The 48,170-nt window shown below is 62.7% G+C and carries 42 protein-coding genes and 1 tRNA gene; 21 read left to right on the plus strand and 22 right to left on the minus strand.

What is annotated here, in order from left to right; all coding sequences use genetic code 11:
- Positions 1 to 560: 560 nt before the first annotated feature.
- Positions 561 to 1,631 carry an SH3 domain-containing protein gene (locus CHB90_RS17915; protein ID WP_089279225.1) on the plus strand — a complete coding sequence of 357 codons (1,071 nt, stop codon included), beginning with the start codon at positions 561 to 563 and terminating at the stop codon, positions 1,629 to 1,631.
- Positions 1,632 to 1,634: 3 nt separating this feature from the next.
- On the opposite strand, the gene CHB90_RS17920 is transcribed toward CHB90_RS17915, so the two are convergent.
- The 3 genes from CHB90_RS17920 to ggt all read right to left on the minus strand — a co-directional run bounded on the left by CHB90_RS17920 (position 1,635) and on the right by ggt (position 4,688).
- Positions 1,635 to 2,147, minus strand: a complete 513-nt coding sequence (locus tag CHB90_RS17920; protein ID WP_089279226.1) for an alkylphosphonate utilization protein — start codon at positions 2,145 to 2,147, stop codon at positions 1,635 to 1,637.
- A 107-nt stretch (positions 2,148 to 2,254) separates the two neighbouring features.
- The gene (locus CHB90_RS17925; RefSeq protein WP_089279227.1) at positions 2,255 to 2,581 is read right to left on the minus strand and encodes a hypothetical protein; all 327 of its coding nucleotides are present in this window, start codon (positions 2,579 to 2,581) and stop codon (positions 2,255 to 2,257) included.
- Between the two features lie 322 nt (positions 2,582 to 2,903).
- The gene (gene ggt / locus CHB90_RS17930) at positions 2,904 to 4,688 is read right to left on the minus strand and encodes a gamma-glutamyltransferase (protein ID WP_089279263.1); all 1,785 of its coding nucleotides are present in this window, start codon (positions 4,686 to 4,688) and stop codon (positions 2,904 to 2,906) included.
- Positions 4,689 to 4,883: 195 nt separating this feature from the next.
- Here ggt and CHB90_RS17935 point away from each other — a divergent pair, with 195 nt between their 5' ends.
- Complete coding sequence (locus tag CHB90_RS17935; protein ID WP_089279228.1) at positions 4,884 to 5,345, plus strand: hypothetical protein; 462 nt, start codon at positions 4,884 to 4,886, stop codon at positions 5,343 to 5,345.
- On the opposite strand, the gene CHB90_RS17940 is transcribed toward CHB90_RS17935, so the two are convergent.
- Positions 5,335 to 6,321 carry a 2-hydroxyacid dehydrogenase gene (locus CHB90_RS17940; RefSeq protein ID WP_089279229.1) on the minus strand — a complete coding sequence of 329 codons (987 nt, stop codon included), beginning with the start codon at positions 6,319 to 6,321 and terminating at the stop codon, positions 5,335 to 5,337. The genes CHB90_RS17935 and CHB90_RS17940 overlap by 11 nt on opposite strands.
- A gap of 128 nt (positions 6,322 to 6,449) precedes the next feature.
- Here CHB90_RS17940 and CHB90_RS17945 point away from each other — a divergent pair, with 128 nt between their 5' ends.
- On the plus strand, positions 6,450 to 6,926 hold the full coding sequence (locus CHB90_RS17945; protein ID WP_425426642.1) for an SH3 domain-containing protein: 477 nt from the start codon (positions 6,450 to 6,452) through the stop codon (positions 6,924 to 6,926).
- A gap of 184 nt (positions 6,927 to 7,110) precedes the next feature.
- Here CHB90_RS17945 and CHB90_RS17950 read toward each other — a convergent pair whose 3' ends face one another.
- Together CHB90_RS17950 and CHB90_RS17955 are read right to left on the minus strand one after the other, a co-directional pair.
- Positions 7,111 to 8,187 (minus strand): Hint domain-containing protein, encoded by a 1,077-nt coding sequence (locus tag CHB90_RS17950; RefSeq protein WP_089279231.1) that lies wholly within the window; start codon positions 8,185 to 8,187, stop codon positions 7,111 to 7,113.
- A gap of 369 nt (positions 8,188 to 8,556) precedes the next feature.
- On the minus strand, positions 8,557 to 9,876 hold the full coding sequence (locus CHB90_RS17955; protein ID WP_089279232.1) for a UDP-glucose dehydrogenase family protein: 1,320 nt from the start codon (positions 9,874 to 9,876) through the stop codon (positions 8,557 to 8,559).
- A 162-nt stretch (positions 9,877 to 10,038) separates the two neighbouring features.
- Here CHB90_RS17955 and CHB90_RS17960 point away from each other — a divergent pair, with 162 nt between their 5' ends.
- The 3 genes from CHB90_RS17960 to kdsA are packed head-to-tail and all read left to right on the plus strand — an operon-like array spanning position 10,039 to position 12,592.
- On the plus strand, positions 10,039 to 10,989 hold the full coding sequence (locus tag CHB90_RS17960) for a KpsF/GutQ family sugar-phosphate isomerase (protein ID WP_089279233.1): 951 nt from the start codon (positions 10,039 to 10,041) through the stop codon (positions 10,987 to 10,989).
- On the plus strand, positions 10,986 to 11,774 hold the full coding sequence (locus CHB90_RS17965; RefSeq protein ID WP_089279234.1) for a 3-deoxy-manno-octulosonate cytidylyltransferase: 789 nt from the start codon (positions 10,986 to 10,988) through the stop codon (positions 11,772 to 11,774). Before CHB90_RS17960 ends, CHB90_RS17965 begins: the two co-directional genes overlap by 4 nt.
- Positions 11,771 to 12,592 (plus strand): 3-deoxy-8-phosphooctulonate synthase, encoded by an 822-nt coding sequence (gene kdsA / locus CHB90_RS17970; RefSeq protein WP_089279235.1) that lies wholly within the window; start codon positions 11,771 to 11,773, stop codon positions 12,590 to 12,592. Before CHB90_RS17965 ends, kdsA begins: the two co-directional genes overlap by 4 nt.
- 87 nt (positions 12,593 to 12,679) lie before the next feature.
- Here the strand turns inward: kdsA and CHB90_RS17975 are convergent, their stop codons facing one another.
- Positions 12,680 to 14,092: a phosphomannomutase gene (locus CHB90_RS17975; RefSeq protein ID WP_089279236.1), complete on the minus strand. Its 1,413-nt coding sequence runs from the start codon at positions 14,090 to 14,092 to the stop codon at positions 12,680 to 12,682.
- Between the two features lie 124 nt (positions 14,093 to 14,216).
- Here CHB90_RS17975 and CHB90_RS17980 point away from each other — a divergent pair, with 124 nt between their 5' ends.
- Entirely contained in the window at positions 14,217 to 14,795 is a 579-nt protein-coding gene (locus tag CHB90_RS17980; RefSeq protein ID WP_089279237.1) for a rhodanese-like domain-containing protein, read from the plus strand.
- Here the strand turns inward: CHB90_RS17980 and CHB90_RS17985 are convergent.
- The gene (locus CHB90_RS17985) at positions 14,792 to 15,733 is read right to left on the minus strand and encodes a quinoprotein relay system zinc metallohydrolase 1 (protein WP_089279238.1); all 942 of its coding nucleotides are present in this window, start codon (positions 15,731 to 15,733) and stop codon (positions 14,792 to 14,794) included. The genes CHB90_RS17980 and CHB90_RS17985 overlap by 4 nt on opposite strands.
- Complete coding sequence (locus CHB90_RS17990) at positions 15,733 to 16,518, minus strand: quinoprotein dehydrogenase-associated SoxYZ-like carrier (RefSeq protein WP_089279239.1); 786 nt, start codon at positions 16,516 to 16,518, stop codon at positions 15,733 to 15,735. Before CHB90_RS17990 ends, CHB90_RS17985 begins: the two co-directional genes overlap by 1 nt.
- 175 nt (positions 16,519 to 16,693) lie before the next feature.
- On the opposite strand from CHB90_RS17990, the gene CHB90_RS17995 reads away from it, so the two are divergent.
- Positions 16,694 to 18,778 carry a 4Fe-4S binding protein gene (locus CHB90_RS17995; protein WP_089279240.1) on the plus strand — a complete coding sequence of 695 codons (2,085 nt, stop codon included), beginning with the start codon at positions 16,694 to 16,696 and terminating at the stop codon, positions 18,776 to 18,778.
- Positions 18,775 to 19,659, plus strand: coding sequence for an FAD:protein FMN transferase (locus CHB90_RS18000; RefSeq protein ID WP_089279241.1), 885 nt, complete (start codon positions 18,775 to 18,777; stop codon positions 19,657 to 19,659). Before CHB90_RS17995 ends, CHB90_RS18000 begins: the two co-directional genes overlap by 4 nt.
- Before the next feature lie 252 nt (positions 19,660 to 19,911).
- Here the strand turns inward: CHB90_RS18000 and CHB90_RS18005 are convergent, their stop codons facing one another.
- The 6 genes from CHB90_RS18005 to pedF all read right to left on the minus strand — a co-directional run bounded on the left by CHB90_RS18005 (position 19,912) and on the right by pedF (position 25,937).
- Positions 19,912 to 20,703: an FAD binding domain-containing protein gene (locus CHB90_RS18005; RefSeq protein WP_089279242.1), complete on the minus strand. Its 792-nt coding sequence runs from the start codon at positions 20,701 to 20,703 to the stop codon at positions 19,912 to 19,914.
- Between the two features lie 56 nt (positions 20,704 to 20,759).
- Positions 20,760 to 23,129, minus strand: coding sequence for a xanthine dehydrogenase family protein molybdopterin-binding subunit (locus tag CHB90_RS18010; RefSeq protein WP_089279243.1), 2,370 nt, complete (start codon positions 23,127 to 23,129; stop codon positions 20,760 to 20,762).
- 85 nt (positions 23,130 to 23,214) lie between these two features.
- Positions 23,215 to 23,700, minus strand: coding sequence for a (2Fe-2S)-binding protein (locus CHB90_RS18015; RefSeq protein ID WP_089279244.1), 486 nt, complete (start codon positions 23,698 to 23,700; stop codon positions 23,215 to 23,217).
- 50 nt (positions 23,701 to 23,750) lie between these two features.
- Entirely contained in the window at positions 23,751 to 24,278 is a 528-nt protein-coding gene (locus tag CHB90_RS18020) for an SRPBCC family protein (RefSeq protein WP_089279264.1), read from the minus strand.
- Between the two features lie 67 nt (positions 24,279 to 24,345).
- Positions 24,346 to 25,251: a substrate-binding periplasmic protein gene (locus CHB90_RS18025; protein ID WP_089279245.1), complete on the minus strand. Its 906-nt coding sequence runs from the start codon at positions 25,249 to 25,251 to the stop codon at positions 24,346 to 24,348.
- A gap of 2 nt (positions 25,252 to 25,253) precedes the next feature.
- Complete coding sequence (gene pedF / locus CHB90_RS18030; protein ID WP_089279246.1) at positions 25,254 to 25,937, minus strand: cytochrome c-550 PedF; 684 nt, start codon at positions 25,935 to 25,937, stop codon at positions 25,254 to 25,256.
- 159 nt (positions 25,938 to 26,096) lie between these two features.
- On the opposite strand from pedF, the gene CHB90_RS18035 reads away from it, so the two are divergent.
- The 7 genes from CHB90_RS18035 to CHB90_RS18065 all read left to right on the plus strand — a co-directional run bounded on the left by CHB90_RS18035 (position 26,097) and on the right by CHB90_RS18065 (position 32,664).
- The gene (locus tag CHB90_RS18035) at positions 26,097 to 27,251 is read left to right on the plus strand and encodes an ABC transporter substrate-binding protein (protein ID WP_089279247.1); all 1,155 of its coding nucleotides are present in this window, start codon (positions 26,097 to 26,099) and stop codon (positions 27,249 to 27,251) included.
- 15 nt (positions 27,252 to 27,266) lie between these two features.
- The gene (locus tag CHB90_RS18040; protein ID WP_089279248.1) at positions 27,267 to 28,253 is read left to right on the plus strand and encodes a YVTN family beta-propeller repeat protein; all 987 of its coding nucleotides are present in this window, start codon (positions 27,267 to 27,269) and stop codon (positions 28,251 to 28,253) included.
- A 153-nt stretch (positions 28,254 to 28,406) separates the two neighbouring features.
- A complete protein-coding gene (locus CHB90_RS18045) occupies positions 28,407 to 28,808 on the plus strand; it encodes a c-type cytochrome (protein WP_089279249.1) in 402 nt (133 codons plus the stop codon).
- A gap of 321 nt (positions 28,809 to 29,129) precedes the next feature.
- On the plus strand, positions 29,130 to 30,899 hold the full coding sequence (locus CHB90_RS18050) for a PQQ-dependent methanol/ethanol family dehydrogenase (RefSeq protein WP_089279250.1): 1,770 nt from the start codon (positions 29,130 to 29,132) through the stop codon (positions 30,897 to 30,899).
- Positions 30,900 to 30,997: 98 nt separating this feature from the next.
- The gene (locus CHB90_RS18055; RefSeq protein WP_342744972.1) at positions 30,998 to 31,333 is read left to right on the plus strand and encodes an ArsR/SmtB family transcription factor; all 336 of its coding nucleotides are present in this window, start codon (positions 30,998 to 31,000) and stop codon (positions 31,331 to 31,333) included.
- Positions 31,330 to 32,388 (plus strand): permease, encoded by a 1,059-nt coding sequence (locus CHB90_RS18060; RefSeq protein WP_089279251.1) that lies wholly within the window; start codon positions 31,330 to 31,332, stop codon positions 32,386 to 32,388. The genes CHB90_RS18055 and CHB90_RS18060 overlap by 4 nt, the downstream gene beginning before the upstream one ends.
- Before the next feature lie 39 nt (positions 32,389 to 32,427).
- A complete protein-coding gene (locus CHB90_RS18065; protein WP_089279252.1) occupies positions 32,428 to 32,664 on the plus strand; it encodes a thioredoxin family protein in 237 nt (78 codons plus the stop codon).
- Positions 32,665 to 32,675: 11 nt separating this feature from the next.
- Here CHB90_RS18065 and CHB90_RS18070 read toward each other — a convergent pair whose 3' ends face one another.
- Entirely contained in the window at positions 32,676 to 34,970 is a 2,295-nt protein-coding gene (locus CHB90_RS18070; RefSeq protein WP_089279253.1) for an arginine/lysine/ornithine decarboxylase, read from the minus strand.
- A gap of 298 nt (positions 34,971 to 35,268) precedes the next feature.
- Here CHB90_RS18070 and CHB90_RS18075 point away from each other — a divergent pair, with 298 nt between their 5' ends.
- Genes CHB90_RS18075 through CHB90_RS18085 form a run of 3 tightly spaced genes read left to right on the plus strand, consistent with a single transcriptional unit; the run spans position 35,269 to position 39,404 of the window.
- Positions 35,269 to 35,967 carry a response regulator gene (locus tag CHB90_RS18075; RefSeq protein ID WP_245823291.1) on the plus strand — a complete coding sequence of 233 codons (699 nt, stop codon included), beginning with the start codon at positions 35,269 to 35,271 and terminating at the stop codon, positions 35,965 to 35,967.
- 39 nt (positions 35,968 to 36,006) lie between these two features.
- Positions 36,007 to 37,179 carry an FIST N-terminal domain-containing protein gene (locus tag CHB90_RS18080; RefSeq protein WP_089279255.1) on the plus strand — a complete coding sequence of 391 codons (1,173 nt, stop codon included), beginning with the start codon at positions 36,007 to 36,009 and terminating at the stop codon, positions 37,177 to 37,179.
- A gap of 8 nt (positions 37,180 to 37,187) precedes the next feature.
- Complete coding sequence (locus CHB90_RS18085; protein ID WP_089279256.1) at positions 37,188 to 39,404, plus strand: hybrid sensor histidine kinase/response regulator; 2,217 nt, start codon at positions 37,188 to 37,190, stop codon at positions 39,402 to 39,404.
- 39 nt (positions 39,405 to 39,443) lie between these two features.
- On the opposite strand, the gene CHB90_RS18090 is transcribed toward CHB90_RS18085, so the two are convergent.
- From CHB90_RS18090 to dctP, 5 genes are all read right to left on the minus strand, one after another.
- Complete coding sequence (locus CHB90_RS18090) at positions 39,444 to 40,646, minus strand: efflux RND transporter periplasmic adaptor subunit (protein ID WP_089279257.1); 1,203 nt, start codon at positions 40,644 to 40,646, stop codon at positions 39,444 to 39,446.
- A 151-nt stretch (positions 40,647 to 40,797) separates the two neighbouring features.
- Positions 40,798 to 42,288 carry a citrate lyase subunit alpha gene (gene citF / locus CHB90_RS18095; RefSeq protein WP_089279258.1) on the minus strand — a complete coding sequence of 497 codons (1,491 nt, stop codon included), beginning with the start codon at positions 42,286 to 42,288 and terminating at the stop codon, positions 40,798 to 40,800.
- A gap of 276 nt (positions 42,289 to 42,564) precedes the next feature.
- Positions 42,565 to 43,920: a TRAP transporter large permease gene (locus CHB90_RS18100; protein ID WP_089279259.1), complete on the minus strand. Its 1,356-nt coding sequence runs from the start codon at positions 43,918 to 43,920 to the stop codon at positions 42,565 to 42,567.
- Between the two features lie 3 nt (positions 43,921 to 43,923).
- Positions 43,924 to 45,237, minus strand: coding sequence for a TRAP transporter small permease subunit (locus CHB90_RS18105; RefSeq protein ID WP_089279260.1), 1,314 nt, complete (start codon positions 45,235 to 45,237; stop codon positions 43,924 to 43,926).
- Between the two features lie 82 nt (positions 45,238 to 45,319).
- Positions 45,320 to 46,420 (minus strand): TRAP transporter substrate-binding protein DctP, encoded by a 1,101-nt coding sequence (dctP, locus tag CHB90_RS18110; protein WP_089279261.1) that lies wholly within the window; start codon positions 46,418 to 46,420, stop codon positions 45,320 to 45,322.
- Positions 46,421 to 46,908: 488 nt separating this feature from the next.
- Between dctP and CHB90_RS18115 the strand changes: the two genes are divergently transcribed.
- Positions 46,909 to 46,984, plus strand: a tRNA-Thr gene (locus tag CHB90_RS18115).
- 115 nt (positions 46,985 to 47,099) lie between these two features.
- Here CHB90_RS18115 and CHB90_RS18120 read toward each other — a convergent pair.
- Positions 47,100 to 47,954: a hypothetical protein gene (locus CHB90_RS18120; protein WP_089279262.1), complete on the minus strand. Its 855-nt coding sequence runs from the start codon at positions 47,952 to 47,954 to the stop codon at positions 47,100 to 47,102.
- Between the two features lie 3 nt (positions 47,955 to 47,957).
- On the opposite strand from CHB90_RS18120, the gene CHB90_RS18125 reads away from it, so the two are divergent.
- On the plus strand, positions 47,958 to 48,170 hold a 213-nt coding region (locus CHB90_RS18125), incomplete at its 3' end, for a transposase (RefSeq protein ID WP_141135920.1).

A 48,170-nucleotide genomic window follows, 5' to 3' on the forward strand; every position in this document is an offset into this window, starting at 1 on the left:
GCCGGCGCCCGGATCATTCTCTCCGGCCGCCGGATGACGCTCGCGCTTGCAAGCAGCGCCGCGCCTTTCTGGTCTATGCTATGGCCGACAATCATCAGGATGCATTGGGCCGGCCCCTGATCCGAACCGCCTGTATGACCGCGCTTCCCGACCGTCGCCACCGATCCCGGTGGCGTTCAACGCCGTGTGCGGATGCATCACCGCGTTCGCCCGAAAGCGCCGCGAACACATCCACCCACACGTATGACGCGAACGTCGGCAGCGTGATCGCCCTTCCTGCCACACGCAAGGTCAAGAAACCCGACCGCGCCCCGAAATCACACCGCACACGGACCGCCGGTGAATATTGCGGGTTCAGCGCTTCGTTGTAGGCCGGCCAGTTCTTGGTCTTGTAGCTCGGCGGGATCGGTCTGCTCATGCAGGACAGCTACCACGCTGGATTCACGAGATGAATCCCTCAACCAGCCTTTGCGCAACAAAGCCTTTCTCCAGAAGAACCTGTCAAGGTCATTCACATTTCCGGACAGATAATCCCGGGGGATAGCAAGCGACTAAAGGAAATGCTGTCTGATCCAACTCACGGTTATCGGTCTGTTATTGTGATGGAAGGCCCAGGTGGATCTTTTGGCGAGGCGCTCAAAATTGGAAAGATAATTCACGAAAACATCTACTTTCGGCAAGACGACGGATTAATGGGTGTTTTTGTTCTCAAAGGAAAAAAATGTCTTTCCGCCTGTGCCGTTGCAGGTGCTTGGGCGGGCAGACTGCTCTTTTTGGAACATGGAGGGCAACTGGGATTTCACCTACCGTTCTTTCAGGGCGAAGACGCTGAAAAGCGCATCAAAGCCTCAGAAATGCTCGATTTTGCTTATGACATTGCAGAAGCCTACAACGAGTTGTTGATTGAGGATCTGGCCCATCGGGAACTTTTTCGCCAAGCGTACAAGCACCGGACGTCAAGTTCGTTCTTTTACATTCGGACACCACTCTTGGCAGAACAGTACGGTTTCTCCGCGGTCACACGGGGCGTGCCCGCCAAGCCAGTGCATGCTCAAGGGATCGGTATCGACCTGGTAGCCAAGATTTGTCGACAGAAATTCACGTTGGAGCCTAGCAAAAAAGGGTCCTCTGATTTCGAGTTCGGTCCCGCTGAATTCTATCCTGCCAATACCGATCTTCTTCTTGAGATATTGCGCCGCAATCAAAGTGATTGGCTCTCGGTTACAGGGGACTCTCGGTTCACCGACTTGAGGTGCCTTGTCGGAATCGATTCATCCAGCTCACTTCATGCCGTGGTTGTTCGAGACACCAAGCTTTGTTTAAATGGGCAGGATGAGGCTGTTTGTGCCGCAAAAAAACCGGAACGCCCAAGTCTGGTAACGAACATGGAATTGTCGTCTGTGCTCGAATGTCCTTTTGGCGCTTACATAGGAAAACGCGAAAGGACAATCACGCGAAGTACCAACGCGCATACAACCGCCACACCCATTTCAAAAGTCCTCTACCGCCTGCGCGCCGGTGACAAGGTCACTGTAAACGGATGCGTTCCGACAGACGACAATCAGTCTGTATGGTACAAGATAACGGCACGAAATAGAACAGCGTGGGTCAGCGCACGTTTCCTAAAGTAATGTTCAGCTTTTCTTGACGAACTTCGTCAGAATCACGATCCGCTGGCCTTCGACCCGGCCAGAGATGTGTTCCGCATTGTCCGGCTCAAGGCTGATCTTGCGCACGGCGGTGCCCTGCTTGGCGGTAAACCCCGCCCCCTTGACCGGCAGCGCCTTGATCAGGGTCACGGTATCGCCGTTCTGCAAGACCGTCCCGTTGCTATCGCGGTGTACGATCTCATCGCCCGAGGGCAAGCCCGCCTCCGCCCATTCCAGAACCTCTGGTTCCAGATAGGCGATGTCCAGCAAGTCATTGGCCCATGCCGCATCCAACCGTTTCAGCAGCCGGTAGGCCAGAACCTGCTCGGCAGGTTCCGTGCTCCAGATCGCCTCATTCAGACATTGCCAGTGCGGTCCGTCCTGCGGTCCCTGTTCAACGCCTGCGGAGCAGGTCGCACACAGGGCGACCTCGGCGTCTTTCGGGGAAACCGCGACGGGCGCGGCATCCTCTGCCTTGCACAATACGCATTGGGTCATGTCGTAGAACTCCTTCACCGGCCAAGACCCAAGACCCCATCGCGTCACATATGTCCATGCGTCGTATTGGGGGGCTTGTCCCGCCACCCGCGTCTCAAGAATGGGCCTCAGGCGCCGTAAAACGTGTTCAATGTTCCGCCACCGACCAGGTGATCCAGCCACATCTGACGTGTGGATCTGTCGGCACGTTCCAGCGCACGCATTTCCTCTGGCGTCAGATCGCGTCGCACAAACCCATGTTTCTGCAAACAGCGGTCCATACCGTTGAGTTCCCCATTGTATCGCAGCGTGGGCGCGTTGGAGGCGACGACAATCGGCCCAACGATCAAACCGCCGACCAGCACGCCGCCAACATAGTGCCCGGTGAGATTGGATTGCCCCGCTTTTTGGGCCGGAGCCGTACAGGCATCATAGGCCGCCTGTGCCAGATCCATATTGGCCCCCGACTGGAATGGCACCGACGGCCCCCGTACATCTGCCGCACAGCCCGCAATCAACGAAACACAAAAGACCGCGCCAATTGCGCGTTTTGACAAAACTCTCATCATACCAATGGCGAAACGCCACTCCCCAGAGATGCATAAGTCTCTGGAATCTCATCGGGTTACGGTATTTTCAAGAACGAACTGCGCAATTCAGAGCATTGAACTGACCGGCGTAATTCACCCGCCACACCCGACGACGCGAACTGCCTGTTCCCGTGACATTCAGCTGTCCGGTCGGGGCGTCCCGGAGATCCCGGAACGCCCGATTGGATCATTCGCCCAGCGCGATACCCTCACGCCGGGGATCGGCCCCGCCTTGCAACCCGTCGGACCCAACGGCAATGGCATGTAGGCCAGAGGTCAGATCGCGCACGCTGACCTCAAATCCCAACGCCTCCAACGGGGCCTGCAGGGCCACCATGTCGGTGCCTTCCTCCAGATCAAAGGTGCCAAACCGGTTCAGCCCATGCGGCGTTGCCACCGCTTGCTGTACATCCATGCCCCAATCGACATGGGCAATGATCGCCTGTGCCACATAGCCGATGATGCGCGATCCGCCGGGCGAGCCGATCACCAGAACCGGCGCGCCGTCCTTGCGGACAATCGTCGGCGCCATTGACGACCGGGGGCGTTTGCCTGGTGCCACCGCGTTGGCGATGGGCACCCCGTCCGCATGAGACCGGAAGGAAAAATCCGTCAACTCGTTGTTCAGCAGAAAACCATTTGTCATCAGCCGAGAGCCAAAGCCGTTCTCGATGGTCGTCGTCATCGACAGTGCGTTGCCGTACTGATCCACAATCGAAATATGCGAGGTCGACGGCAGTTCGATGCTTTCGTCGTCCGCCCAGAGCATCGCGTGATCCCAGGCAGGCATGCCCGGTGCCACCTCTGGCAAGGCATCGTCACCCGCCAGCAGCTTGGCGCGCTCTGCCAGATAGGCCGGATCAACCAGCCCCTTGGTCGGCATCGGGACAAAATCGCTGTCGGCCATGTAGCGGCCCCGGTCCGCAAAGGCGAGCCGCGAGGCATCGCCGATCTTGCGCCATGTATCGACGTCGCCGGGATCACCGGGCGCAGAGGCATCCAGCAGCCCCAGGATCTGGCCCACGGTCAGCGCGCCGGATGACGGCGGCCCCATGCCACAGACCTCATGGCCCCGAAAGGGCGCGCAAACGGCAGGGCGTTCCTTGACCTCATAGGTCGCCAGATCGCGCAAGGTCATGACGCCGGGGTTGGCCGTGAACCCTTGCACCGTGTCGACGATGTCCTGCGCGATGGGGCCTTCGTAGATCGCCGCCGCGCCATCCGCCGCCATCGCCCGCATCACGGCGGCATAGGCGGGGTTGGTCAACATCGACCCTTCGGCAATCGGTGCGCCGCCGGGGTAAAAGTAGTCCTTTGTCGGGCCGTGCTGGCCCAGCCGGTCAGCGTCCCCCGCCACCAGCCCGGCCAGACGCGGCGAGACGGCAAAGCCACCTTCGGCCAATCGCGTGGCGGGACCAAACAGCCCGGCCCAGTCCGACTTGCCCCATTTTTCATGCGCCGCCTGCATCAAAGCAGGCGTGCCCGGCACCCCGACAGAGCGCCCGCCGACAACCGCATCCCAAAACTTCAGCGGATTGCCCTCGGCGTCCTGAAACAGCCGGGGCGTTGCGGCCAGTGGCGCGGTTTCGCGCCCGTCCAGCGTGGTGATCTCACCCGTGGCCCCATCGTGCCAGACGAGGAACGCGCCGCCGCCCATGCCGGAACTCTGCGGCTCTACCAACCCCAGAACGGACTGCACGGCAATCATGGCGTCCGCCGCCGTGCCCCCTGCCCGCAGCACCTCGGCCCCCGCCTGAACCGCATGGGGGTTCGCGGCGGCAACCATCCAGTTTTCGGCCATCACCGGCCTGCCCGCATCCTTGGCCGCCAGGGCCTCTGCGACAGGGGCAGACATCGCGGCAAACCCGCCGTCCGCCACGGCCTGTTCCGGATCAACTGCATCCGCCGCTTGTTGTGCCAGACTTGCAGATCCCAACAGACCCGCAACGGCAAAAGACATGATGAAACGCATGGCGCGAAACCCTCCCTGAATACGCAAATACACCCGCAGCTTTGCATCTTTGCCGCGAATCTCAAGCGCGGGTTTCCGCCGATAGGTGTTCAGACACATTGAAGGCCGCAGAAAGTCGGGATTTGCAACGGACTTGGCGTTATACTGCAGTGCAGAAAACAATGCCCACACCTGTCTGACAATCCGAGTATTGCCGTGCCTCTCGACCTGACATTCTTTCCGCATTGGAACCTGGTGCATGTCGATTATTTCGGCTGTGCAACAGTCGGGAACATCGTGCGCAGCTATTCCGACATGATGTCCCACCCCGAGGCGGGTCGCCTGCGCTATGCCATAAATGACTTGCGCAGCCTGGAAAATCTGAACGTGTTCTACGAGGGCATGTCCCACATGGCCCGGACAATTTCAGCTGATGCCGCCTTGCGACCGGCCCCTTGGGAAATCGCCATTGTCTCGACGCAACGGGGCATGACGCGTATCCTGACGGATTATTGCGCACAGGTGTCTCGCGCGGGAACCGCGCGATGTGGGCTGTTTTCGGACATTCCCGCAGCGGTCGACTGGCTAGGTGTCTCTCGTGACGTGATGGACCTGAGCGTAACCGACGGTCGGCTCATCATGGATGCACGCCCATCGGACAGGCGCCCTACAGCATAGCGGGAACAACCTGATCCGGCGGACGATGACCATCGTCAAAGGTCTTGATGTTGATGATCACCTTTTCGCCCATCTCGACGCGGCCTTCTTGCGTCGCAGAGCCCATGTGAGGCAGCATGACCACGTTGGGCATGTCGCGCAATTCGGGATTGCCCGCCAGCCCGTGTTCGTAGACATCCAGCCCCGCGCCTGCCAACTGCCCGGCCTTGAGCATCCGCGTCAGCGCGTTTTCGTCGATCACCTCGCCGCGTGAGGTGTTCACGATCACGGCGCTGGGTTTCATCAGTTGCAGGCGGCGCGCGTTCAGCAGGTGATAGGTGCTGGGCGTCGACGGGCAGTTCACGCTGACCACGTCCATCCGCGCGACCATCTGGTCGAGGCTTTCCCAAAAGGTCGCCTCCAGCGCATCTTCGATCTCGGGGCGCAGGCGGTGGCGGTTGTGATAGTGGACCTGCATCCCAAAAGCGGCGGCGCGGCGCGCCAAGGCCTGCCCGATGCGCCCCATGCCAAGGATACCCAGACGGCGCCCGCCCAGACGCCCGCCCAGCAGCGCGGTGGGTGCCCAGCCTTGCCAGCTGCCCTCCTGCATCACTTTCATGCCTTCCTGAATGCGGCGGGTGACGCCCAGCATCAGCGCAAGGACCATGTCGGCGGTGTCTTCGGTCACCACCCCCGGCGTGTTTGACACCAGAATCCCGCGTGACCGGGCCGTGGCCACGTCGATGTGATCGAATCCCGCGCCGAAGTTGGCGATCAGTTTCAGCTGTTCGCCCGCCTGACCGATCAGGCCCGCGTCGATCCGATCGGTCACGGTGGAGACCAGCACATCGGCCTCCTGCATGGCGTCCACAAGCTCTCCCCGGGTCATGGGGCGGTCATCTTCGCGCAGCTTGGCGTCGAACAACTCGGTCAGCCGCGTCTCGACGACTTCGGGCAAGCGTCGCGTCACGACAACACTCAGACGTTTTGATGGCATGCAGCCTCTCCCCAAACTTCCCCATCGGGGCACTTGGGCGGTAGACTGCGTCAGGACAGGACGGGGCGCAAGAACCCCGCCAGAAAAACTGAGCAGGATCAGAGACCATGTTCAAGAAAGCGATCGCCATGGCGGTGGCGCTTGGCCTGTTTGCGGCGCCTCCGGCCTCGGCGCAGGACAAGGGACCGGAGACGAAACTGCCTTTGCCGCGGTTTGTCTCGTTGAAGGCATCCGAGGGCAACGTGCGGCGCGGGCCGTCACTGACGCATCGGATCGACTGGGTGTACAAGCGGCGGTCGATGCCGCTGGAGATCACCGCCGAGCATGGCCATTGGCGGCGGGTCCGTGACCGGGACGGGGCCGGGGGATGGGTGCATTACTCGCTGCTTTCCGGCTCTAGGACGGTCATCATCGAGCAGGATATGTTGAGCCTTTATCAGCGCGAAGACCCGGACAGCCCCGTGGTGGCGCGGCTGGAGCTGGGGGTGATCGCGCGGCTGGGTGATTGCGGCCCGGACTGGTGCAAGCTGACGGCGGCGGGCTTCAAGGGATGGGCCGACAAGACCGCTCTTTGGGGTGTCAAACCGGACGAGATCCGCGAATGAGATTGCGGCTGTCCACGCGTGGACAGCCTCTCGCCTTAATAAAATCAATGACTTGCAGAGACGTTTTTAGATTTCGTTAGGAATTGGGGACTCTGACAGGGGTCCGGACTCAACCCAGGTGGCCAGGTGGAGAGGCCCCGGGTCAGACCCGGGACAGCGGGATGAGGGGATCACCCGTGTTCGGTCACGCGGCCTCGTGCATCAGGATTGCCGCCTCTGACGCTGACAGGTTGCGGCGGGCGTAGGCGCCGTAGGACTGCGGATTGCCCGCCACGCCCGGCAGGGTTTGCAGCAGGCGGGTGCGGTCGGCGCTGTCCATCGAGGAAAGCGCCGCGTTGGCGGGATGAAAGCTCTCGGTTTCGACGCCATCGGCAAACAGCACCTCATGGCGGGGCAGCAGGAGATGGACATAGGTCACCTCCTTGACGTCCATGTCCTGCACGACGCTGTGCCCGTCCACCAGATCCCGCGCGGCGACCAGCACCTCTGGCGTGTTGAACAGCTCTCGCGCCGCGGCGCCGCGCACCACCATGCGGTGCTCTGGCGAAACAAGGATGTCGCAATTCGGCTGACCCAGACCCAGCGCCCCGGCCCGCAGCCGGATCGGGCGCAGCGACGGCATGGCAAACAGCCGCGCCCCCGACATGCGCCTGCTGCCGATCCAGCAGACAGGTTGTGCGCCGCTGTCCTTGGTCTGCACCAGATCCCCCTCGCGCAGCAGCCCCACCGGCACCTGCCCCTCTGGCGTCAGGATGCGCGTGCGCGGCGTGAAACAGATCACCGCACCGCCGGGGTCGACGGGCATTTCCAGCGGTTCGACCGTCCGGGCATGGTGAACAACCCAGAGATCGACCGCAGAGGGCGGCACCTCATCGAGGAACATCAGCAAAGGCGGCACATGGCGACCGACCGGGATCAGGGTCACTGTGTAGCCTTTGCGCCCATCAGTCACCACAAAGCAGGAATCGCCAAGCGGCGTGTCACCATCGATCGACGCAGCGGATGGCCGTCCGGGGTTTTCATGTTCCAGCGCCGCGCCCACCAGACGCCGCACCATGCGCGCCGCGCGCGGACGGATGTTTGCGTCGCCACTCTCATCGCCCAGCTGCAACACCGACGCGGGACCATCCACCCGCACCGGCTCTCCGGTCCAGGACCACGCGGCCCCGACCTTGAGTGCCGGAAGAGGCGCATCCTGCGCCCCGTCGATTTCCGTCTGTGCCCACGAGATGACGAACGTGCCACGATAGCCCGTTGCCATATCTGTTTGCCTGCCTCAGTCTTTTTTTATTAACCATTAGGTTACAGCGCCCCAGACGTTTCTCAAAGCGGAACCGGGTATGGGGGTTGACCGCCTGCAGCGAAAACCCGTGCGTATGTGGCCGGAAAGCAACGACTTCTTACCCAAAAGGTTAGGTCAGAGGGTGGGTGATGCGCAACATGCGGGCACTGGGCGGACACTGGGCGCGCTCTTGGCAGGCTCTTGGCAGGTAACCGGCAGGCCCTTGCCCAAGACCGTCGAACGTCTGGCGCAGCGCCTTGGATGCCCGATGCGCGGTCCCGTCAGACGCAAAACGCCGCCCCGAAGGGCGGCGTCTGGATCGGGCTGGATGCTGTAGACCGGACCAGGTTAGCTGGTCAGGCCCACGCGACCGATGCTTTCATAAGCGGTAAAGCCTGCCGCCTCGGCATCCGATGCGGTGTAGATGTTGCGCAGATCGGCCAGTTTTGCCTGCGCCATGGACCCGGCAATGCGCGACAGGTCCAGCGCGCGAAACTCGTTCCATTCGGTCAGGATGACCAGCAGATCGGCACCATTGGCGGCGGTATAGGGGTCGTCCTCCCACGCGACGCCGGGCAGCATATGCTCACCCTCGCGGCGACCCTGCGGATCGACGACGCGGACCTTGGCCCCGCCCCCGACCAGCGCAGGCACGATGGTCAGCGACGGCGCGTCGCGCATGTCGTCGGTGTTGGGTTTGAACGTGACACCCAGCACGGCGACCGTTTTGCCGTTGAAGCCGCCATCACACAGGTCGGCCAGTTTGTCGATCATGCGGCGTTTGACGTCCTCGTTGACCTTGATGACCGTCTCGACAATCGAGATGGGAGCCGCGTGCTCCTGGCCGATGCGGGCCAGCGCCTTGGTGTCCTTGGGGAAACACGATCCGCCATAGCCGGGACCGGCATGCAGGAACTTGTTGCCGATGCGGCCATCCATGCCCATGCCCTTGGAGACGGATTTCACATCCGCGCCGACCTTTTCGCACAGGGCGGCGATCTCGTTGATAAAGGTGATCTTGGTCGCAAGGAACGCGTTGGCGGCGTATTTGATCATCTCGGCCGATTCCAGATCGGTGGTGACAATCGGGAAGTCCCGCAGATAGAGCGGGCGGTAGATTTCCGCCATGACCTGCGCGGCGCGGTCCGATTCCACGCCGACAACCACGCGGTCCGGTTTCATGAAATCGTCGATGGCCGCGCCTTCGCGCAGGAATTCCGGGTTGGAGGCGACATCGAAATCAAGGCCGGGCACGGCGGCAGAGATCACCTCCTTGACCTTGCGGTTTGTGCCGACGGGCACTGTCGACTTGGTCACGACAACCATGTAGCCGGTCGCGGCCTTGGCGATTTCCTCTGCCGCAGCCATGACATAGGTCAGGTCCGCATGGCCATCACCGCGCCGGGTCGGCGTGCCCACGGCGATGAACACCGCATCGGCGCTGTCGATGGCGGTCTTGAGATCCAGCGTAAAGCTGAGGCGGCCTGCCTCGACGTTCTTGTGCATCAAAACGTCAAGGCCGGGCTCGTAAATCGGCACCTCGCCGCGTTCCAGCATCTCTATCTTGCGCGGATCCTTGTCCACGCAGACAACTTCGTGTCCAAAATCAGAAAAACAAACTCCGGAGACAAGGCCGACATAGCCTGTTCCGATCATGGCAATTTTCATGGTAGCGATCCCTAACGCGGTCTCTTTTATGGCGACGACATGCGGCGGTGTGGGGGCAAATGTCAACTTGCCCATGCCGCAACGCGGCAAACTGTTGCGCGATTGGACAAGGTCCGGCGGAGGCGCTAAAGCACGCGGCACAATGAGAACCGAGCACACCCCATGACAGACAGTCCATCAGCGGTCGCCCGCGCCGTTCTAGCCACCGAAAGCGCGGCGCTGGCGCGGCTGGGCGATGAATTGCCGGACAGTTTTGACGCCGTCGTTGCCCGGCTGTTGCAGGTGCAGGGGCGCGTGATCGTGTCCGGCATGGGCAAATCGGGCCATGTGGCCAACAAGATCGCGGCCACCTTTGCGTCGACCGGCACGCCTGCACAGGGTGTCCATCCGGGAGAGGCGAGCCACGGCGATCTGGGCATGATCACGCCGTCGGATGCGGTGATCCTGATCTCCAACTCTGGCGAGACGCGGGAACTGGCCGATATGATCGCCCATTGCGCGCGGTTTTCGGTGCCGTTGGTGGCGATGACCAAGGGGGCGGACAGCACCCTGTCGCGGGCGGCGGATTTTGTCCTGCTGATGCCCGACGCACCAGAGGCCTGCGCCATCGGGATGGCGCCGACGACCTCGACCACGATGGCGATGGCGTTGGGGGATGCGCTGGCGGTGGCGATGATGCAGAGCCGGGGGTTTGACCGGACCAGTTTCGCGGCGTTCCATCCCGGTGGGACGTTGGGGGCGCAACTGCTGCATGTCTCTGCCGTCATGCACCGGGGGGAAGAACTGCCGCTGGTCCAAGAGGACACGCCGATGTCCGAATGCCTGCTGGTGATGAGCCAAAAGGGATTTGGCGTGGCCGCATTGGTCGAGAACGACCGGCTGATGGGGATCATCACCGATGGCGACCTGCGCCGCAACATGGACGGGCTGATGGACCGCAGTGCGGGGCAGGTTGCCACGCGCGGGCCGCTGGTCACCGCCCCCGACACCCTGCTGATCGAGGCGCTTGGCATTATGAACACGACGAAACGCACGGTCCTGCTGGTGACCGATGGCGACAGGCTGGTCGGCCTGCTGCACATCCACGACGCGCTGCGGGCGGGTGTGGCATGAGCGCGGTCATCTTTATCCCCGCGCGCTATGCCTCGACACGGTATCCGGGCAAGCCGCTGGTGGCATTGAAGGGCGCGACGGGTGAGGCGAAATCGCTGATCCAGCGCAGCTGGGAGGCCGCCAAGGCGGTCAAGGGCGCGGACGCGGTCTATGTGCTGACGGACGACAGCCGCATCGCAGAGGCGGCGCGCGGCTTTGGCGCGGATGTGCTGATGACGTCGGAAAACGCCCGCAACGGCACCGAGCGCTGCGCCGAGGGTATCGCGCAACTGGCCAGTGCCCCCGACTGCGTGGTGAACCTGCAGGGCGACGCGCCGCTGACGCCTGCGTGGTTTGTCGAGGCGCTGATTGCGCGGATGGACGACCCGGCAGTGCGAATGGCCACGCCGATCCTGCGCTGCGACGCCGAGACTCTGACCAACTTTGTCACCGACCGCCAGAATGGTCGCGTTGGCGGCACCACCGCCGTCACCCGCGCGGATGGTGCGGCGTTGTATTTCTCCAAGGAAGTGCTGCCCTTTGTCGGATCGCTGGAGACCCCGCCAGAGGTTTGGCACCATGTGGGTGTCTACGCCTACCGCCCCGAGGCGCTGGCGGCCTATATGTCTTGGCCCGAAGGCCCGCTGGAAAAGGCCGAGGGGCTGGAACAGCTGCGCTTTCTGGAAAACGGCGTGCCGGTGACCTGTGTTCCGGTTGAGGGCAAGGGCCGGGTATTCTGGGAACTCAACAATCCAGTGGACGTGGCGCGCATCGAAGGCGTGCTGGCAAAGGAAGGCATCGCATGACGGACGTTTCAATCGGGGACTATACCGTCTCCAACGCCGCCCCTTTCACCCTGATCGCGGGCCCTTGCCAGATCGAGAGCCTGGATCACGCGCGGATGCTGGCCGAGCGGATCGCGGCGGCGGCAGAGGCGGCGGGCGTGAACTGGATCTTCAAGGCCAGCTACGACAAGGCCAACAGATCGTCCCTGTCGGGCAAACGCGGCGTCGGCATGGAAGAGGGGCTGCGCGTGCTGTCCACCATCCGGTCGGAATTCGGCGTGCCGGTGCTGACGGATGTGCACGCGCCCGACCAATGCGCCACCGTCGCCTCTGCCGTCGACGTGCTGCAAATCCCGGCTTTTCTGTCGCGCCAGACCGACCTGCTGCTGGCGGCGGGGGAGACGGGCGCCGCCATCAACGTCAAGAAGGGGCAGTTCCTGGCGCCTTGGGACATGGTGAACGTGGTGGACAAGATCGCCTCGACCGGGAACCAAAAGATCATGTTGTGTGAGCGCGGCACATCCTTTGGCTACAACATGCTGGTGTCGGACATGCGATCGCTGCCGATCATGGGCGAGACCGGCTATCCGGTGGTGTTTGACGCCACCCATTCGGTGCAACTGCCCGGTGGGAAAGGCACATCCACGGGCGGGCAGCGCCAGTTTGTCGAGCCGCTGGCCCGTGCGGCGCTGGCCGTGGGCTGTGCCGCTGTCTTTATCGAGACCCACGAAGACCCGGACAACGCGCCCAGCGACGGGCCGAACATGGTGCCGGTTGATGATCTGGCGCGGTTGCTCAAGGGGCTGGCAGCGGTGGACGCGCTGACCAAGGCGGGCTGATCTGGGCTGACGCTTCGGAATTTTGGGTATTTTTGCAGAAAAGAAGCCGCAGGGAGTCGTCCTTGCGGCTTTTTCGGTTCTTGCGGGTCAGGTGCTCAGTGTTGCGCCCAGTTTGCCAAGGTAGGTTTCCACCAGCGCGGTTGCCGTCTCACGCGATCCGGCCTCTGCGTAGCAGCGGAATTCCGGCGCGTTGCCCGAGGGGCGCAGGTGGACCACGTCGCCGTTTTCAAAGCTGACGCGCAGACCGTCGGTTGTGTCCAGCGCGGCCTCTGCCCCGGTGACGGCGAAGAAGGCGGCGCGGGCGGCGGCATCCTCGGTGAGTTTGGCGATGAATGCCTTGGAGGTATCTGTTTCGATCCCCTGGATGCGGTCGGCGGCGGTAAAGCGGGGCGGCAGCGCGTCCAGCAGCGCCGACAGCGGTTGACCGGCGGCGCGCGCGGCGGCCAGCGGCGCAAGGATCGGCAGCAGGCAATCGCGGGTCATCAGCGGGGCGAGGTTCCCGGCGGGCGTCTGGCCGGGAACCTGGGCAGCGAAACCCAGCAGGAAGCCGCCGTTGGCCTCATAGCCCACGACGCGGGCGGCGGGATCGGCCTGTAGCGCCGCCTCCATCGCGGCGATCACGAAGGGGGAGCCGATCTTGGTGCGGGTGATTGCGGTGAAATCGAACGCGCCGTCGGCGTCGATCATGGTGTTGGAGGAGACCGGCGTACAGATCACCTGCGCCCCCAGTGCGCGCGCGGTGACTGCGCCGAGCACATCACCCGGAATGACGCGTTGTGCATCGTCCACCAGCATCGGGCGGTCGGCGTCGCCGTCGGTCGAGATCAGCACCGAGAGGTCATGTTCGGCGAACCAGCCGGCAAAGAGGTTCTTGGTCTCCGGGTCGAGCGCCTCTGTATCCACGGGGATGAACTGGTCAGAGCGGGCAATGGCGATGGCGGTGCCGCCCAGCGCCTGCACCACGTCCATCATGATGTCGCGGGCGACAGAGCTGTGCTGGTAGACGCCGACGCGCAGGCCGTTCAGCGCCTGCGGGCCATAGGCGTCTGTGTAGCGGGCGACATAGGCGGCGCGGGCGTCGGCCTGAGTCAGGGTGCCCTGGGCCGCGTCGGGGGCGGTTTGGCCAAGCGCGCCGTTGATGCGCGTCTCATCCTGTTTGGAGATTTCTCCGGTGGGGACGTAGAATTTCAGCCCGTTGCGGTCAGCGGGGATGTGGCTGCCGGTGACCATGACCGCCGCCGCGCCCGCATTCAGCGAAGACAGCGCCAGCGCGGGGGTCGGGACCGCGCCGCAGTCCACCGCATCGAGGCCCGCGGCGCGGATGGCGTCGATCACCCAGCCCGAAATTTGTGGCGACGAGGGGCGCAGATCGCGGCCCACATGCACCGCGCCGCCGTGGGGGCAGGCGCGCAGAAAGGCGGTGACGTAGTCGTGTACCAGCGGTTCGGTCAGGTCCACAACGAGGCCGCGCAGGCCGCTTGTTCCGAATTTGGGGGCCATCTGTGTTATCCCTGTCCTTGAAATCCCGTGCGCGCCAATGCCCGCGCGCGGTTCTTTTCCCGAGTCTGACCCACAAAGGCAAGGGCGGCTTCCGCAGCGGGGCGTTGCGGCCTAGTCTGTGGTGATGAAACGCGCATTTGCCCTGATCTTGTGTCTTTACGCCGCGCCGCTGGCCGCGACCCCCTATGCCGAGCATCAATTGCTGCGGCCGGATCTGTTTGACCCTGCCACGGGCTATCGTGTTGGACGACAGCGGGCACCGACACCGGACGACATTCCCGCGCCTGCGGTTCTGGTGTCGCCGGACGAGGCGCGCGATTTGCTGGAAGCCGGGGCGGTGGCGCTGGATGTGTTTGGCGCGCAGCAGTCGCGGTTCGATGAGTTGGACGGCACCTGGCTGGTATCGCAACAGCGGCTGAGCCTGCCGGATGCGGTCTGGCTGCCCGAGGTCGGGCGTGGGCAATTGAGCGCGGTCATGCAAAGCTATCTGGCCGAGGGGCTGGTGCGGGTGACGGGCGGCGACAGGGCGCGGCCTTTGGTGGTGTATTGTGTCGCCGATTGCTGGATGAGCTGGAACGCCGCGCAACGGATCAGCGCGCTGGGGTATACGCGTGTCCACTGGTTCCGGCTGGGCACGGATGGGTGGCTGGACATTGGCGGGGTGTTGGAGCCGGTCGAGCCGGTGCCGGTCAACGTCGACTAGTTGCCGCGTGGCAGCTCCTCCAGCTCAACCGCCGGGAACAGGTGCGTGACAGAGCGTTGGTATTCCTGCGGCTGCGCGCCCATGGCGGCAAACCGCTCTGGCAGGGGGGAGTCCATCAGTTCGACCATGTCCAGGCCTGAGCGCGCGCCGTCGCGCAGTGTGGTGTCCAGCCAGTGCAGGTAGTCGCGGGTTTGGGTGATGGACGCCCCGGTGGGGTCGGCGGGACCGTGACCCGGCAGGATCAGCGCCGGGTTTTGCGCGTCCAGCGCGTCCAGCGCGTTCTGCCAGCGCGGCAGGTCGGCGCTGGGTGTGGTCGGCGCGCGGTCGTGGAACACCAGATCGCCGGCGATGAGCGTGCCTGTTCGGCGGTCCAACAGCGCCAGATCCGCCACCGTGTGCCCGCCCAGCGGAAGGGCAAGGAAATCGCGTCCGTCCAGCCGCAAATCGCCGCCCGCGATCACATCCGTTGGCGGCACCACCTCTGTGCCGCGCATCCAGTCGCCAAGGATGCGGTACATGTTGTCGGCAAAGCCTTCGCCCTCTGTCAGCGCGGCCTGTCGCGTCTCACCCAGTGCAAAGATCGGCGTCCCCGCAAAGACCTGATTGCCAAAGAAATGGTCCGGGTGGTGGTGCGTGTTGACCACGGTTGAGATGCCGCGAAGGTCGAGACTGCGGGCCAGTGTCACCAGCGCCTCACCATAGCGGCGCGACGACCCGGTATCGATCAGGATCAGCCCCGTGTCGCCCTTGATCAGGGTGATGTTCACGATGGCGCCGCCGTTCTGCATCGAGAAATAGTCGGTTGCGCCTTCGACCATCCAGATGCCATCGGCCAGCGGCTTGGCAACAAGGTCATAGGACAGTCGGGCCTGGGCAAAGGCGCGCGGGGCCAGCGGCAGGGAGGCCAGCAGGCCCAGCGTGGTGCGACGGGTCAGCATCAGTTCAGTTCACCTTCGCTGAGGACACCGCGGATGCGGTTGCCGTTGTTGTCGCGCCCGACCACCTTGACCGAGGCGGGCAGCGCGCCCTTGGCGAAGTAGAAGGTAAAGGCCGGATCCTCATTCACCGGCTCTGCCAGTTCCAGCCGCGCCAGTTGGGTGCCGTCGTCCCGTTGCAGGGACAGATCCTGAATGATGAAAACCGGGATGCCATCGGCCAGTCCGGTGTCCATCGGGTGATCGACGATCAGCCGCGCGCGCCCGGTGGCGGACCACAGCCGCCCGTGGACCTCACCCAGTTTTTCCTCCCAGTCGTCGCTGGCATAGGCGTGGGACGCCGCCGTACAGCCGCCGCCCGCCGCGTCGATATAGATCGAGCCGACATGCCATGTGCCGGAATGCGTCTCGACACTGGCGCGGATGGCGGTGGCCTGATCGATCTTGAACCGCAGCGACAGCTTGGCGTCCGCCTGTTCGGGGTAATAGGTCAGGATATGCGGGATCGGGCCGTAGTCGGCGCTGATGACGATCCGTTTGACGTCCGGGATCGCCGTGGCATCCACCAGCAGCGGGACATTCAGGCTGTCCTCGGCAGAGGCGGGCGCGCGCAGCACCACGCGATCATCAAAGCGGATGTCGGCGGGATCGCCCAGCAGCCCCTTTTGGTGATAATCCCACATGCCCGACTGCATCGGATCGGTCAGCGGCGTCTGCGGATCGTCCAGCGCAAAAGCCGCCCCCGCAAAGAGACCCAACAGCGCAACCAGCGTTGTGCGAAGAAACATGGCGGACCCTCCCCGTCGTGCCAGATTGGGTCGCAGGCTAACACGGGGGCCGTGCCGTTTCACCGCGCCTATAGTCGTAGAGGCATCGGACAATATCCGAAGATGGACGGTGTCAGCCCCCATTGGACCAAGGTCGCATTTGGGCTGGTCGCGGGCGCGTCATAGGCTGCGCCGCATGCGATGTATCCTTGTCCTGTTGGCGTCCTGCCTGATCCATGTTGCGGGCCTTGCGCAGGCCGAAACGCTGACCCGCGACGCCCTGGCAGAACGGGTTATTCCGCCGTTCATCCTGGGCGAGCAGGTGACCGACACCGGCGTCTGGACGCTGGAGAACGCGGGCGGCATCACCGCCGGATATGTCTTTGAAACCGAGCCATTGGCCCCCCTGCCCGGCTTTTCCGGCGCGGCGATCAACGTGCTGGTGATGCTGGACCTTGAGGGGCGGTTTCTGGATGTCCAACTGATCAGCCACAATGAACCGATCTTTGTTTCCGGCCTTGGGCAGGCGGCATTCGAGGCGTTCTTTACCCAGTATCGGGGCCATTCCATCGCCGCGCCAATGGTGGTGGGCACGCCCTATGGCGACAGCGGCGGCACCGGTGCGCTGGTCTATCTGGACGGGGTGACCAAGGCGACCGCCAGCGTGCGGATCGCGCATGAATCAATTTTGGCGGCGACCCTGCAGGTGGCGCGGGAAAAGATGCGCGGCGTATCGACCAAACCGCCCGCCTTTCCCGATCCGGCGGTGGATGAGAGCCTGACATGGGACGATCTGGTGGCACAGGGTCTGGCGACGCGCCTGCGGGTGAGCAACGCCCAGATCGAGGCCGAGTTTGCCGGAACGCTGTGGGAAGACGACGATCCGGCGGCAAAGGATGATCCGCAGGGTGCCTATCTGGATTTGTGGATTGTCGATCTTGGCCCGCCGTCGATTGCCCGGGCGGTGCTGGACGCCGCGTCATATGCCGAACTGGCCGAGTTCCTGACGATCTCGACCTTTGATGAGCCGATCCTGCTGATCGAGGCCGGGCGACACGGGTTGATCACCGAGGATTTCGTGCGCAACACCTCGCCCGATCTGCTGACCGCCGAACAGTTCGGCCTGCCGATAGCGCTGCGCGACAGCGACCTGCTGTTTGCCCTGCGCGACGACCTGCCAGAGGCGGTGCAGGACGGGGTGGCGATGATCCTGCGCACCGACCGGCGGCTGGGGTTTGACCCGACGGAGCCGTGGACCCTGCATGTAGAGGCGGTGCGCGCGCACGGCTCTTTCATGCCGCAGGTGGGCAGCGCCACCCTGTCATCGACGCAGGCCACCGACGCGCGGTTCTTTGCCCGCGCCGAGGCCCCGCGCGCCCTGCCCCCGTGGCGCGCGGCGCTGCGCGAGAGGCAAGCGGACCTGATTGTGCTGGGTCTTGGTCTGGCGGTGTTGTTGGCAGCGCTGTTCTGGCGGCAGTCGGCGCTGGCGGGGTTGCGGTATTTTACGCCGGTGCGGCTGGCTGTGCTGGCGGTCATGACCGGCTTTGTCGGCTGGTGGGGACAGGGGCAGCTGTCCATCGTGACGGTGATCGGGGTGATCCGCACGGCGTGGGAGGGCGGCAGTTATGCCTTTTTGCTGTATGATCCGTTTTCGCTGTTGGTCTGGGGGGCGGCGATCCTGGGCTTTGTGCTGTGGGGGCGGGCGCTGTTTTGCGGCTGGCTGTGTCCGTTTGGGGCAATGCAGGAGTTTGCACACCACCTGGGCCGGTTGTTGCGCCTGCCGCAGGTGACGGTGTCTGCCCGCTGGGATGCGCGGTTGAAGCTGGTGAAATACGGGGTGCTGGCGGGGTTGGTGGCGCTGATCTTTGTCGCGCCCGGCGCGCTGGACAAGGCGGCAGAGGTGGAGCCGTTCAAGACCGCCGTCACCACGTTCTTTGTGCGGGAATGGTACTATGTCGCCTATGCGGTCGGCCTGCTGTTGCTCTCGGCGGTGCTGTTCAAGGGGTTCTGCCGCTACATCTGCCCGTTGGGGGCGCTGATGGCGCTGGGCGGGATGCTGCGCGGGCGCGACTGGATCGCGCGGCGGGTGGACTGCGGCAGTCCGTGCCAGTTGTGCGCGGTGCGGTGCAAATATCAGGCTATTCCCAAATCGGGCCCCAAACCGGGCAAGATCGACTATGCCGAGTGTTTCGGCTGTCTCGATTGCGTGACGATCCACGACGACCCGGCGCAATGTGTGCCGCTGGTGTTGCAGGCCCGGCAAAAGAGGCGGGCGGCATGAGGCGGCGCAGGTTCCTGACCCTTGCGGCGGCCTTTGCCGGTGCGCCGCGCATGGCGCAGGCTGGCACACAGCCCGCTATTTGGACCGGGCAGGCGATGGGGGCCGATGTGTCCCTCACCCTGTACGGGCCAGGGGATGAGACGGCGGCAATGCTGTCCGATCTGCCGGGGATGCTGGCGGGTTTTGAGGCACAGTTCAGCCTGTATGAGCCGCAGTCGGTGCTATCGCGGTTGAACCGGGTGGGTGCGGGGCAGGCAGGTCCAGAGTTTCACGCCTTGCTGGCGCAGTGCGATGCCGCGTGGCGGTTGACGGACGGGGTGTTCGATCCGACGGTGCAGCCGCTGTGGCGGGCGCTGGCGCTAGGCGCAGACCCTGCCCCCGCGCGCCGGGTGATCGGCTGGGACCGGGTGCGTCATGGATCCTTGGGACGGGTGACACTGGGTCCGGGGCAACAACTGACGCTGAACGGGATCGCGCAGGGCTTTGCCACGGAGCGCCTCGCCGCGACGCTCCGCGCGCGGGGGTTTGGCAAGGCGCTGATCAATATCGGGGAGCATCAGGCGATTGGCGGGCCGTTCCGTCTGGGCCTGTCCGATCCGCAACATGGTCTGTTCGCGAAGACTCGTTTGAGGGACATGGCGGTGGCCACCTCCAGCCCCGGCGCGCTGCGCCTTGGCGAGCACGGTCATATCCTGTCCCCGGAGGGCCGCGCGCCGATCTGGTCGACGGTCAGCATCGAGGCGGAAAGCGCGACCTTGGCCGATGCGCTGTCGACGGCCGCCGTGTTCATGGACCTGCCACGGTTGCAGCGGCTGAAGCTGGAGGCCGGGCTGCGCCGGATCACGGGTATCGATGTCGCGGGCAATCTGCGGACGGTGTAGGGGACCCAACTTGGCCGTTCATGGCAGAGGCGATGTGCGAAACCGTGAGATGGTCCGGGCTTTTGCGTATTTGTCCTGACCTTTGACGTTACCAAGGTTCGAAAGGGGACAGGGGGCGCTGCCCCCGCTCCTTTGGAGCCCCCCGGGATATTTTTGGCCAGAAGAAATAGGGGGATACGCAGAGACCCCCAGCGGTAGGCCGGGGGTCTGAAAGGTCATGCACAGGCGGTTCAGCCTGCGGCGGCTGGCGGTTCAGCCTGCTGCGGCGACCGCGCGTTTGGTCATCACGCCGACAAGATGGGCGCGGTAGGCGCCGGTGCCATGCAGATCAGAGATCATGTCGTCACCGGACAGCGACAGACCGGCCACCGCGTCGGGCGAGAAGTTGGACGACAGCGCCGCCTCTGCCTCTGTCCAGCGGAAGACGCCGTTTTCCGAGGCGCCGGTGACTGCGACGCGCACGCCGTCGGCGTATTTTGCCACGTAGACAGCCGTCAGTGCAAAGCGCGAGGCGGGCTGTTCGAACTTGGCGTAGCCAGCCGCCTCGGGGACCGGGAAACGGACCGAAGTGATGATTTCACCCTCTTCCAGCGCCGTGGTGAACATGCCCTGGAAATAATCGTCCGCCGCGATCTCACGCGTGTTGGTCACGATGGTCGCGCCGGAACCCAGCGCTGCCGCCGGGTAGCAGGCCGAGGGGTCGTTGTTGGCAAGGCTGCCGCCGATGGTGCCGCGATTGCGGACCGCCGGGTCACCGATGCCGCCCGCCAGTTTCGCCAGAGCGGGGTAGATCGAGGCCGCCTCTGCCGCAACGGTGGCGTGGGTGGTGCCGCCGCCGATGGCAAGGTCGCCGCTGTCCTCACGGCAGACACCCTGCATTTCGGCGATGCCTGTCAGGCTGACCAGAACCGAAGGGCTGGCGAGGCGCTGTTTCAGCGTCGGGATCAAAGTCTGCCCGCCGGAAAGCGCCTGCGCCTCTTCCTGACCCAGAGCCGAGACCGCATCGGCCACGCTGGTGGGTCGGACCATGTCGAATGAATACATCTTATATCCTCCTGTTGCGTCCCCCGGCCCGTCATCATGCAGGCCGGGGGAGGGGATTATCCGTTGATCGCTGCCCAGACCCGCGCAGGCGAGACCGGCATGTCGATATGAGCCACGTTATGACCACCCGAATTCAGCGCGTCGAGCACTGCGTTCACAACCGTCGGGGGCGACCCGATGGCACCGGCCTCACCGCAGCCCTTCACACCCAGCGGGTTGTGGGTGCACGGCGTCTGGCAAGAGTGGTCCACCTGATACTGCGACATGTGCGGCAGATCATCGGCGCGCGGCATGGCGTAGTCCATGTAGGACGCGCTGAGCAGCTGGCCGTTTTCATCGTAGGAGCAGTTTTCCAACAGCGCCTGACCAATGCCCTGAGCGATGCCGCCATGGACCTGGCCCTCAACGATCATCGGGTTGATGACGTTGCCGAAATCATCCGCTGACACGAATTTTTCAATCGTGACCTTGCCGGTTTCCGGGTCAACCTCGACCTCGCAGGCATAGGCGCCTGCGGGGTAGGTGAAGTTGGACGGATCGTAAAAGGCGGTTTCCTCAAGGCCCGGCTCGATATCCTCAAGCGGGTAGTTGTGCGGCACATAGGCGGCGAGGGTCACATCGCCCCAGGCCACGGATTTATCCGTACCGGCAACCGAGAACTGACCGTCTTTCAGTTCGATATCCGCCTCGGACGCCTCCAGCAGGTGACCGGCGATCTTTTTGGCCTTGTTGATGATCTTTTCAGTCGCCCGCACCATGGCCGAGCCGCAAACCGCCAGTGAACGTGAGCCATAAGTGCCCATACCGAAGGGGATCTTGGAGGTGTCGCCATGCACGATGTCGATCATCGATTCGTCGATGCCCAGCATTTCCGCAACAACCTGCGGGAACACCGTTTCGTGGCCCTGACCGTGGCTGTGAGCGCCGACCATGACACTGATCGAGCCGGTGGCATTCACCCGCACGGTGGCGGCGTCATACAGACCGGCGCGTGCACCCAACTGACCCACAAGGTTCGACGGCGCGATGCCGCAAGCCTCGATGAAACAGTTCACACCCAGACCGCGCAACATGCCCCGTGCCTCGGACTCTGCCCGGCGGGCGGGGAAGCCTGCGATGTCGATCAGCTCTTCCATCTTGTCCATGGTGGCGACGTAGTCGCCAGTGTCATAGACCACGGCAACGGGCGTCTCATAGGGGAATTCAGAGATGAAGTTCTGACGGCGCAGCGCGATCGGGTCGACGCCCAGTTCGCGCGCCGCCTGATCAATGACCCTCTCCAGCTGAAAGGTCGCCTCGGGGCGGCCAGCGCCACGATAGGCGTCCACGGGCACCGTGTTGGTGAACACCGCCTTGACGTTCACCTGCACTGCGGGCGTGCGGTAGTTGCCCGCCATCAGCGTGCCGTGCAGCCATGTCGGCACCGAGGTGGAGAAGGTCGACAGATAGGCCCCCATGTTGGCATGGGTGTTGGTGCGCACAGCGGTAAAGTTGTTGTCCGCGTCCAGCGCCAGTTCGATCTTGGTCACATGGTCCCGGCCATGGGCGTCCGACATGAACGCCTCGGACCGCGACGAGGTCCATTTCACGGCGCGGTTGATCTGACGCGAGGCGAAGGTGCAGAACGCCTCTTCGGCGTAGTGAAAGATCTTGGTGCCGAAGCCGCCGCCCACATCGGGGGCCACGACGCGCAGTTTATGCTCGGGGATGCCAAGGACAAAAGCGCCCATCAGCAGCCGGATCACATGCGGGTTCTGCGAGGTGGTGTACAGCGTGCTTTCGTCATTGGCGCGGCTGTAGTCGCCGACCGCAACGCGCGGCTCCATCGGGTTGGCCACCAGGCGGTTGTTCACCAGTTCCAGCGTGGTCACATGCGCCGCGGCGGCAAAGGCCTTGTCGGTGGTTTCCGTGTCAGTGCCGAACTGCCAGTCATAGCAGAGGTTGTCTGCCAGATCGTCATGCACCAAGGGGCTGTCCGCCTGCAAGGCGCGCGGCATGTCGACAACGGCGGGCAGTTCCTCGATGTCCAGTTCGATCGCCTCGGCGGCATCGCGCGCCTGTTCCAGCGAGTCGGCCACAATGGCGGCCACCGGGTCACCAACATGGCGCACCTTGCCGATGGCCAGAACCGGGTGGGCCGGTTCCTTCATCGCGGCACCGTTCTTGTCGGTGATTTCCCAGCCGCAGGGCAAACCGCCGACGCCCTCAAAATCCGCGCCGGTGAAGATGCGCACAACGCCGGGCATGTCAGCGGCGGCCGAGGTGTCGATCTTGTTGATCTTGCCGTGCGCCATGTCGGAGCGCAGGAAATACACATAGGCTTGGCCGTGTACGTTGATGTCGTCGGTATAATTACCGGCACCAGTCAGAAAGCGAACGTCTTCGCGCCGCTTCGGGCTTGCGCCAATGCCATGATCTTTGGGCATGGGGTCTCCTCCCTAAAGTCGGTGGGTTTAAAACCCACCCTACGGAAATGTCGTGGGCAGACCCTGCGTCCGCCCGCGTATCAGATCACTCTGCGGCGATGGCCGAAACGTCCTGACCGGATGCTGCCAGGATCGCCTTGACGATGTTGTGGTAGCCGGTGCAGCGGCAGATGTTGCCTTCGAGGTAGTCACGCACCTCAGCCTCGGACGGTTTGGGGTTTTCCTTGAGCAGCGAGGCGGCGGCCATCACCATGCCGGGGGTGCAGAACCCACACTGCAATCCGTGGTGGTCCTGAAACGCCTGCTGGATCACGTTCAACGTGCCGTCCGCAGCGGACTGGCCCTCGATGGTCGACACCTCGGCGCCGTCGGCCTCGGCGGCGAACATGGTGCAGGCTTTGACCAGCGATCCGTTCACATGAATGTTGCACGCGCCGCACTGTGAGGTGTCACAGCCCACATGGGTGCCGGTCAGCCGCAGTTCGTCGCGCAGGAAATCGGTCATCAGGGTGTTGCCCTTGACCGACTTGGTGACGGCCTTGCCGTTCACCTTCATCGTCACTTCTGCCATTGCTATCCTCCCTGGATAAATCTTGTCTGGGTCTATGAATCTTGCCGGTTTCAGCCCTTTACGAGGCGTTTGAACCAGCCTTTCTTGTGGTTTTCGTCGCCATCCGGCGCGGCGGCGAGCTCTTCGCCTTCGGCAGGGGCCTCCAGCGCGTTCTGGAAATTGGTAAAGAACTGGTCAGCCATCTTCTTGGCAAAGCCGTCGATGATGCGGCTGCCCAATTGCGCCAGCTTGCCGCCGACCTTGGCCTCGACGTCATAGGTCAGCAGGGTGCCGCCGTTCTCGGTTTCCTCAAGATCGACCTTTGCACCGCCCTTGGCAAAACCGGCGGCACCGCCCTTGCCCTCGCCCGACAGCGTCACCGAATTGGGCGCATCCATCGCGGACATGGTCACCTGACCCTTGAAGGTCGCCTTTACCGGACCGACCTTTTGCACCACCGTGGCCTCAAAGCCCTCTTCGGCAGAGCCGGTCATCTCGGTACACCCCGGCACGCAGGATTTGAGCACCTCGGGGTCGAGAATCGCCGCCCAGACGACGTCGCGGGGGGCCGCGATCTCGCGGCTGTCATTCATTTGCATCTCTGAACCCTCTTCGTTCTGCGGGACACCAGGCGGCAACCCCGTTCCTGTTCATCGCCCGGCATACTCAACGCTCAGGCGGTGTGAAACTCAACCCGTAGCTTTCGAAAATCGCCGCGATACGGCCATCGGAAAGCGCGGCATAAATCGCGTCGTCCACGGCATAGGCCAGCGGACGGTAGCGAAAATTGATCCCCAGCCCAATGGTCCAGTTGCCAACCGCAAACCCCGGCAACGGCGGCTGATGGACGGCCAGATCATCGGTCAGGCCATACTCCAGCTGCGCCTTTGGCCCCATGGCGGCCTTGACCTCACCCGCCGCCAACGCCGCCATGACCTGCGTCATGTCACGAAAGCGCCGGATGTTGGCCTTGAGCTGCCCACCGGCCAGCGAGGTCAGGTAGAAATCTGCAATCGAATCGTTCTCGACCGCAACCGTATCGAACCGAAAATAGGCCGGCACCGGCTTTTCATCCGGGTAGACCGCCTTGTTGTAGGCAATGGCGATCCCCTCTGTCTGGTACTGGCCGGTAAAGACAACCTGCTCAACCCGGCAGGTAAACGCACTGTCATAGGGCACACGCAGCATCACGTTCGACACCGCGCCACCCACAACCGGCCCCTGCCACAGGGTGTTGCGCAGATCGGCGTCCAGATTCTCCCCCGCCGCAACCAGCTTGAACCGGGGTGCCACGCCGAGATCCTCGGCGATCAGCTTGCCGATCTCGATGTCGACGCCGCGCGGCTTGCCGCCCTCCTCAAAGGAATAGGGTGGATAGTCGGCATAGACCGCAAACTCGATCCAGCCCCGGTCCAGAATGACATCCAGTTCCTGACCCACGATGTCACGGCTGGCATTTTGCGGCTTGGGTTGCGGCACCCAGTCTTCGCAGCGCGCAGTCGCCGTGGTCGCCAGCCCCGCCAACAGGCCCAGCGTCAAGACAACGGAACGAAAAGCGCGCGCTGCGATCATGGTCAATGCGCCGCCGACAGGCCGATGGTCAGCGCCTCGGCCGCCTTGCGATAACCGTCAACGGTGCCGTCCAGCACACCCACGGCGCGCGAGGCGGCGCTGTCGGCAACAGGTGCGCCGCTCAGCGTCTCGATGCTGTCGGCAAATTCGGTCAACTTGGCGGTCATGCCGTCGGGATCGGCGCCCTCGGGGTTTTCCGCCCAGGCCGCCAACTGATCGCGCAGCACTTTGAGTTCGGGTGTCAGCTCGGCCATCTGCTCATCGTCCGGGCGCGCCTCGACGTAGGTGCGGATCGCCCAGGCGGCCTTTTGACCCAGAAGTTCGCCAAAGGCCGGCATCTTGGTCACGCCGTTCTGGGTATAGCCGGTGCGGAACCGCTCCATGAACCATTCATCGCCGTATTCCTCGGCCTCAAGAAACCGCAGGTCAGGCGCCAGCCCGCCCGAGATCACCTCAAGCCCGTGACAGCGGGCGCAGTTCTGGTTGTAACCAGAGGCACCGATCTCGATCGCGGCCTGATAGACCTCTGGATCCATGGCGCGATACGGGTTCTCGATCAGCCATTCCTCGCCCACGTCCGGCAGCGCGTCCGTGTTGACAGGCTGCGGGGCAACATCCCCGTGCGACAGGGCCATGGTGGCCCCCATGATCAGCGACAGGGTCAGGGCGGTTGACTTGCGGGTCATGAAACTTCTCCTCCTCGGTGCGGGTGACACGTTGATAAGAGCGCCGCCCGCACCGGGGCTATTGGACCTAAGTCCAAATGCCTGCGGAACCACGACCAAGGTCCTATTCCGCGCATACGGCGCGTGCCTATCTTGACCTCATTGGGAGGAATTTCACACATGTTTTTGCGTACGGTTCTGGCGTTATGCCTGTCCGCCTCGGCCGCAACGGCCGACGTTTCCGTGGTGATTCACTACCTTCGACAGGACATTGAACAGCCGCCCGTCCTGTCCAACCTCGACCCGATCCCGGAGGATCTGGGGCTGCGGGGCGCGGAATTGGCGTTGAAGGAAAACACCACCACCGGCCGGTTTCTGGGCCAGACCTATACGATGGAAGTGACACATGTACCGCCCGGCGGTGATCTGCCCGCCGCCGCGCGCAGCGCACTGGCCCTCACCGACCTGATCGTGCTGGACGCCCCGGCAGAGGCGCTGCTGGCGGTCGCGGACCTGCCAGAGGCGGCAAATGCGCTGATCTTCAACGCCAGCGCGCCGGACGATTCCCTGCGCGGCGCCGACTGCCGCGCCAACCTGCTGCACAGCCTGCCCAGCAATGCCATGCGCACCGACGCGCTGGCGCAATTTCTGGTTCAGCGCCGCTGGGACGACCTGGCCCTGATCGCCGGCACGCACCCCGACGACATCGCCTTTGCCGACGCGCTGCACGGCAGCCTGACCAAATTCGGCCTGCGCCTGAGATCGGAAAAGACATGGGCCTTTGACGCCGACATGCGCCGCACCGCCAGCCAGGAAGTGCCGCTGTTCACCCAGGATCTGCGCGACCACGACATCCTGCTGATCGCCGATGAGATCCACGATTTTGGCCGCTACATCGCCTACAACACATGGGACCCGCGCCCGGTCGCCGGGTCCGAGGGGCTGGTGCCAGTGACCTGGTCACACGTCGTCGAGCAATGGGGCGCGGCACAGTTGCAATCGCGCTTTGACAAACTTGCAGACCGCCCGATGCGGTCACGCGACTACGCCGCCTGGGCCGCCGTGCGCAGCATCGGAGAGGCGGTCACCCGCACCGGTTCCGGTGACACTGCCGCCCTGCGCACCTTCCTGCTTGGGCCCGATTTCGAATTGGCCGGCTTCAAGGGCCGCCCGATGTCGTACCGCAACTGGAACGGCCAGCTGCGCCAGCCCATCCCGCTTGTCACCGACCGGGCGCTGGTGGCGCAGGCCCCGCTTGAGGGCTTCCTGCACCAGACCAGTGAGCTTGACACCCTTGGGCAGGACCGCCCCGAGTCCGCCTGCACCGCCTTCTGAATTTAAGGACACCCCATGCTTCTTCTTGGCAAAAATACCCAAAAATCCGTCCTCATCGCAGGCCTTGCCGCCTGCCTGCTGGCCGCCCCCGCGCAGGCCGAGGAAATCTGGGTCTCCAACGAAAAGGACGACACGATCAGCGTGATCGACGTCGCAACGATGGAGGTGATCCGCACCCTGCCCACCGGCGAGCGCCCGCGTGGGATTGTCTTTAGCCATGATTACAGCGTGCTGTATATCTGCGCGTCCGACAGCGACACGGTACAGGTCATGGACCCGGTCAGCGGCGAAATCCTGCACGACCTGCCGTCAGGCGAAGACCCTGAACAGTTTGTCCTGCACCCGGACAACCGGCATCTCTACATTGCCAATGAGGATGACGCGATCACCACCGTTGTGGATGTGGTCACCCGCACCGTTGTGGCCCAGATCGACGTGGGGATCGAACCGGAGGGGATGGCCGTCTCACCAGACGGAAAATATGTGATCACCACGTCCGAGACGACCAACATGGCACATTGGATCGATACGCAGACACAGGAACTGGTCGCGAACACGCTGGTCGATTCGCGCCCCCGCCATGCGGAGTTCACGAAAAACGGCACCCAGCTTTGGGTGTCGGCGGAAATTGGCGGGACGCTGTCGGTCTTTGATGTCGAGACGAAGGCCAAGGAAGTCACACTGGAATTTGCGGTCAAGGGCGTCCACCCTGACCGCGTTCAGCCGGTCGGTTTTGAATTCACGGAGGACGAAAAGACCGCCTTTGTCGCCCTTGGGCCCGCAAACCATGTGGCAGTGGTCAATGCCGACACCTACGAAGTCGAGGAGTACATCCTTGTCGGCCGCCGCGTCTGGCACATGGCGTTCAACGCCGACAAGTCGCTGCTGTTCACCACAAACGGGGTTTCCGGCGACGTGACGGTGATCGACGTGGCGTCCCGCAAGGCGATCAAGACCATCAAGGTCGGGCGCTTTCCCTGGGGCGCGGCGCTGCGCCCCTGAGGTGGACTGATGGCGGGCCGCGTGCGCGATGGGCAGCGGGCCAGGCAGCGGACGGGGCAGATTACGACCAAAGCAGCGGATGGCTTTTGCCCGCCAAACCCACAGGATCACCGAACAGGACACCGGATTCGCGCGCCCCACGGGAGACCTGAGATGAAACTGACCATTCTTGCGGCCGCCGCCCTTTTGGGCGGTCCGGCCTGTGCCGACACCTATGCGGATATCAAGATTTCCGCCGGAAAGGCGCTGTTCGACGCTGAATGCCGCCGCTGCCATGCGGTGGACGCCGACCATGCCTCATACGGGCCGCCCCTCGAAAACGTGGTTGGCCGCGCGGCAGGCAGCTACGAAGGCTACGATTATTCCATCGCGCTGGAGGCCAGCGGCATCGTCTGGACCCCCGCGGCCTTACGGGCCTGGATGGAGGATAACGCCGGTTTCATGCCCGGCACCAAGATGCGGCATGTCGGCATCGACGATCGCACGGTACAGGATTTCATCCTGTCGTATCTGACCAGCATCACCACACTGGACAATTCGGCGATTTCAGAGTGATCCGCCCATTTCGATAACCAAATCGGGCAGCCGGTGGCTGCCCGGATCTCTGGCGGGACGCGTTTCGCCAGACAGGGCCGCGCACGGTCTGCAAGCGGCGTCATGGCAGCATGACAGCGATGGATCGGTGACCAGATCACATTGGACCAAAGTCGTGAATCCCGCCATGCCCCTGTTTTTTCGGAAAATTGTCAGCCCCGTCACGGTCCTACGACCATGGTGCAATACCTCTGACGGCGGCTTGGCTGAATACTGAAACTAGGCGCCCGGGAGGGGTGCCAAAGCATCCAAGTCGCCCCGGCGATGAAGGGAGGGAACCTCATGAACCGATTCATTCTGGCAGCCACAGCCAGTATCCTGTTGGCTGGCACCGCCGCCACGGCCCAAGTGTCCGAGGCCGATCTGGCCGACGATCAGGCGCTCACAGCCCAGATCACGACCAATGGCATGGGCCGTCACCTGCAGCGCTACAGCCCGCTGGAAACGCTGAACAAGGACAACGTCAAGTTCCTGCAGGCCGCGTGGGCCTTCAGCTTTGGCGGTGAAAAGCAGCGCGGGCAAGAAGCCCAGCCGCTGATCTATGACGGCGTGATGTATATCACCGGGTCCTATTCGCGCATTTACGCAATCGACCTGATGACCGGCAAGGAACTGTGGCAGTACGATGCCCGCCTGCCCGAAGGCATCCTGCCCTGCTGTGACGTGGTCAACCGGGGCGCCGCGATCTATGGCGACATGGTGATCTTTGGCACGCTCGACGCACGGATCGTGGCACTGAACAAGGACACCGGCGATGTCGTCTGGCGCGACAAGATCGCAGATTACAAGGCAGGCTATTCCTACACCGCCGCACCGCTGATCGTGGACGGTCTTGTCATCACCGGCAACTCTGGCGGCGAATTTGGCGTGATCGGTTCGGTGCAGGCGCGCAACGTCGAAAACGGCGATCTGGTCTGGGAACGCCCGGTGATCGAAGGCCACATGGGTATGCTGAACGGCGAGCCGTCGACCATGACAGGCACGCTGAACGCGACCTGGCCGGGCGACATGTGGAAAAACGGTGGCGGCGCCACATGGCTGGGCGGGTCCTATGACGAACGTACAGATACGCTGATCTTTGGTGCGGGCAACCCGGCACCGTGGAACAGCCACCTGCGCGGCGCGGGCACGCCCTCTGAGGACGGCATGGGTGACAACCTGTACGCCGCCAGCCGCATCGGCATCGACCCCAAGACCGGCGAGATCAAGTGGCACTTTCAGACCACCCCACGCGAAGGCTGGGACTATGACGGTGTGAACGAGGTCGTGGCCTTTGACGGGGCAGACGGTGAGCCACTGCTGGCCACTGCGGACCGCAACGGGTTCTTCTACGTTCTGAACGCCGAGGACGGATCCTTTGTGAATGGCTATCCCTTCGTCAAGGACATCACCTGGGCCGAAGGTCTGGATGAGAACGGTCGCCCGATCTATGTCGAAGACAACCGCCCCGGCGACCCCGCCGCAGCGGCCGACGGCAAGAAAGGCGAGGTCGTGTTCTCTGCGCCGGGCTTCCTGGGCGGCAAGAACTGGATGCCGATGGCCTACAGCCAGAAGACCAGCCTGTTCTATGTGCCCTCCAACGAATGGGGCATGGACATCTGGAATGAGCCGATCACCTACAAGAAGGGCGCGGCCTACCTTGGCTCCGGCTTTACCATCAAGCCGAACTACGAAGACCACATCGGCTCGCTCAAGGCGATCGACCCGGCGACCGGCGAATGGAAGTGGGAATACAAGAACAACGCCCCGCTCTGGAGTGGTGTCATGACCACGGCCGGCGGTCTGGTGTTCTTTGGCACGCCCGAGGGTGAGTTCATCGCGCTGGATGACGAGACAGGTGAGGTTCTGTGGAAGTTCCAGACCGGCTCTGGCATCGTTGGTCAGCCCGTGACCTGGGAAATGGAAGGCGAGCAGTATGTTTCGATCGCCTCCGGCTGGGGTGGTGCTGTGCCGCTCTGGGGTGGCGAGGTCGCCAAAAAGGTGAACTACCTCAATCAGGGTGGCACTGTCTGGACCTTCAAACTGCCCAAGCAGCTTGCCAGCATGAAATGATCCTGAGCGGATCGTGACAGACAAAGGGGGGCGTCCTGCGGGGCGCCCCTTTTTTTGTGGCCCTGCGTGTGGCCCGGTGTTTGAGCCGGGCACAGCCGTTGACATGGATCAACGCGCATATGCGCCAATGCGCATACTCCACCCTCATGCAGGATATTCTCAACGCCCTATGCGATTCGACCCGCCGCGCTGCGCTGGCCATTCTCTGGGATGGCGGCGAACATTGCGTCTGTGAGCTGATGGAACGGCTCGACGTCAGCCAGAGCAGGATGTCCCGTCACATGAAGGTACTACGCGAGGCCGGTCTGGTTCTGGATCGGCGTGACGCGCAATGGGTGCGCTATCGGCGCAACCCCGATCTGTCCCCCGAAATCATCGACGTCATCAGCGCCGTGTTGACCGCCGAAACCAGCCTTGAACAGGAAATGGCATGACAACCGAAACACATGACCCGATCCACCACCACCGGGCGCCCGACTGGCTGTGGTATGTGGGTGTCCCCCTTGTCGCTACGCTGGGCTGGCTGATCTATGGCCAGCTGATCCCGATGTCGGAATGGGTGACAGCCCTGTTTCCGGTGGCGCGCGACAGCCACACGGGCGAGGCCATCGCCTTTTTCGTCTATGACGTGCCAAAGGTGTTGTTGCTGCTGACCGGCATCGTCTTTGTCACCGGGGTGTTGCGCAGCTGGTTCAGCCCGGAAAAGACCCGTGCCATCCTTGCCGGGAAACGGCAGATCTGGGGCTATCCGCTGGCCGCCCTGCTGGGCGTGCTGACGCCGTTTTGTTCGTGCTCATCGGTGCCGCTGTTCATTGGCTTTGTGTCGGCGGGCATTCCGCTGGGGGTGACGTTTTCCTTTCTCATCGCGGGGCCGATGGTGGGTCCGGTGGGTCTGGGCCTGCTGTATGGCCTTGTCGGCTGGCAGATCGCGACGATCTATCTGGTGTTCGGCTTTTCCATCGCGACCCTGTCGGGCTTTGTGATGGGCCGGATGGGGCTGGAGCGGTATCTGCAGGACTGGGTGCGCGATCTGAACGCTGGCCCGACAGGCGATCTGCCCGAGGCACGCCTGACACTGGTTGACCGGCTGAAGATCGGGGTGGAACAGGTGCGCGAGATCGTCGGCAAGGTCTGGATCTGGGTGCTGATCGGCATCGGCATCGGGGCCGCCATACACGGTTATGTCCCCGAAGACATGATGCTGCGCATCATGGGGGGTGAGGCATGGTGGTCAGTTCCCGCCGCTGTGACCGTGGGCGTGCCGATGTACACCAATGCCGCCGGCGTGATCCCGATTGTCGAAGCCTTGCTGGGCAAGGGTGCCGCCCTTGGCACAACGCTGGCCTTCATGATGTCGGTGATCGCGCTGAGCTTGCCGGAAATGATCATCCTCAAGCAGGTTCTGACGCTGCGGTTGATCGCGATCTTCATCGCCGTTGTCGCGGCCGGAATCCTTGCCACCGGCTATTTGTTCAACTTTCTTCTGTGACCGTTCCGGTCCCCGTACATCCCTGAAAGGACTCCGCTCATGAAAACCGTCAAGGTCTATGGCCCCGGCTGCAAACGCTGCGACGCCACCGAGGCATTGGTCAAACAGGTCGCGTCTGACCTGGGCATCACGGTCGAGATCGAAAAGGTTTCGGACCCGAAATCAATGGCCATGGCGGGCGTCATGTCGACCCCCGCCGTATCGGTAGACGGCAAGATGGTCCATGCAGGTGGACTGCCAGAGGCCGCCCACCTGAAACAATGGCTTTCGGCCTAGCGCGGCGCGGCCTAGGCCTCTGCCACGCAATCCGCGAAATACTGTAGATGGCCGTTTTCATCCTGCTCTTGCACAAGGCCGTGAATGTCCGTCTCAAACCCCGGACATTCACGGGCAAAGGTGCGGTTGAACTTGAGGTATTCGACGATCTTTCTGTTGAACACCTCTCCCGGGATCAGCAGCGGGATGCCCGGCGGATAGGGGGTCACAAGGCTGGTTGTGATGCGGCCCTCAAGCTCATCGATCGGCACCCGCTGGGTGGACCGTGCGGCGATATGTGAAAACGCATCGGTGGGTTTCATCGCCGGGGTCAAATCGCTGAGGTACATTTCCGTGGACAGGATCGCGACACCGTATTTCGCATAAAGCGAATGCACATGCTGACATAGGTCGCGCAGGCCCATCTTTTCATAGCGCGGATGTTTGGCGCAAAATTCCGGCATGCAGCGCCACATGTGCTGGTTCCTGTCGTAGTCGTCCTTGAACTGCTGCAATTCGGTCAGCAGGGAATTCCAGCGCCCCTTGGTGATCCCGATGGTGAACATGATGAAAAAGCTGTAGAGGCCGGTTTTTTCCACCACGACGCCATGTTCGGCCAGATATTTGGTGACGATGGACGCCGGAATGCCGGTTTCCTCAAACCGCCCGTCAAGGTTCAGACCGGGGGTGATAATGGTCGATTTGATCGGGTCCAGCATGTTGAACCCGGGCGCCATGTCGCCAAAGGCGTGCCACGACTCTTCGCCATCTGACGCCTGCACCCCGTCCGCATCGGTTTTCTTGAGCACCCAGTTGCCGGGATCGTCAACGCCTTCGTCGTCCAGCTTTTCGGGCCCCCAGACCTGAAACCACCAGTCGTCCGCACCGTATTCCTCATCGACCTTGCGCATGGCGCGGCGGAAATCCAGCGACTCGAGGATGCTTTCCTCGACCAGCGCGCGGCCCCCCGGCGGTTCCATCATCGCCGCCGCCACATCGCAGCTGGCGATGATGCTGTATTGCGGGCTGGTGCTGGTGTGCATCAGGTACGCCTCATTGAAGAGGTGGCGATCCAGTTTCGTATCCTGACTGTCCTGCACCAGAACGTGGCTGGCCTGACTGATCCCTGCCAGCAATTTGTGAATGGATTGCGTGGCATAGGTCACGGAATGGCTGGGCCGCGTGCGCTTGCGGCCCATCGCGTGAAAGTTGCCGTAGAACGGGTGGAACGCGGCGTGGGGCAGCCACGCCTCGTCGAAATGCAGGTTCTCGACGTAGCCGTCCAGCAGATCCTTGATGGTTTCGGTGTTGTAGAGCACGCCGTCATAGGTCGACTGCGTCAGGGTGATGATGCGCGGTTTGACGGTATCCGCATCCACATGCGCCAGCAGCGGGTTGGCGCGGATCTTGTCCTTGATCGCCTCGATCTGGAACTCGGATTTCGGGATCGGGCCGATGATGCCGTAGTGGTTGCGCGTCGGTTTCATGAAGACGGGGATCGCCCCGGTCATGATGATACTGTGCAGGATGGATTTGTGACAGTTGCGGTCCACCACCACCACGTCGCCGGGGGCGACGGTGTGATGCCAGACCATCTTGTTGCTGGTGCTGGTGCCGTTGGTGACGAAAAAGCAGTGATCGGCGTTGAAGATCCGCGCCGCGTTGCGTTCCGACGCACCAATGGCACCGTTGTGGTCCAGCAACTGGCCCAATTCCTCGACAGAGTTGCACACATCGGCGCGCAGCATGTTTTCACCGTAGAACTGGTGATACATCTGGCCAATCGGGCTCTTCAGAAAGGCGACGCCGCCGGAATGCCCCGGACAATGCCACGAATATGAACCATCCTCGGCGTAGTCCAGCAACGCCTTGAAGAACGGCGGCTGGATGCCCTCCAGATAGGCCTTGGCGTCGCGGATTATGTGGCGGGCGACAAATTCCGGCGTGTCCTCGAACATGTGGATAAAGCCGTGCAGCTCCCGCAGGATGTCGTTGGGCAAATGGCGGCTGGTCTTGGTTTCGCCGTAGATATAGATCGGCACGTCCTCGTTTTTCCACCGAACCTCTTCGATGAAATCGCGCAGGTTGACGACCGCAGGGTCCAGATCGGGACCGGGGGTAAATTCCTCATCGTCGATGGACAGCACAAAGGCGCTGGCGCGCGATTGCTGCTGCGCGAACTGCGACAGATCCCCGTAGCTGGTGGTGCCCAGCACCTCAAAGCCTTCGGCCTCTATCGCCTCTGCCACGGCGCGGATGCCCAGCCCGGAGGAGTTGTCTGAACGAAAGTCCTCGTCGATAATGACGATCGGAAAGCGAAATTTCATGGAACACTCCGATAGGAAAACAGGGCTGACCTTTTGCAGGCAGACGCTGCGCGCCGACACGAGACCGCCTTGGTCCCCGTGGCGCAGAACACACAGCATGAACTGTTCTCAATAGATTTGAGGGCCGTCAAGGGTCGCTGACCACAACGTAGACGGGTTTGCCAGCGTCGCAGCGGCTTTTGGCCGGGCGGTTGGCGGGGTTATACGCCTAAGACCTTAGGACAGGTTCGCGGTTTCTGATGCTTTGTTAGGATCAGATGGTATACCAGCAAGGGACAGGCCCATGGGGAGCAGAGTGATGGCACAGATTGAGCCTCAGCGGCATTTCGCCTCCGCGCTGATCGTCGATGATCATCCGTTGTTCTGTGACGCGCTGGCCATGACGCTGAAGACCGTCGCAGGGATCGAGGAGGTCGAGACCGCCAGCCTGTTGTCAGACGCGCTGGACGCGCTGGCAGAGGGGGCTGCGCCGGATGTGATCGTGCTGGACCTGAACCTGCCCGATGTGAACGGGTTGGACGGGCTGATCCGTCTCAGGACCGCCGCCGGGGCAACGCCGTTGATGGTGGTGTCCTCCATGGCAGACAATCGGATGGTCAGTTCCGTCATGCGGGCCGGGGCCAATGGCTTTGTCCCCAAACACAGCCAGCGCGGTGTCTTTCGACAGGCCTTTGACGCGCTGGCGCGGGATGAGGTGTTCCTGCCAGAGGGGTTTGTCGATGTGGCCGGTGCCGGGCAATCAGCGAACGCCGGAGAGGATGCGGTGGCGCGGCTGTCGACGCTGACCAACCAGCAGGCGCGCATTCTGCAATTGATCTGCGAGGGCAAGCTGAACAAGCAGATTGCCTATGACCTGTCGATCGCCGAAACGACGGTCAAGGCGCATGTCACCGCCATCATGCGCAAACTGGGGGTCCAGAGCCGCACGCAGGCGGTGCTGATCGCCGGTGAGGCCAGCTTTTCGAACCTCTTGCCAAGGGGCGCGGACACTCCGTAGTCTGTTCCAAAAATAACAGACCACATGGGAGGAGACCCGATGGACGGACCACCCTCTCCGTCTGCGGGGGGTGTCGACAATGACGCCATTCTGCGGACAGCCTGCGTCGATTGCGATGCTCCGGACCTGATTGACCAGTTGGACAAGGGCCTTGGCACAGGGCCGTTTGCGCTGGTGATGATCTTTTGCAGCCCGTCGGCCCCTTTTGAACGGCTGCTGGCCGAGGCACAGACCCGGTTTGGCGCGGCCCCGGTGATGGCCTGCACCACCGCCGGTGAGATCGCCATGGGCGGCGGCTATGCCGAGGACTCGGTGCTGGCCATCGCGCTGCCAAAGGATTTCTTTGAGGCCGAGGTGCTGCTGTTTGGCGATCTGGATGACCTGTCCGGCGATGAATTGACCCAGCAGACGATCCGCGCCCGGGCGGCATTGTCGCAACGCGCTGCGGACATGGAGCATGAGTTTGCCTTTCTCATGGTCGACGGGCTGTCGATGCAAGAGGATCGGCTGGCCTCGTCACTGGCTGCGGGGCTGGGCCCGACCCAGCTGTTTGGCGGATCGGCGGGCGACGGTGTCCGGTTTGAACATACTTTTGTGGCACTCGACGGGGTTTGCCATGAAAGGGCCGCGGTCATGGCGCTGGTGCGCAGCCGCTGCCGCCTGCGGGTGTTCAGCGTGAACCACTTTACGCCGACCGATTTGCGGATGGTGGTCACACGGGCCGATCCCTCACGTCGGCTGGTCTACGAGATCAACGCCGAACCCGCCGCGCGCGAACTGGGCCGCCTGCTGGGCAAGGACACGCACCAGATCGACACCTTTACCTTTGCCGACAACCCGATAGTGGTGCGGCTGGGCGGGAGCCACCACGTCCGCGCCATCAAACGGGTGACAGAGGGTGGCGCGCTGGAGTTCTTTTCCGCCATAGACGAAGGGCTGGTGCTGACGTTGGCCGAAGCGGCCCATATCGTCGATCACCTTGACCAGCAATTGACCGCGCTGGCGGGCGATGCCCCGCCTGTGGCGATCCTGGCCTGTGACTGTATCCTGCGCCGGATCGAGGCCGAGAAAAAACAGCTCAAACGCCCGCTGGACGAGGTGCTGGCGCGGCACAAGGTGACCGGGTTTTCGACCTACGGTGAACAAATCAACGGAATGCACGTCAACCAGACCATGACTGGCGTGGCCTTTTACGCACCCGAGGACCCGTGACGAGAGAAATGACCCACTACCTGATCGACCCGGCAGATACGGTCGAACGGCAAAACGAAAAGCTGTTGCGCATCAGCGAGGCGCTGATGCGTCGGGTCGAGCAGGACACCGACCAGACCGGCGCCGCCTATGCCCAGTTCGAACGCGCCGCCATGCTGGAGGATCAGGTCCGCCAGCGCACCCGCGATCTGGAATACACGCTGGATCTGCTGAACCAGTCCAACGCCGCGCTGGCCCGCGCCAAACATGAGGCGGAACACGCGCGCAAGAACCTCGCCAATGCGATCGAGGCGGTTCAGGAAGGCTTTGGCCTGTTTGACCGCGACGACCGTCTGGTGATGTGGAACAGCCGGTTCAGCCTGCCGCTGCACGACGTCCAGCCGCGTCTGGCCGAGGGGTTGCCGTTCGACAGTTACGTCAAGGCGGTCAGCGAAAGCCGGTTCCTGCAACTGCCCGAAATCGTGACGCCCGCGCAATGGGCCGAACAGCGGCTCAAGCGGCACAAGGATTTGCACGCAATCTTTAACGTCAGCCTGATCTGGGACCGCTGGTTGCAGGTCAGCGAACATCGCACGCCCGATGGTGGCACCGTGGTGTTGCAGACCGACGTGACCGACATCATGCGGCTGGAACGGCAAGAACGCGGCAAATTGCTGGACAGTCAGGCGCGGATGCTGCGGGCGACGCTGGACCACCTGAACCAGGGCGTGTGCATCTTTGATGCGGACGCGCGGCTGGTGGGCTGGAACGACCGCATCAGCGAGATGCTGTCGGTGCCGGTGGTCTCGCTGCGGCTGGGGGTCGATTTTGACCGGCTGGTGGACCAGTTGGAGCCGCGCTTTGATTCTGATGTGGCAAGCTCTGGCGGGTTGCGCGACTGGGCGCATCAGGACCGAGGCCGCCGCCCGCTGCGGTTCGAGATCCGCGCAGAGCCGGATACCACGCTGGACGTCTTTGCGCAGGAGATGCCCGACCGTGGCTTTGTGATCTCCTTTACCGATGTGTCGGTCGAACGGCAGGCGGCGCGGGCATTGGCCGAATCCAACGAACTGCTGGAACGGCGGGTGATGGAGCGCACGCTGGAACTGGAGGATGCGCTGGTCACAGCGGAACGGGCCAATTCGTCAAAGTCGCGGTTTGTCGCCGCCGCCAGCCATGACCTGTTGCAGCCGCTGTCGGCCGCCAAGCTGTATGTCTCGGCCATTTCCGAAAGTGGCGAGAGCGGCGAGACGGAGCAGGCCGCCGACAAGGCGCTGAGCGCGCTGGGCAGCGTGGAAAACATCATCGACGCGCTGCTGGATATCTCAAAGCTGGATTCGGGTGCGGCAAGCCTCGACATCACGGCGGTGTCCGTGCGGCAATTGCTGACCGCCCTGCGCGATGAATTTGCGCCGATGGCCGCGCTCAAAGGGTTGGACCTGCGGGTTGTTCCGACCACCGGCAGCGTGGCCAGCGACCCCGGCTTTTTGCGTCGCATTCTGCAAAACCTGATTGCCAACGCCATCCGGTACACGCCGACCGGCCGTGTGTTGGTGGGCGCGCGGCGACAAGGAACCTCTTTGCGGTTTGAGGTCTGGGACACCGGGCCCGGTATTGCCGAAGCCGATCAGGAACGGATCTTTCGCGAGTTTGAGCGGCTGGACCGCAACAGCAGCGTCAACGAGGGGCTGGGGCTGGGGCTTGCCATCGTGGAACGCGCCTGCGCCCAGTTGCGGCACCCTCTGGGGGTACACTCTACTGTCGGGCACGGCACCCGGTTCTTTTTCAGCGCGCAGCGAATTAACGGTGCCAACGAAGTGCCCGCCCTCAAGAAAAGCCCCGCCGCCCGCCAGCGTCTGCGCGACACCGGGTTGATTGTCCTGCTGGTCGAAAACGACAATGAGCTGCGCCGCGCACTGAGCCTGCTGATCGAACGCTGGGGTGGGAGCGTTCTCGACTCTTCCAACGCCGAAGAGGCGGACGCGTTGCTGAACGATCTGGGCATCCTGCCCGACGCGCTGCTGGTCGACTACAATCTGGGCGACGGCAAACAGGACGGCTTGGCGTTTGTGAGCCAGATGCGCGCGCGGGACAGCCATCTTCCGGCGCGGCTCATGTCGGCGAACCGATCAAATGAACTGCGCCTTTTGTGCGATGCGGCTCAGGTTGGCCTGATGACCAAGCCGATCAATACAGAGGAACTGGAAACCTTTCTGTTCGCCGCCACGCGAAACGCGATGACCTGAACGGCGCGGGCGGGGCACACTGACCGCCCGCGCGCAGCATCATTCCAGTGAAACGGTCTGACCCGCGGCCAACCCGGTGCGGGCATCGCGGACCAACAGCCGCCCGGCAGAGGCAGGAATGCGCGCGATGGTCTGACGCAGGCCGGTTTGCAGGATCTCGACTGCAACCTCTTCCAGCATCAGACCGTCTTCGTTCACCAGGTAGACCGTATCGCCACTGGTCAGCGCGGCGGTGGGAATTTCAAAGGTATCGTCGCCCGCGTCGATCATTGCCTCGACCTCGACCGCCTCGTTCAGGAACAGATCCGGCGCGCAGGAATCGTCTACCTTTATGGTAGCCTTGACGAACTGGTTTTCCAGGTCGGCCTCGGTGTCGAACCGGGTGATCGTGCCGCCGCAGGTCTGGTCGTTGACGCGGGTGATGCGCACCTCCGACCCCTCGGCGATGCCGTTGGGGCCGCTGGCGGACAGACGACGGATCAGGATGAAGACATCAACCGATTTCTGGCTGGGCGCATAGATCTGCGCGGCGCGCTCGCCCTCTTGCACGCAGTCGCCGACATTGGTCTCAAACCCCACCAGCGCCCCGTCGATCGGGGCGGTCAGCACCAGCATGTCATGGCTCAACTGCGCGGTTTGCAGGTCCAGTTCACCGATTTCCAGCGCGATTTCGGCGCGGCGCTTGGCAGCGCGGGCGGTGGCAATGGCCTCTTGTGCGCGGTCGGCGGCAAAGCGGGCCTCCATGAAACGGCGTTCTACCCCCTCCATCGTGGTCTCATTGATCAGACCGCGCCCCAGCATCGTGCTGTTGCGTTCAAATTCGGCGGTGGTCAGGTCCAGTTCCTGCTGGCGGCGCTTGTCGTCGGCAGCGGCGGACACGATGTCCAGTTCACGCTCTTCGATCTGGGCGCCCAGCTCTGCCAATCTCGATTCGGCGGTGCGCAGCGCCAGCAGCGACCGTTTCCCATCCAGCCGCACCAGCACCTGTCCGGCAGTGGCAACGCGATCACGCTTGGCCTGTTCGGACACTTCGACCACGCAGCCGCGCGCCTCATAGGACAGACCAACCATGGCGGTCGCCTGCACCGTCCCAAAGAAGGTGTCGGTGGTCAGCGTCCCTTGCGCCTGCAAGCGCACTGTATCGACCGCCACCGGCGTATCTTGCGCCATGCCTGTCACCGGCAGCATCAGTGACACGGCAAAAACACCGCCCAGCCAGCCGCGTTGGGTATGATTGATCATCCTGAATCCTCTTTCCCTGTTGCAGGCCGCGCCCTGGCCTTGTCCGAGTCTGGCCCTTGCGAGTCTGGCCCTTGCGGGACTGAAATTTATCCGTCCGGATTGATTGTCGCAAATTCAGCGCCGAGTTCCAGTGCCGAGTGACCCAAAGAGGTCACGTTTCAGAGGGGATGGCCCGGACAACGTCGGTCACGCTGCCGTCCCGGTATTCACAAACGGCCACGATGCGTCCCTCTGCCCTCAGGGGTGTGGGGCGGGTGGCAACGGTGGCGGCCTCTGCCACAAGGTCCGCGATGTCCCGGACACGCAGACCCGAGCCGGTCAGACGCTCGGCCAGATCGGGCCGCGCCGGGTTCACCGCCAGCCCGGCCTCTGTCACCACCACGTCAATGGTCTCGCCCGGCGTGGTCAGGGTGCCGACCTGCGGCACCAGCTTGGCAAACCCGGCGGCGGTCAAGCGGGTGGTGACAAGGGCCAGTTTGGACCCGGCGGCGGTATCCGCATGGCCGCCCGATCCTCCGATGAGGGTGCCGCCCGCCCGCGTGGTCACGTTGACGTTGAAATTCAGGTCCACCTCTGCCGCGCCCAGCACCACCGCATCCACGCGGTCCACCACCGCGCCCCCCACATGCGGCCCGGCATAGGCGGCGGCGGACATGCTCTGATGCCGGGGGTCATCGCGGTAGGACCGCACAGCCTCCAGATCGAAGCATTGAACATCCAGAAGCCCGCGAAACAGCCCCGCGTTCAACATCTGGACATGAAAGCCGGTGATCCCGCCGGAACAGAAACTGCCGGTGACGCCGCGCGCCGTCATTTCGCGGCCCACCGCCGCCGCCGTGGCCAGTGACGCGCCCCCGGCCCCGGTCTGAAAGGAAAACCCGTCTTGCAACAGTCCGCTGGCGGCGATGACCTGCGCAGCGCTGTCGGCGATGGACAGGCTGACTGCATCGCTGGCGGGCCGGGTGGTGCCAGAGGCGATCCCCGCAGGGTCGCCAATGTGCGCCACTTGCACCACATAGGTCACGCGGGTTTGCGGGATGTCGATGGCGGGCACCGGGTATGGCATCAGCGTATCGGTCACGGCCACGGTGTGGCGCGCGACTCCGACATCGACCATCGGATAGCCCAGTGTTCCGCAGGCGGTCGGACCCGTGCTGCCGGACAGGTTGCCCATCTCATCCGCCGCCGGGGCCGCGACAAAGGCCACGTCGACGGGCAATTCCCCCAGATCCAGCGCCCGCGCCCGGCCGCCGTGGGTTTGCAATGAGACCGGCGTGGGCAAAACCCCGCGTGAGACGGCCTCACCCGCCGGGCCGGACAGGAAAGCGGTGGAAATCCGGCTGACGGTGCCACGGCGGATGTGGTCGATCAGCGGCGCATGGACCGGAAAGATTGAACTGGCCGCGATGTGCAGATCCCGCAGGCCGCGCCGCGCCAAGGCCTCCATCACAAGGTTAAACACGCCGTCGCCGTTGCGCAGGTGGTGGTGGAAAGAGATCGTCGCCCCGTCGCACAAGTCACAGGCCGCGATTGCGGCGTCCAGGTCGGGCAGCAATTTGGACCGCCGCTTGCCGCCTTTGCGGGTGGCACGATGCGGGCGCAGAGGGCCATAGCCGGGGATGTCAGAGGGCAGATCGGGCATCGGGACCTTTCGTCGTCGCGGTGCCATGCGGCGCGCGGCTGTTGCGTACGGTGTGCCACTGAAGCCAGACGTTCAGGACGGAGCGCAGTGGCTGGGGCGGCACATCTTTGACCGCGACGTTCCGCAGGGTTAAGGCACATGGACCGGCTGGAAAAGCGCCCGTTTCAGATGGCCCACGTCAAAACATTGACTTTGCGCGTTGCCCGCCATCGGCACCAGATTGTGTTCGGAAAACCGGAAAGGGCCCCGTGTTGGCGGGGCTCTTTCTGTTCAGCGTCATCCGTAAACCAGGTTCGGCAACCAGGTGATGATCTCTGGAAAGACCATACACAGAACCAACCCCAATATCTGTAGCGCCAGAAACGGCAGCGCCGATTTGAAGATATCGGTCATCGGGATATGATCCGGCGCCACGCCCCGCAGGTAGAACAGCGCATAGCCAAAGGGCGGCGACAGGAACGACATCTGCATGTTCACAAGGTAGAGAACACCGAACCACAGCACCAGATCCTCTGGGTTGTTCAGCCCAAAGGCCGCCGCGCCCAGCGCCTTGATGATCGGTACAAAGATCGGCACGCAGAGCAGCAGGATGCCGACCCAGTCCAGAAACATCCCCAACACCACCAGCAGGATCTGCATCAGGATCAGGACGCCCCATGGACCCAGACCCGTGGCCGCCAGCGCGTCCTGCACGAATTGCTGACCGCCCTCCAGCACATAGAGCCCGACAAAGATCGTCGCGCCGAACATGATCCAGATGACCATCGCGCTGGCCTTGAGCGTTGTTGTGCAGGCCTCGCGCACCGTGGGCCAGTCCAGCTTGCGGTGGATGGCGGCCACGATGAAGGCCCCAAAGGTGCCGATGCCCGCCGCCTCAACCGGGGTGGCAACGCCGGAAAAGATGATGCCCAGAACGACAACAACCAGCGTGATCGGCGCGGCCATCTTGCCGACAAGTTTTACCTTGTCGGCGTTGGAGATGCGTTCCTCGACCGGGATGGCGGGGCCAAGAGTGGGGTTGATGTAGCAGCGCAGGGTCACATAAGCGATGTACATGCCCGACAGCATCAGACCGGGAATGACCGCGCCGATGAACAGTTCCCCGACCGATTGTTCGGCCACGACGGCGTAGATGATGGCCAGGATCGACGGTGGGATCAGGATGCCCAACGTGCCCCCCGCCATGATCGACCCCATCGCGATCTTGGGATCATAGTGGCGCTTCAACATGGCCGGCAGGGCGATGATGCCCATGGTCACAACCGCCGCACCAATCACGCCCACCATGGCCGCAAGGATCGTCGAGGCGATGATCGTGGCCGAGGCCAGACCGCCCTTTACCCCGCCAAGCACCTTGTAGATCACATCGAACATGTCGTTGATGATCCCCGCCCTTTCGAGCATCGCCGCCATGAAGATGAACAGCGGGATCGCCGATAGTTGATAGTTTGTCATCAGCGGGAAGATGCGACTGGGCACGATATTCAGCGCCCGCGCATCGCCCAGCACAAACAGAAACACACAGGCCAGACCCCCGGTGACAAAGGCCAGTGGCAGACCCGCCATGAGCAGCGCCAGAAGGCTGCCGAACATGATGAGCGTCAGCCACTCAATTCCGATTTCTATTCCCATGCCTCAGTTCCCCCGCGCGATTTCACGGATGTCTTTTGAGACCTTCGAGACGCCTTGCAGCACCAGCAAAAGTCCACCTATCACCATGACCCATTTCATCGGCCACAGCGGCACCTCCCATTCATTAAAGCTGATCTCGCCCCAGCGAATGTTCGGGTCGGTCCACTGGCTGGTTCCAAAACCTGCAAACATCTCACCCAGAGTGATCTGCCCGCGCGCCCAGTCCGACACAATCGAATTGCCTGACGGCACCGCAACGGCGTCCATGGCAAAGATCCATGAGGTGACCAGCAGCGTGCCCGCGAAGATAAAGAAAAAGACCGAGGTCAGCAGATCGACCCATGCCTTTTTCGGCTTGGTCAGCGGCGCGTAAAAGATGTCCACGCGCACATGGCTTTCGGTCATCATCGCATAGGCCCCGGCGATCAGGTATTGCATCCCGAACATCAGGTACATCGCCTCATGAGCCCAGTTGGTCGGCGAGCCAAAGACATAGCGCGCGATCACCTCATAGTAGTAGACAAAGACCGCTATCACCGCCCAGTAGGCGACAAACTCACCGCAGAACAGCGACAGTCGGTCAATCCAGTTTTCAGCATAGTCGCGGTCATGTTTTGGCCCCTCTTCGGCCTCGGCGGCGCGCAGGGCCTTTTCGGCCTCTGTCAGTTCCTCATGCGCGGGCAGGTTGTCATTCGCGCGACGCACCATGCCGGGCAGCAGCACAAAATCGATCAACAAGAGCGCGATGATGGCATAGAGCGCATAGCCCGCCGCGTTGTCCCAATTGGCACGGGTGGCGGCGGCCTGATCGCGCAGCGGCTGCGCCTCGATCAGGGTGGCGCGCGCCTCTGTCAGGCGCACTTCGCCCTTGGAGACGGTGTCCTGCGCGCGTTCCAGCCGCTTTTCCGCACTGCGTCGGGCAAAACTGCCCTCTTCGGCGGCGTCGATGGCGGCCTGCATGTCGTCCAATCCAGCGCGGGCATCGGTGACACGCCCCTCTTCGCGGTCGATCACCCGCTGCGCCACGCGCAACTGGTTTTCATGGTTCGACAGGATCGTGCGCGCATCCTGTGTCTGTCCGTTCGCATACAGGATGAACAGAAAGATCGGGATATAGACCAGCCCCAGCATGTTCTTGAGGTAAAAGCGGTGCAGCCCGATGATGCCGCCGGTGACGGCGATCATATAGGCCAGCGGCAGCGTATAACGTTTTTCGGCCCTCTGGGGTCGGCGAGACAGGATCATCGCGACGATGGGAAAGACGATCAGACCCACCCAGTAGAGCCAATGCGGCAGCGTGAAGCTGAGGCTTGGCATTTGCGGTCCTTGCAGATTGGAGTCGAGTGAAAGCGCCCGGCGCCAGTGGCGCCGGGCGAAAGACATGGTCCTGAGGGACCGCTCAGAGTTTGAGTTCCAGCCCCTGTGTCAGCGCGGGGTCAACATAGCCCAAAGAGCCGGACATCATGTAATCCAGCTGGATCTTGAACACGCGCGCGGCCTGCGGGTCGCGGTTGGCGTAGTCGTACCAGATCGGCACGGCGACCTCTGTCATCAGTTCCACGTCGTCCTGTGTCAGGCGTGTGACCTCTGTGCCGTCGGCCTCGAACTTGCCCCAGGCCTCTTGGTCGGCGGCCTGAATCGCGGCGTGGTGCATGTCGGAATAGACGTGGGTTTCCATCTCGACAAACTGCTGCATCTGCGGTGATAGCGCGTCCCACGCGGCCTTGCCCACGGTGATGTCCATGATGTCGACCGGCTGGTACAGCGACATGAAACCCGGAGGGCCCATGACGATGTAGTCGGTGACCTGGCTGAAGCCGAGGGCGTAGTTGACCGCCGGTCCCACATAGTCGGCCACGTCGATGGTGCCCTTTTCCAGCGCCGGGAAAATCTCGGACCCCGGAAGAACGGTGGTTTCCGCACCGATCTGGGTAAAGATCTCCGCGACCATACCGCCGGGCAGACGCATCTTGCGGCCTGCAAAGTCGTCGATCGACCGGATCGGCACCTTGGAGTGGATAATGTTCGGGCCGTGATGGACCGGGCCGACAAAATGCATGCCCTGCGCGGCGTACAGTTCGCGCGCGATGTCGATGCCACCGAGGCCATAGTAGAAGACGTCAAATTCATGCGGGTTGCGCAGGCCCAGCGGAATCGAGGTCAGGAACGTCGCTGCAGGGATGATGCCCTGAGCGTAAATGGTAAACGGGTTCACAGCGTCCAGAACGCCATTCTTGACCGCGTCGAACAGCTGGAAGTCACCCACAACGTCATTGGCGCCAAACGGCTGGAACGCCAGTTCACCGCCGGTCTTTTCCTCGATCGATCCGCACCAGTCCTTGAAAATCTGCAATCCGGCGCCGCCGGGCCAGCTGGTCTGGATCTTCCAGGTCTTGGTGTGGCTTGCCGCGCCCGCGATATGCGGAGCGGCCAATGTGGCCGCACCGGCACCGGCCAGAGTGCGCAGCGCCGCGCGGCGCGTCGTGATCTTGTTGGTCATGTCAGTCCTCCCGTGACTTCACGGACTCCCGAGGTTCGCGCTTCGGGTTGCCCTGCGCCTACTTTAGGGGCTGTATTCGAAATTGGTAATATTTTCTTTCCGGTAGCGCTAACCACTTTTGCGCTTGGGGACAGACACACCGACGAGTCCATTTCACATTTGTGCGCAAACTGGCGCGCAGGCTACAAAAGGCACCGGTTTTCCATGGGAATGCACCGATTTCCTGGCCAACCAAGCAAGAACACACAGGTGCACCACCTCGATGTCGAGGCGTTCAAACCTATGTGCAAAACCCCTAATTTGGTTTGAAGGCTGCCCCACCGCCCCGGGCGTGACGGCTTTGAACCGCGCTTGCCCCCTACCGTCCTGCGATCCAGCACGGCGTGACAAACGTCCCAGGGGCTGTTGATTGCCGATGCGATCACCGGGGAACCGCTCTGATTCCATCTTGAACAGCGCGCGCGTTGTGTTTACACGACCGGCGCATTGCCTCAATAGCTCAGCTGGTAGAGCAGGTCCTTCGTAAGGACAAGGTCGGGGGTTCGAGTCCCTCTTGAGGCACCATGCATGACAGCTATCCACATGAAATAACTAACTTATTTAAAGAATGCCACTTGCGCATCCACCTCTTTATCCACCTCAATGAGCGTGGTGGATAGCGCAGGCAAGAACAGTCGGGCTATGTTTGGTACTTCTCTAGAGTAGCCTTGAGCCGTTCTGCATGCGTGAAAAGTTCCTTCATTGATTGAAGCTCTACACGCTCTTCGGTGTCGCCATCGAAAAGCCCCAGGAACTTCTTTCTCGCACCATTGAAGTGCATTCTAGCAATCGGCTTGCGATTGTTGTCGTCCAAGAGAACAGCGCAGTAGCTTTTGGCGTCTCGCATGAAAATTCGGTCTGTATCGATGTCTTCCCGCAAGATTGCTTTGATTGTAAGCCACCCTTCAACTTCTTCTTCCGTAGTGACGACGCCGCTATCAGCAATTTTAGGCTCCTGCTTGCCATCGGCACCCGCCTCATGGGCATCGGACGATGGATCTTCCAGCGCTGAATTCAGCCTAAGCCGCACACGGTCCCTGACTATTTCTTTGAACGCAGCGGTTATGGCATTTCGTATGGTGTCGCGGACACTCTGGTTGAGACGACCATCATGCACGTCGCTCGCTACGAGTTTGATCAAGGCTTCGGGCGGTGTGTCCATCCACGTTTCCAAGACAAGCTTGATTGAAGAAACATATTTCAGTCGCTCGGCTTGCTGTAAGATGTTCTCCACGCTGAATGTAGCTTTTGAAAACTTGGACAATTCCAGCAAAGAAGCCGGGCCAAAATCGAGCAAATCGAAAGTGAAGAATGGGCGCTTATCGAGCCGGTGGCTTTCATCCAGATCAGTAAAAAATCGGTACTCTCGCCCGTTGGTCAGCAGGGCAAATCTCGCGTTTGTAACAGTGAAGTGTATCCGTCCGCTGTCGCCGCTCTGACGAGCGGAACCCTCGGCTGATAGTGTCCACCATCGATAGTGGACATCTTGAGGCACTCCATGGCGGGCAAAAAGGGTCAGAAGAAGCGGTTCTGGGCTGACGAAGAGAAGCGGTTGATCTGTGCGCAGGCTTTGGCACCGGGCGTGTCTGTCGCGCAGGTTGCACGTCGCTATTCAATGAACGCCAACCTGATTTTCAAATGGTTGAAGGACCCTCGCTTTTCCCCTGCCACGGGTGAAACGCCTGATGTGCAGAAAGGCGGCAGTGTTTTT

Source organism: Antarctobacter heliothermus (assembly GCF_900188425.1).
GTDB lineage: Bacteria > Pseudomonadota > Alphaproteobacteria > Rhodobacterales > Rhodobacteraceae > Antarctobacter > Antarctobacter heliothermus.

What these genes read in the sequence shown, in the direction of transcription:
- CHB90_RS17915 (WP_089279225.1), top strand. Translation starts at nt 561, where the DNA reads ATGCTGTCTGATCCAACTCACGGTTATCGGTCTGTTATTGTGATGGAA.
- CHB90_RS17920 (WP_089279226.1), bottom strand. Translation starts at nt 2,147, where the DNA reads ATGACCCAATGCGTATTGTGCAAGGCAGAGGATGCCGCGCCCGTCGCG.
- CHB90_RS17925 (WP_089279227.1), bottom strand. Translation starts at nt 2,581, where the DNA reads ATGGATCTGGCACAGGCGGCCTATGATGCCTGTACGGCTCCGGCCCAA.
- ggt (WP_089279263.1), bottom strand. Translation starts at nt 4,688, where the DNA reads ATGCGTTTCATCATGTCTTTTGCCGTTGCGGGTCTGTTGGGATCTGCA.
- CHB90_RS17940 (WP_089279229.1), bottom strand. Translation starts at nt 6,321, where the DNA reads ATGCCATCAAAACGTCTGAGTGTTGTCGTGACGCGACGCTTGCCCGAA.
- CHB90_RS17945 (WP_425426642.1), top strand. Translation starts at nt 6,450, where the DNA reads ATGGCGGTGGCGCTTGGCCTGTTTGCGGCGCCTCCGGCCTCGGCGCAG.
- CHB90_RS17950 (WP_089279231.1), bottom strand. Translation starts at nt 8,187, where the DNA reads ATGGCAACGGGCTATCGTGGCACGTTCGTCATCTCGTGGGCACAGACG.
- CHB90_RS17955 (WP_089279232.1), bottom strand. Translation starts at nt 9,876, where the DNA reads ATGAAAATTGCCATGATCGGAACAGGCTATGTCGGCCTTGTCTCCGGA.
- CHB90_RS17960 (WP_089279233.1), top strand. Translation starts at nt 10,039, where the DNA reads ATGACAGACAGTCCATCAGCGGTCGCCCGCGCCGTTCTAGCCACCGAA.
- CHB90_RS17965 (WP_089279234.1), top strand. Translation starts at nt 10,986, where the DNA reads ATGAGCGCGGTCATCTTTATCCCCGCGCGCTATGCCTCGACACGGTAT.
- kdsA (WP_089279235.1), top strand. Translation starts at nt 11,771, where the DNA reads ATGACGGACGTTTCAATCGGGGACTATACCGTCTCCAACGCCGCCCCT.
- CHB90_RS17975 (WP_089279236.1), bottom strand. Translation starts at nt 14,092, where the DNA reads ATGGCCCCCAAATTCGGAACAAGCGGCCTGCGCGGCCTCGTTGTGGAC.
- CHB90_RS17980 (WP_089279237.1), top strand. Translation starts at nt 14,217, where the DNA reads ATGAAACGCGCATTTGCCCTGATCTTGTGTCTTTACGCCGCGCCGCTG.
- CHB90_RS17985 (WP_089279238.1), bottom strand. Translation starts at nt 15,733, where the DNA reads ATGCTGACCCGTCGCACCACGCTGGGCCTGCTGGCCTCCCTGCCGCTG.
- CHB90_RS17990 (WP_089279239.1), bottom strand. Translation starts at nt 16,518, where the DNA reads ATGTTTCTTCGCACAACGCTGGTTGCGCTGTTGGGTCTCTTTGCGGGG.
- CHB90_RS17995 (WP_089279240.1), top strand. Translation starts at nt 16,694, where the DNA reads ATGCGATGTATCCTTGTCCTGTTGGCGTCCTGCCTGATCCATGTTGCG.
- CHB90_RS18000 (WP_089279241.1), top strand. Translation starts at nt 18,775, where the DNA reads ATGAGGCGGCGCAGGTTCCTGACCCTTGCGGCGGCCTTTGCCGGTGCG.
- CHB90_RS18005 (WP_089279242.1), bottom strand. Translation starts at nt 20,703, where the DNA reads ATGTATTCATTCGACATGGTCCGACCCACCAGCGTGGCCGATGCGGTC.
- CHB90_RS18010 (WP_089279243.1), bottom strand. Translation starts at nt 23,129, where the DNA reads ATGCCCAAAGATCATGGCATTGGCGCAAGCCCGAAGCGGCGCGAAGAC.
- CHB90_RS18015 (WP_089279244.1), bottom strand. Translation starts at nt 23,700, where the DNA reads ATGGCAGAAGTGACGATGAAGGTGAACGGCAAGGCCGTCACCAAGTCG.
- CHB90_RS18020 (WP_089279264.1), bottom strand. Translation starts at nt 24,278, where the DNA reads ATGCAAATGAATGACAGCCGCGAGATCGCGGCCCCCCGCGACGTCGTC.
- CHB90_RS18025 (WP_089279245.1), bottom strand. Translation starts at nt 25,251, where the DNA reads ATGATCGCAGCGCGCGCTTTTCGTTCCGTTGTCTTGACGCTGGGCCTG.
- pedF (WP_089279246.1), bottom strand. Translation starts at nt 25,937, where the DNA reads ATGACCCGCAAGTCAACCGCCCTGACCCTGTCGCTGATCATGGGGGCC.
- CHB90_RS18035 (WP_089279247.1), top strand. Translation starts at nt 26,097, where the DNA reads ATGTTTTTGCGTACGGTTCTGGCGTTATGCCTGTCCGCCTCGGCCGCA.
- CHB90_RS18040 (WP_089279248.1), top strand. Translation starts at nt 27,267, where the DNA reads ATGCTTCTTCTTGGCAAAAATACCCAAAAATCCGTCCTCATCGCAGGC.
- CHB90_RS18045 (WP_089279249.1), top strand. Translation starts at nt 28,407, where the DNA reads ATGAAACTGACCATTCTTGCGGCCGCCGCCCTTTTGGGCGGTCCGGCC.
- CHB90_RS18050 (WP_089279250.1), top strand. Translation starts at nt 29,130, where the DNA reads ATGAACCGATTCATTCTGGCAGCCACAGCCAGTATCCTGTTGGCTGGC.
- CHB90_RS18060 (WP_089279251.1), top strand. Translation starts at nt 31,330, where the DNA reads ATGACAACCGAAACACATGACCCGATCCACCACCACCGGGCGCCCGAC.
- CHB90_RS18065 (WP_089279252.1), top strand. Translation starts at nt 32,428, where the DNA reads ATGAAAACCGTCAAGGTCTATGGCCCCGGCTGCAAACGCTGCGACGCC.
- CHB90_RS18070 (WP_089279253.1), bottom strand. Translation starts at nt 34,970, where the DNA reads ATGAAATTTCGCTTTCCGATCGTCATTATCGACGAGGACTTTCGTTCA.
- CHB90_RS18075 (WP_245823291.1), top strand. Translation starts at nt 35,269, where the DNA reads ATGGCACAGATTGAGCCTCAGCGGCATTTCGCCTCCGCGCTGATCGTC.
- CHB90_RS18080 (WP_089279255.1), top strand. Translation starts at nt 36,007, where the DNA reads ATGGACGGACCACCCTCTCCGTCTGCGGGGGGTGTCGACAATGACGCC.
- CHB90_RS18085 (WP_089279256.1), top strand. Translation starts at nt 37,188, where the DNA reads ATGACCCACTACCTGATCGACCCGGCAGATACGGTCGAACGGCAAAAC.
- CHB90_RS18090 (WP_089279257.1), bottom strand. Translation starts at nt 40,646, where the DNA reads ATGATCAATCATACCCAACGCGGCTGGCTGGGCGGTGTTTTTGCCGTG.
- citF (WP_089279258.1), bottom strand. Translation starts at nt 42,288, where the DNA reads ATGCCCGATCTGCCCTCTGACATCCCCGGCTATGGCCCTCTGCGCCCG.
- CHB90_RS18100 (WP_089279259.1), bottom strand. Translation starts at nt 43,920, where the DNA reads ATGGGAATAGAAATCGGAATTGAGTGGCTGACGCTCATCATGTTCGGC.
- CHB90_RS18105 (WP_089279260.1), bottom strand. Translation starts at nt 45,237, where the DNA reads ATGCCAAGCCTCAGCTTCACGCTGCCGCATTGGCTCTACTGGGTGGGT.
- dctP (WP_089279261.1), bottom strand. Translation starts at nt 46,420, where the DNA reads ATGACCAACAAGATCACGACGCGCCGCGCGGCGCTGCGCACTCTGGCC.